Origin of the sequence: Hoskinsella mucinilytica, from assembly GCF_045223415.1 — a bacterium.
Lineage (GTDB): Bacteria > Bacillota_I > Bacilli_A > Erysipelotrichales > Erysipelotrichaceae > Hoskinsella > Hoskinsella mucinilytica.
This window is the reverse complement of the sequence record NZ_JBEQZJ010000001.1, coordinates 115,343-163,974: the sequence shown is the minus strand read 5'-3', so window position 1 is coordinate 163,974 and position 48,632 is coordinate 115,343. Positions and strand designations below refer to the sequence as shown.

Sequence of the window (48,632 nt, the reverse complement as noted above, 5' to 3'; positions counted from 1 at the left end):
TAATATAAAAAGTAGCACAAATTGCTACTTTTTATTTCTTTTATAACAAGATGTTCTATAGCTTTAGAGGTAATAATCCTTTTTCTGAAAGAGATACATACCGAAACCATAAAAAGCGATTGCCAATACATATAATACAAGATAACTCATACATGCACCTTGTGTTTGTTTGATGATGTTATCTACTTGAAACAATGCAATGGGATTGATGTGATTCATAAACTCCAGTTTATCGGAAACCTGAGATAGCATATTGATTAAAATAAAGAATATGGTAATACCTGCGCCCATGCCTGTCGCATATTTCGCTTCATTGAACATACAAGAACTTAAGAAACAAATCCCCGAGAAGAAGAATAATAAGCCAAACAATCCGGCATTTAATAAAAAGAAGGTTGTTAGATCTAGTGTTTCATCAAATAACATTGCGCCAAAAACGACAACAAGAAGATACGTATATACCACCAAAAGCAGAATGCTCAAACAAAGAACCAGTGCTTGGGTCATGATGATTTTTATTCTCTTATTTGGTGTTGCTAGAAGATATGCCATAGAACCTCGATCAATATAACGCACTATCAAACGATGACAAAGCAATACGATACAAATCAATGGAATCACAAGAAGGATGAATCCATACAAATAAGTTCCTACAAATTCCAATAAAGTAGAACCGGGATTGCTCATACCGAAAGCATCAAACAATTGTGGCATACTTTCTGCCATCATGTTTAAACTTTCTCCTAACTTAGGATCAAACATGGCAACGATAACACCACCATATAAGGTCACTACCGCAAGGAAAATCAAAAGGATCTTAGCGTTTGCCTTGCATTCTCTTTTGAATAGGGTCAATGATATCATTGCTTTTCACCTCCATAGTACTGTAAGAACAGTTCTTCTAATGATTGTGTACGAATCGTCATATCCATAATGGTGTAGCTTGCCAATTCCTTTAATAATGGATCGATACTGCCCTGATAAGATATGACAATACGTGATCCATGGCACACACTGGAAGGATGCGCTTGTTGAAACGATAACGCACTTTTTTCATCTTGAAAGAAAATCTCATACACCTTTTTTCTACTATTTCTTAAGTCCTCCATACGTTCGATCGCCTTGATGCTTCCATCCTTAATGATGACAACTCGATCACATGTATGCTCTACCTCTTCAAAAATATGTGAGGACATCAAAATCGTGGTACCTTTCTTTTTTTCCTGTTGGATCAATTCAACAAATTTATTTTGCATCAAAGGATCTAACCCACTTGTCGGTTCATCTAAAATTAGAATTTCCGGATCTTGCATCAACGCAATGACGATTCCGATTTTCTGTTTCATCCCCTTTGACATCTTCTTGATCTTACCATTTGGATCTAATTCCAAAAATTGTATCAAATTCTTGGCTTTGGTAACATCCTTGATATTTTTCATGTTTGCGATAAAACGTATAAAATCAATTCCTGTCATATCTTCCATAAACGCAATTTCACCGGGCAAATAGCCTAATATATTTTGAACCTTATGGACTTCCTTAAAACAATCCATTCCATTGATCTTAACAGTACCCGTATCAGGCTTGATAAAGCCCATCAATTGTCGAATCGTTGTTGTTTTTCCTGCACCATTTGGTCCGAGAAACCCCAATATCTCACCTTTTTCCACTGAAAAACTGACATCAAATACTCCCTTTTGATTTCCATAATCCTTTGTGATATGATTCATTTCAATAACACTCATAGACTGTCCTCCTTATTGAACAGATGATTTTTTCATAAACCAACTTGGTCAATTTTTATTTTAATGTATTGACTATTTTTTACAAGGCCTTATTCAGATATTTCCTGATATTCTTTTTTATAAACCATTGGACGTAGCATCTTTACCCATCGATGAAACTCTGTCATTAATGCATCGATATCCAAAGGCACTTGCATACATTGTTGAGAATGCATATAGCCATCAACCATCCATTGTAACATCTGATACACATAAACAGGATCTACATCATCCCTAAATTTCGTGAAATCGATATGAGAAAAGTATAGAGAAAAAGAGGATGCCAGTTGTTGTTGGATATCTATATGAATATCTTCACTGACTGCTTCTTTTTCAGAATAAAAAGCACGTATGGAAAACTCCATGATATAAGGATTCTTTTTTATCATCTCAACTTTTTTATTTGCGCCATACTCCATGATCTCAAAGAAATCATCGATTTCTAAAAAGTCTTGTTTTAGGATCATTTGTTTCATCATATCTAAGCAATAATAATATAGATACATATAAAGTCCCTTCTTATTTTCAAAGTAATGAAACAACAATCCTTTGGAAATGCCTGCTTTGGCAGCGATGTCATCTGTAACAGCATGACGATAATCATGTTTACCAAATACCTCCATTGCGGCATTCACGATCCTTAACTGCTTTTCTTCTGAAAGCTGAAAAAATTTATCATTCATGGAAAACACTCCTTCATAAACCCATCCGGTCAATTTCATTGTAGTTCATTGACTATTTTTTTCAAGCCTGAATTCAAACATAAGGAAAAAAGATCTCATTCCTTACGGAACAAGACCTTTCACTTTTCCACATGAGCAGATTTCTTTACTATAATATCTAGGTATCTATTCCCTCATGCTATTATTTTATTTCTCTTCTTTGTATCAGCTTTCTATACGCCACTAATAACATACTTCCTGCAGCCACAAAGCTTACCATAGCGAAGGCATTGTGTTTATCTGATGTATCCACAGATGTATCTGGTTTCTTTTGTGGTTTTTGTTCATCTTCTGGCTTAGGACTAGGTTTCACTTGATTTCCTTGTCCCGGCTCTTCTGGCTTAGGATTAGGATTTTCTTGATTATCGCCGTCCTCTTGTGTTGTTGATTTCACAAACGCAATAGAAGATAAACGATCTGTTTCAAATATTACAGTTCCATCTTCTTTATCGAACTCTAATTGACGATATGTTCCATCTTTTTGGAATACTAACACATCCGTGATTTCTTTCCAATCGTCCAATGTTACACTAACTCTCACACGTCCATTTGGTAATATTTCTTTACCATCATGAATTAATTCAATATTCATCATAGATAGAATTTCATAATGTTTGGGTAATAGTGCTTGATAGCTACTTACCTTATCTTTTAAATCTGTTACATTTAAAATACTTTGTTCCATTACATAGCCTTGAATACTTACATTGTCTTTAGATAAACTTTGATAAATATTCATTGCTTGTCTAACTTGTACTATGATTGTTTTTTCAACGGTATTTCCATCTAGATCTGTTACTTGATATACAACTTCATAGAACCCTTCTTTAGATGTATCTACAGTATTTTCGATAATATTAGCATTTGTTAATGTGATTTCACCATCCTCAGCATCTGTTGCTGTCACATTAGCCAATGGATCAAAATCACTATGAATCAACAATACTGTACCATTTGCATGAATCACTGGTTTCGTATTGGTTGTAACATGTACAACCACTTCTTTTGTAATTCCTTGATCTATACTTGTTACCGTAACAGTTGCAGTTCCTGAACATACGCCATAAACTGTCCCATCTTGATCAACCTTCACAATAGATTCGTCACTACTTGTGTATGTAACACGTTGATTGGTTGCATTCTCAGGGGTGAAGATAGGTTGAATCGTTGCTGTTTTTTCCGCTTTTATACTCAAGCTTTCTTCAACCTTCATATCTTGAACCGGTACGATATATTTCATATATTCCTGATATGCAGTTTCTACATTCAATAATATATCGTATAGTTCATTAGATTCAAAGTTAGGATTGTCTATCAATAATTGATCTGCTGTTTCTACTGCTGTGTTCAATGCTTCAAAAGCGGCAACTTGATTAGTTAAATCAGCTGGATAACGATCTAAGATATCCTTTGCTTTAGTTACTATTTCATCATAGTTGTAATTACGATATACATCAAACTCTACGATTCCATATCCACCTCCGGTAGCACTACGTTTTATTCCTTGAAATTTGACATATTTTGCTTTGACTGTGTCAAATTTCATTGTATAAGTCTTATTTCCACCATTTGTTACATGAATTGCTTCTTCAAATGTTTGATTATCCATAGATACTAAGATTTTATATTCTTTACCATATACAGTTTCTGAGAACCATGTAAGATCAATTTGATTAAACTCAGCTACTTCTGGTAATTCAATGAGTAACCATTGATTCTCTGCTTCCGTTACAGAAATATCTTTATAATTTGATGCCCATCTTGTATCATAGTTTCCATCGATTGCATTTTCAGGATTTGTTGTAGCGTTTACTTGAGATGATGCAGTTGCTTTTCCATTTAATGCAACATTTTTACCACGTACATTTTTGTTTGCTGTTACATTAACAATACATTCTGCACTTAATCCATTAACTGTTTCAGCTTTGATACTCACTTGCCCAACTTTATTTGCTACTACAGTACCATTTTGATCTACACTAGCGATATCCTCATTACTTGAAGTCCATGTTAGGGTTGGATCTATTGCATCATCCGGTAGTACGGTTGCTTTGATTGTTGCCTTTTCATTTCTTGTTAAAGAAATCGTTGTTTGATCTAATGTAATGCTCTCTGGTTTCACATCAACAGTTACAACAATAGCATCATGATGATTTCCATCTTCACTTGTTACAGAGATGGTTGCCGTTCCACTTGCAATTGCTTTGATCTTTCCTGTTTGATCTACTCTCACAATCTTAGCATTGCTTGATTTCCAAGTAACATTCTTGTTATAAGGATTAGATGGTGTAAATGCATAAGTTAAAGTTGTTTCAGTATTCTTTTGTATCGTCAAATCTTTTTGATCAATTGCAATACCACTCACATGGTTAACTCCTGCATCATAAGTACGAATTGCTGTATTTAATTGTTGAGCAACATCACGTAATGCATCGTCTTCAAAGGTATTTCCCAGCGCCATCAGTGCTTTTGCATTTGCGATTGCCTCTGTCAATGCTTTGTTGGCTTGTTCAAATTCATTTTGATTCACAAAAGATTCTTTAGGATAGTCTTTTATTAACGTTTCTGCTTTGCTCAACAAATCGCACAGAGATAATGTATTTGTGATTTCTATTTCAAATAGAGATAATCCACCACGCCCTGTTCCATTTTCTAATTTAGGACGATTAAAACTTTGAATTTTCACATAGCGTCCACTAGCTTCTGCAAATGTTAATTTGTCTGTTTTACGACTATCATCCGTTTCATTTCTCTTTAAACCTATTACTTCTTTACATCCATCTTCAATAGAACAAACTCCATTTGATGTACTTGCTAATGCTTCTTTTGTATTTGCTGTATAAATCTTGTAATCAGTTGAATATGCATTTTCCCAAAATAAGTTTATTTGGTTAAATGTTTCCTCTTTTCCTAAATCAACAAGAAACCATCCTTTATCAGCTTCATCAGTAGTAATGGAAGGATTTCCTCTCTCATAATTACTAGCCCAACGAGTATCAGCATCTCCATCAACTGCAAATTCAGGTAGTCGTTTCTGTGTCGCACTATTTTGTACAACACTACTTGCTTCTACATCTTTATTTAGAGCTAAATTACTACTTTCAACTTTATAACTTGTACCAATTGACACAAAATTAGATTGTCCATCTTGTGCAGAGAAGTTTACTCTGATTGTCAACCAATCAGAACCTGATTCTATCACTTTTGCATTTCCTTCGATAATATCTTGTTTTTTAGTTTCTACATTTCTCAATGTAATATCCACACTTGATAAACTATGTGTTGGATCAGATACTGCGAAATCAATCATTCCATTTTCTGATTTCATTACCATAGAAACTGGTTGATTTACTTCCACATTTTCTACACTACCTGCTTTATAGAAATTCATCATTGTTTGGTTTGAGTCTAAATCTTTGATAGCGTGAATACCATCTTCTGCATATAGAATTTCTATATGTTCATTGGCTTGATAACTTTGTGTTTCTTCTTGTGATGCATTTGGTAATATTACATATTTATAGGTATCCTTATTTGCATCTACACCATGATCTACCGCAAGTGATACATAATTACTTGTACGTTCTTCTGTATTTGTAAACTTCGCTAATTTGTTAACATCACTCCATGCCTGTTTTCTAGTTTCTCTTTTTAATGTAACAGTTCCATCTTCCAAAAATACGTAACCCATTCCGGATTTTGAATCATTTCCTGTTAAATATGCATATTTAGGATTTTGAATGGATGATATTCCATTAGTGGATTGCTTTTCTGTACCATCTACATACAACTTGTTATCTTGTACTTTACGGTTATCGACAATTGTTTCAAGTACATCAACATTTTTATCTGTTTTGCGATTTGTAATATCACTTCCAATACAAACAATAGAATCATTTAATACAAAATATGATTTATTAGCTTCAATTCCACTAGCTATATTAGAAATAATTTCATTTCCAAATCCATTTGCCAATTCTGATAATCTTTTATCCCCTGTAATGATTACACCTGCTGATCCAATCACCCCATCTAAGGAAGCCCCTCCTGACCATGCAGATTGACCTTGTGTATTAAATGTTATATCTTGATGTGCTGTTGTAACTCCACTAATACGATTTGAATCAACGGTTGCATTATAATGGTCATTATATTGAGAGATATCATTGTTATAGATTTGATAATATCCTTGGCCTTGATACCTTCCTAAAAGATTCTCTTGATTGCCCTGTTCAGTGTTATACATACGTTTACTAGAAGGGGCAATGGTAAATGTATAACCTTCTCTATGAGCTACCATACGATCCATATTAGAGAATACTTGATAAGTATTTCTTGTTAGTTTCTTAACATCAGTTGTATTTGCTAGTTCTTTTACTCTAGAATAGTCCGCATATTTCAACATACTAAAATCTTGAGTTTGTTTTTCTGCAAACTTTTCATCCACGATTCCTTTTAATCCCGATAATAGCTTATCTCTTGTAGCATCATCTGCAACATCCGCATATTGTAACAATACGCCCATCATTTGCATACCCATGGTATCCCCTTGTTGTGCATAACGAGATACTGCTCTACCTCGTACATTATCTACAACATTCCCACCATATGATATAAAAGGCAAGTAGTTTTCAATTAATACTTGATTGAAAAACTCAATATTTTCAGGTGCAACCGCTTCTTCACTCATGCTTAACATGATAATACAATTGGTTAATTCATCTAATAAAACATAGCCATAACTTCCATTATAAGGAATATTATTATGTTGAATAAAACTACCATCCGTATAGAATCCATCACCATTTGTTACATATCCAAACAACGGATCCATACAACTACTTGCATGTTTTAAGCGTTCGTTATTACCATCCAAAGCTGCACGTTTGATTACGATTGCTACTTTATCACATAAATTTGCCCCTGTTTCTTTTAAAGTAGAACCTAATCGATAATCTGCCTTCGGTACAAAACGATCAATTGTTTTCGTAATAGCAGCGATTTGTTCACTGCTAAATTCATCATATAGCAGAATTGCGATATCCACCATTGCTTTGGGTGTACCGATCTCTTTATCCCACCATCCTGTTTTCAGTCCTGATGTCGATGGACCATATTTATTATCTAATAGAAACTGATAAGCATTTACAATTTGTTTTTTCAGCTCTTTATTTTGATAATACTTACTCGTAGGTTGCATTGTTTGAATACTCATCAATCGCAAACGATCAAATGCTTCTGTAACAACCGCACCTTCTTCTTGATTTAAAAAAGCTTCTCCAAAATCCCATAAATCTTTGGTATCTTCATTAATTTCTTTCATTGTTTCTGAAAGATTTTTTGTTTTTTCATCTAAGGAAGCTACCATCTCTTGAAAGACATGATCCGTTGCATATGATTGATAAGACCCAATCAATTCACTTCTCCAGTAATCACGAATTTGTTGAAAACTTTCCACTGATGTAACACTATTCACTGATTCCTTTGCCTGTAAATTTAATACATTATAAGGTAACACCAATTGTGTCATTGCACATGTCAGTGCAACTGCCATAACACCATTACGCCATTTTCTGTCCATAAAATTTCCTTTTTCTTTTCCTTTTCTTTTTATTCTATTTCTAAATCATCATCTTCCTCGTCTTCTTGAGGTACCACAATACCAGCTTTCCCAATCGTACATAAGTATTGTGCCAATTCTGTTTCATCTTCCAGTTGAGAAACTGCATACTCAACGACCATTCCCAAATTTAAACCGGATACTACTTTCACATTGCTTTGTTGTTTACTTAACATCATTGCAACATTAAATGGAGTACCTCCAAATAAATCAGCTAATATCACAATAGGTTTACCAGCATATTTTGATATTGCATCTTTCATTTTAACTGTTGTTCCTTCTAGTCCATCTTCAGCAGCCATGCAAACAGTACTAACATTTGCAACTTCTCCCACGATCATGCTCGCTGATTTCACTACTTCTGATGCCAAATTACCATGGCTTGTCACAATTAGATTAGGTTTCATTTTATTCCTCCAAATATATTTTGTTTAATTTATTTCGTAATACTAAAAAGTCAGTTTGATTGCGATCTGGATGGATTCGATTTGTTAATAATATAAATCCTTGTTTCTTATCCATATCTAATAATATCGATGTCCCAGTAAATCCTGTATGATATAATACACTCTCTTTATAAGGCTTTTCCCATCCTAAACCTCTTCTTTGTATAGTAACACTTTTTAACAATTCAAAGATTTCTTTTTCAAATAGTTTATTGTTTTCTGATAGCATTGCTTGGCCAAAACTTACTAGATCTTGCAAAGTAGAAAATAAACCAGCGCTTCCACTTTCTCCTAACAAGTATGCTTTTGAATCATGTACTTCTCCACATATACAACCACGCTCATTTGTAATCTCAGTAGGGATTGCTTTTTGTTTGTTATAAACATGGTATGATGTATGTTCCATTTCTAACGGTTTAGCAATATGCTTTTGGAAACTTTCCTCTAAACTTAATTGATCCAGTTTTTCAATTACAAAACCTAATAAGATAAAGCCTACATCCGAATAACATGTCTGATGGATCATTTCATTTTCAATATTCGTATCATAAACTTTTTCTCTAATGGTTTCTTTTGTCAATAATTGCTTATCTATCACTTCGGCAGGTAATCCACTTCTATGCAAGAGCAGATCTTCTATCGTCGTACTTTGGTATCGATATTCTGATAAAATTTCGCAAACAGGTGTAGATAGCTGTAGTTTTTTTTCATTGATCATCTGCAAAATTCTTGTCGTAGTTGCGACTACTTTCGTTAACGACGCCAAATCATATAAAAGACATTCCTCTAACCGCCGATGATCAAAAGGTTCTATGCATCCCATCACTCCATCATAATAAGTTTCCTTAAAATTGGGTGTAAAAAAAGCGTAAGATGCACCAGCTAGATATTTATGATGAATCATCTGATGCAAAAAACGCTCAATTTCTTTATTTTTTTTCATGGGATAATAGTTCTAATGCTCCTATTACTTTACCTTGAGCCTTTTCTAATGCCTCAAACGCTGTTTCTTTATCCACTTTTATTTCATTCATTATGACTGCAACTGCAACATTTTTTCCTGATGCTTCAAATAAAGATGTAGCTTCATCTAAAGACAAACCTGTAATTTCCTTAATCATATGAATGGCACGTATTACTAATTTCTCATTTGTTGGTTGTACATTTACCATATAATTCTGATATACTTTTCCAACCTGAATCATAGTGGCTGTTGATAACATGTTAACTACCATTTTCTGTGCAGTTCCTGCTTTCATTCTCGTTGAACCACTAATAACTTCAGCACCAACAACTGGAGCAATCGATATCGATGCAACTTTTGCCATTTCGCTTTCTCCATTACAGCTTACTGATATGGTAAGAGCATGAACTGAATTACCATATTCTAATGCAGAAATCGTGTAAGGTGTTCTACCACTAGCAGCAATACCAATTACAATATCTTTTTCATTTAAATTAACATTTTTTAAATCTTCTATCGCCAATTCTTTAGAATCTTCAGCTCCTTCAATTGCACGATACATTGCTTCTTTTCCTCCAGCCATGATACCAAAGGCAAGGCTTGGGTCTACATTATATGTTGGTGTTAATTCTACAGCATCTAGCGTTCCCATTCTACCTGAAGAACCTGCACCAATATAAATCATACGACCACCCTTTTGAAATCTATCTTTTATTTGGTCAACTGCTTTGGCAATTTGAGGAAGTTCTTTTTCCACAGCATAAGCTACAGTTTTATCCTCTTTATTAATCATTTCTAATACTTCCAACGTTGTGACACGATCAATATTTTTTGTTTCTTTATTGTTCGTTTCTGTTGTAAGTGAATGGATATTTTCCATTATTTCACCACTTTCCTATTAATCTTCTTTTAATTCTCTTGTTAATAGACTGGTGTGTACGAGTTTATCTTCAAACATATTTTCATCTTTTTGTGTAATGCCTAGATAGAGCAAGTCAACAATTGTCATTGAGGAATGCTTGGAACTAATCGCACCTGTTCTGGTTAAATGTTCCTTATCAGGTACATTCAATATCATATCTGCCAATTTACTTAAAGCAGATTCAGCATTATTTCTTGTCACAGCAATAATACAAGCACCCTTTTCTTTTGCAATAGAACAAGGATAAATAACCTCTTTTGATAATCCACTATAAGAGAATGCAACGACACAGTCTTTCTCTGTTACATAATGGAAGAATTCAGCAGCCATGTGTGCATCAAATTCATAATGAGCCTTAATATGAATACGTTTTAATTTGTGATACATATCATATGCTGGTAACATAGATGCCCCGATTCCCAATAAGTAAATATTTTCACTTTGACTTAAGCATTCAATAGCGTCAGATAAAACATCTTTATCTAATACATCAAATAAATCATGATTTGTTGTATCAATCAGCATTTCAACCTTTTGACATAATGTCGCAATATCATCATCTTGAGAAACAATGGTATCTACATCATACTCCTTTGCATCTCTTGATTGATCTTTTGCTAATGCGATTTTAAACTCTTCCAGTCCTTTATATCCTAATGTTTTTGTAAAGCGTATAATTGATGCAGAGGAAGTCTGATATTGTTCACCAGCTTCTAAAGCAGTCATTTTTAAAAATCTATCAGCATCAGATAAAATGCCATCTGCTATACGACGATTAGTTTTTGATAATTTCTGATAACGATCTTTGATTTTTAATTTTACATTCATATTGACTTCCTCTTTCTTATTTTTATTTTGGAAGGTATTCTAAAATAGACTGATCAGATTCTGTAGGTAACATCTGAGCCGTTACTTTTACATCTGCTGCAATCAAAGCATGTATCGTATCCACATCTTCTTGTGTTACATATACAGACTTTTTGATTTGTGTTGCTCCTTCTCTTTTTGCTATATTTCCTACATTAATTGTACTCAATTTTACGCCATTTTCCACTAAATAAGCTACATCTTGTAAATTTTTAGTGATTAATAGCACTTTATCTTGTGCATAAACATCACTTTTGAATTTTTCTACTGCTTTTGCTCTAGATAATATAGATAATTTAACTCCTGCTGGCTTTGCCATTTTCAATCCTGCAATGATCATTTCATCTTTGATTGCAGCATCATTTACAACTGCAATTCGTGTTGCTCCTACTGTATTTGTCCAAACCATAGCGACTTGACCATGGATCAAACGTTCATCTATTCTTGTGTGTACGATTGGCATATCTGATTTCTCCTTTGATTTTATTTTAGAATAATGATACTACCCAGTTTAACATGTTTTGTAAGTTCCCTAAGAACATTCCTAGTAACAATAGGACAAAGATTAAACGTGTAGAATTCATGCTTTTCTTACCTAATAACCAATAAGATAGCATTACAATTCCTAATGGAATCATACATGGAAGAATCTTATCTAAGTTTTCTTGTACAGATAATACTACTTCTCCCATTGTGAATGTTAAGTCTAGATTGTAATTGATAACAGAAGCGATTAATCCACCTACTACTGTTAACCCTAGGATAGCTGCTCCTTCTGTAATTGGAGCAATTTTATCAGCAAATCCTGATGCTAATTTCTTTCCTTGTGAATAACCTAATGTTGTAAATTTATAACGTACAGCCAATACTGCGATACATGCAATGATAGGAATCAGTAAACCAAAGACATTTCCTTCCAATGCCATATAAGATGCGATTGAGAACACAATTGCTCTATAGATTGCGATGAATAAAGTATCTCCTACTCCAGCAAATGGTCCCATTAATCCTGTTTTTAAACCAGCTACCGCTTCTTCAGCGTCAATTCCAAATTCTTCTTCTAACGCCATGTCTGCTCCAACAATTAGATGAGACATTGCAGGCGTTGTATTGAAGTAACCTAATTGCATTTTTAGCGCTTGCTTCATTCCTTCTGGATCATCTTTATAAATTCTTTTCAATGCTGGCATGATTACCCATGCATAACCAAGTCCTTGCATTTTTTCATAATTCCAACCCCATTGTAAACCAAATAAATTTCTAATATAAACTTTTCTGATATCTCCTTTAGTTAGCTTTGAGTTAGCCATCGATTTCTACCTCCTCATCATCTTGTACAACACCTGCTACTGCAACTGTTCTATCTTTCATTTTCGTATAATGTAAAGCTGCGAATGCAAATCCAATCAATGCTACAGAAAGTACTGTGAAGATACTCTTTCCGTAAGCAATCATTACGAATCCAATAATGAAGTATGGGTAGTATTTCTTAAGTGGTAAGTAACGCATTAAGATTGCCATACCCAAGGCAGGAAGAATCGCACCAGCTGCTTTTAATCCTGTCATAAACCATACTGGAATGATACTGTTGATAGATGTAACCACTGCTTCTCCAAAGCATAAACCTATGAATACAGGAATGACACGAGATAGAATCCAAGGCAATGCACCTAAAATATTTGCTAATTCTACGCCCTTTACATTTCCTTTTTCAGCACAGCGATCTGCATAATGTTGAAAGAATGAATTTGCCATACGACCAATAATGTCAAGTTGAGTAAGCAATAAACCGATTGGAACAGCTAGTGCAATACCATATTCTGCCCCTTCTCCCGAGATAATAGCATAAGCAGTTCCCATAATAGCACCTGATAAATAATCCGGAATTGTAGCTCCGCCATAAGTTGCTACGCCAAGTGTCATTAACTGCAATGTTGCACCTACTGTTAACCCCAATTCAAGGTTTCCTAGCAATGCTCCAGTCACTGTTGCTGCGAATAATGGAGTATAAACACCGATCTGAATTGAAATCTGATCTAGAACTCCAACGGCTGTGTACAAACATAGTACAAAAATCAGCACTAAAGTAATTTCCATCGTAAAATCCTCCTCTTTAATTTTTCAAAACATTGTAAAGCGCTTCCACGTGTATATTATAGCATTTTGAAATTAAATTACAAGATATTTTCGAAATGTTTTTAATTTTTGTAATTTAATTGCATTTTAAGCCATTTCATCACCACTATATAGTTATATCTTATAGAGTATAAAACACATGATTTCACGTCAATTTGCGTTTGATATCAGTATCTCTTGATTACCAAGACCCATTAAAAAGTGTAACAAAAACTCCTTAAAGAAATTGATCAATCAAGAGTGCATTTATGGTTTGTTTCATACAAAAGAAAAGGTAAGGATCTCCCCTACCAAAGATGGATCCTTACCTGTAATTTAATGAGAATTCATATATAATTTGCTTTTTAAGCTCCTAATCAATATCTATGCATTTTTCTTCTTTTCTGTTTTCGTTTTTGTTGCCCCTTTTGGTTTCACAACCTTATGTTCTAACATGATACCACCAAAAGCAGGAATATCAACCTCAATTGAGAATGGTTGTTTATTACATTCTTCCTTTATAGACTTCATTTTTTGTTTCTCTGTTAAGCTACCACCGAATACATCCATTTCAGTATTGATGACTTCATGGTACATTCCGCTATATCCAACACCAAATGGATGCTTTTTATATGCATTAGGAGAGAAATTCAAAATAATGATATATTCACGATCCTTGCCCACACGTTTATAAGAGAATAAGTTTTCATCGGCATTATCCGCATCGATCCATTGGAAGGATTCCCAATCATATTCATGTTCGTACAAGGTCGCTGTCTTTTTATAGACTTCGCCAAGTTTTGCGAAATATTTGTGGAATGCATCATGAACAGGATATTTTAATAAGAACCAATCACATTCTTTTGTTTCATCCCATTCTCTAAAGTGTGCCAATTCGTTTCCCATGAAATTCAGTTTCTTACCAGGATGAGTAAACATATACAAATACAATGTTCTTAATTGAGAGAATTTTTGTTCATAGGTTCCCCAAATCTTATCTACGATTGTTTTCTTTCCATGAACGACCTCATCATGTGAAAATTCCATGATGAATTTTTCAGAATAGAAATATGCCATTGAGAAGGTAATATTATTATGATGCCATTTACGATACACAGGGTCTTTTTCAAGATATTTCAAAGTATCGTTCATCCAACCCAAATCCCATTTATAATCAAATCCCAGTCCACCATCAGATGTTGCTTTGGTAACATTAGGATAATCGCTGGAATCCTCGGCAATCAACATCACACCTTTGAATTTTTGATTCAAGTTCCAGTTCATTCGCTTCACAAAATGAATTGCACCTTCGTTCGCACCAAGTTCTTTATTACCATGCCAGAAGATTACATTACTGATAGCATCCATACGTAAGCCATCAAAGTGGTATTTATCGATCCAAAATGCAGCCGCAGACATTAAGAAAGAACGAACTTCTTCCTTCCATAAGTTAAAGTTAGCTGTACCCCATTGTGAATCCGCATCATTTGCTTTTTCATATTCATATAGTGGAGTTCCATCAAAATAAGATAATGAGAAATCATCTCGCACAAAGTGTACCGGTACAAAATCCATAATGACCCCAATGCCTGCTTTATGACAAGCATTTACCAGATACATTAGATCTTGTGGTGTTCCATAACGAGATGTAGCACTGAAATAACCACTACACTGATATCCCCAACTACCATCAAAAGGATGCTCATTTAATGGCATCAATTCGATATGAGTAAAATTGTTTTCTTTCACATAAGCAATCAGCTCTTTTGCAATTGCCTTATAATTTACCCACTCAACATCTTCATCTTTACGCCAGCTACCAATATGTAATTCATAAATATTCACTGGTTTATCAAAGCTTTTATCTCTTGATGCAACCCATTTTTCATCTGACCATTTCTTATAATTCAAATCTACTACGATACTTGCGGTATTAGGTCTCAACTCACTATAAAATGCATAAGGATCCATTTTATCCACAATACGATCAGTTGCCTGTGTAACTCGATATTTATACATATCCCCTACTTTTGCGCCACCGATAAAGATAGACCATACTCCCTGAGTATCTTTTCTTCGCATTTGATGTCCCTTACAACTCCAGCCATCAAAACTACCAATCACTTGAATACTTTTCGCATGAGGCGCAAAAGTCGTAAATCTTACACCCTTGACACCCTTTTCTACACAAGCATGCGCACCAAAGAATTCATAGGCATCTAATGCCTGTCCTTTATAATAATTATCCAATATTTTATTTTTCACAGTTTTATCCTCCCTGTCTTTTTCTATCTTCTATTTTACTCCATTTTGCACATAAAAAATAGCTTTTTTATCGGTTTTTTCATAAAATTGTAAAGGGTTACACGGAATCCGTGTATTTTTTTGTCATTTTCATAAGATTTCTTTGATGCTTTGAAAGTTAAAGTTTATAGTTTGAATATGCAAGTTTTTCCATTTTTATGGAATTTATTGACAGAAAGTATATAAGAGATTATAATAGAAATATAAGTTAGATGTATCTAACTTAAGAAAGGAGCATGATGATGATACCATCTATACTTTTATTATTCTTCCTAGTTTTCATGTTTCTTGGCATTAAGGAATATTTAATGAAACATGTTACTTGATTCTAATATATCATAGATCATAAAAAGCACTGTTCCTAGATTATTGGAAATCAGTGCTTTTTTTATTTGAGATTGCCAAAATAGATAAGATGTAATATGAATCGTAATATAACAAATAGCTGAAAAGATAGATAATACAAGAAATCCTACACATACTAACACATAATTGATATCTAAGCTCGTGATGAATGTATACAATGAATTTATCTGATGTTCAGACAAAAATGCAAATAATGAATTTTGTAGACGCAATATGTTATTGGGATAAGTGATAAAGTTTAAAATGCCTAAAGTCGTAAAAACGAAAAACAATATAAGCATGATCTTTCTCTTTGTATATATGATTTGTAACATATGAAGCTTTATCATACTTTGTTCATCATAATAATTAGAGCGAATTCCATAGGCGTTTTTCTAAAGATTTAAATTCTTATTATGTCTGAAGCATAAAAAATACGCTTCCCTCTATTGAGATTTAGCGCATTTTTTGTATTCTATTGTGATAGCAATCCCTTATAATTCCTCTCCATTTGTTTCGATGACATGTTGATACCAATCAAAGGAATCTTTTTTGATACGTTTTTGAGAACCATTTCCGAAATCATCACGATCTACATAAACAAAGCCATAACGTTTGCTCATTTCAGCTGAAGATGAACTGACAATGTCAATTGGTCCCCATGCACAGAATGCGAAGATCTGTACACCATCTTTGATACATTCTTTTAATTGTTCGATATGTTTTCTCAAAAAGTCGATTCGATAAGGATCATGGATCTTTCCATCAGCTTCTACTGTATCCAAAGCACCAAAGCCATTTTCCCCAATCATCAAAGGCACTTGATAACGATCCCAGTATTGAGATAAGCAGTTATAGAAGCCCAATGGATCCATACGCCATTCCCAAGGTGTTGGTGCCAGATTAGGATTTTGTTCAGCATCCGTTGGATCCATACCATTCTTTGTTGAATCTACGATTTTACTGGAGTAATAAGATACTGCCAGAAACTGCATCGGATTTGCTTTGATAAGTTCTTCATCGCCTGCTTCCATTTTGATATGAATATCGTGCTCTTTGAAATAACGAAGTGCATATACCGGATATTCTCCTCGTAATTGTACATCTGTAAAGAAGTATTGCATACGATTTCTCTGCATGGTCAAGACAACATCCTCTGGCTTACAGCTTGCCGGATAGTAGGTACAATCTGCAAGCATCGTTCCTAATAAAGCATCCGGGTCAATATCATTTGCAATTGCCTTTACCTTAGCACATGCGACAAATTGATTGTGTACAGCCTGATACATCAATTCTTCCATGTTTTCTGCTTGATCATCATAGATTCCTAAGGAACCAAACTGTACGACAGGTACTAAATTAATTTGATTACAAACGATCCAATATTTCACTCTACCTTTGAATCGTTTCAATAATACCGTAGCATAATTCACGAAGAAATCGATCACTTTACGATTTGCGAATCCTCCATATTCAGTAACCAAATGTAAAGGCATATCGTAATGAGACATGGTGATGATAGGCTCCATACCATCCTTGATTATTTCATCAATCAATTGATCATAAAATTGTAGTCCTGCTTCATTAGGTTTCGTTTCATCTCCATTTGGAAAGATTCTTGACCAAGAAAAGCTCGTACGGAAACATTTGAATCCCATTTCTTTCAGTAAAGCTAAGTCTTCTTTATAAGTGTGATAGAAGTTAATTCCATAGCGCTTAGGATAATAGCCTTCTGTATCCGTTGCTTTGAATTTGATTTCTTCTAACGTTCCTCCGCCTTCTTTTTCTATTTTGGCACGATTCAATCCTTTTGTATATTCATGAATATCAGAAGTGGAAAGACCTCTTCCATCCTTATCGTATTCACCTTCGCACTGGCAAGCCGCAAAAGCTCCACCCCATAGAAAGTCTTTTGGAAATCCTGTTGGTATTTGTTTTGTCATATGATTGTTCTCCTTCTTCTAAATATGTGATTTAATCCTTACCTAAACGATCTAGTTCTTCATCCTTACCATTGCTTGCGATGACTCGTTGATACCAATAAAAGGAATCTTTACGAATACGTGCACATTGTTTAGGATCATCATCACTTCGATCTACGTAAATAAAGCCATAACGTTTCTTGACACCATTGCTAGTAGATAATAAATCTAAGGCAGACCAAGGCATATATCCAATCACTTCTGCACCATAATGTATTGCTTTTTTCATTGCCTTGATATGTGCTCTTAAATAATCGATACGATATTCATCATGTACTTTTCCATCTTCTAATGTATCATAAGCTCCTAACCCGTTTTCGGTTACCATCAATGGTTTATTGTATCTTGTATATAAATCACGGAATATATATTCTAAACCGGTTGGATCGATTGCCCAATCCCAATCCGTCGTATCTAATTCAGGATTTTTACACATTTGATAGAATCCGGGTTGTGTTTCAAAGCCTGACATTTCGCCTTTCTTTCCTGATTGATTAAAGCCGGACCATCTTCTTTCTGCATCCTCTGGACAATATTTTGCACATTCACTTGCATAATAGTTCAATGCAAGGAAGTCAGAAATTCCTTCCTTCAACAACTCGTCATCTCCTGCTTCCATCAAAGGAGCCAAGCCATTTTCTTGTAAGTAGATCCATGCGGATTTATTATAAAATCCTTTGAAATAAACATCTAGATAGTATGAATTTCGTAAATCATGGGCATTTTGTGCAGCCATGACATCTTCCGGTTTACTGGTTAATGGATAAATCGGAGAATAGCCAAGGGCAGCACCGGCCATCCCACCGGGTACCAGCTCATGTACCAATTTAACGGCAATCGCATGTGCTAAATTCATATGATGATTGATTTGATAACGTAATTGATTTTGATCTCTTAGCTCTGGTCTGATATAACATTTCTGTGTCCAATATTGAACAATGATGCTTTGTTCATTGATCGTTAGCCAATATTTTACATCGTCTTTAAACTCATTGATGACAAAGCGTGCAAAGTATTCAAAATCTTTGACTACCTGTCGATTGATCCATCCATCATACTTATCAACTAAGGCCATAGGCAAATCATAGTGATACAAAGTTACTACCGGTTCCATTCCATTTGCTTTTAACTCATTGATCAGATTGTGGTAAAATTGTACACCTTTTGGATTTGGTTCACCAACACCATTTGGAAAGATACGACTCCAACCAATAGAGAAACGATAACAATTAAATCCCATTTCCTTGAACAAGGCGACATCTTCTTTATAATGGTGATAATGATCAGATGCGATTTCAGCATCCGCAAAACCTGTTTTTTGAGCATATTCTTTATTGACAACATCTTGTTGGGATAATCCTTTTCCATCCTCTTGTGCTGCTCCTTCAACTTGATAAGCACTGGTAGCGGCTCCCCATAAAAAGTCTTTTGGAAATTCTGTATACATAGCAAAGCCTCCTATTTATTTTCTATTTTGCGATTCATAATTTCAAAGAACTCAATAAGCTGTTTCGCCAAATTATACTCGCTCATAATGGTCATCAACGTATCTTGAGCGTGAGCAAACAATAGGCAAGGTTCATAGCTTTTACCTCTGGTTTCATTTTGAATAACTTCTGTTTGTGATACATGGGCAAGGCGAATACATTCTTGTGCTTCTTCCATGATTTCATTTGCTTTTGTAAAATCAAATTGTTTTGCGACCTTTAAGGCTTCTTCTACCTTAATTCTAGCATCTCCTGCATGCAGAATGATTTGCATCGCAGTGCTGACTAATTCATTTTCCATAATATCCATGTTCATACCCCCTAAGATTGATTTGCTTCTTCAGCTAGCTTTTGTTTTTCAAATACTTTAAAGAAAGGATACCAAATAGCAAAGTATACAATAAACAATACAATTGCCCATAAAACACCACGCATATCCTGTGTGATCATAACGGTTGAAATAGGTACAGGTACCTGACCAACCTGATTTAAAGTTGCCGGAATGTTCAACCAGCCAAGACGCATGACAACATAAACGATGGTTGGTCCTACCAATGCATTGATCCACATAGGTAACATTAATAATGGATTAAATACGACAGGAGCTCCGAAGATGATCGGTTCATTGATATTGAAGATAGATGGTCCGATAAAGATACGTCCTAAGGTTTTTAACTGTTTAGATTTAGAGAAACACATCATAACATTTAATGCCAATGTAGCTCCCATACCACCCATTGTGATCAATGCGGCCGTAAATACCGCTTCACTTGTTGCGATATTGGTTGCAGGTAACCCATTAGCAACTGCATCGATATTTGCTTGAATACCGGCTAAATAAATCGGTGTCGTGATTGCGCCAAACAACCAAGATGAAATACCCATACTGTATAAAACAGCCGGAATAAAACAACATAATACGAAACCAGGATACGTTTGTGCAAAGCTGGCAAGTGGTGAGAATAACCAAATAACGATTTCAAAGATATCGAAGTTACAATATTTTGTCAAAATCATACCAAGACCTAAGGTAATCAATGTTGGTAAGATATAATTGATCCATCCTACGACGAAATCGGGAATGGAGGTAGAGTCTTGTAATACGTGAAGTTTTGCGTAAAGATTGAAGATGATAGAGGTAAACAAGCCTGCGACAATACCAACTGCAATGCCACTTGCGCCAAGTCTTCCACCTTGAATGATCATGTTCCCTGCTTCATCTGTAGTAGGAATGATAAACATCATAAATACTGCCATACAAACGATACCACAGTTTGTCGTATAGAAAGGATGTCCTAATTTTTCCATACATTGTTGTCCTACGACAAATGCTAATATCAATGAAATAAGTCCGAAGCTATAATCCGCAATCATTCCCAAATCAGGAAGTACGCTAATATAGGAACGGAAAACGTTATAGAAATAAATAACAGATCCGGTTAAGATAAACGGTATAATTTTCTGCATAGATGCAGATACAGCGGCGATCCAAGGTTTGCTACATAAGGTATTCATTTTTGGCGCAAAGGAATTGGATAGCCAATTCATAAAGCTTTTCATAGATTTTTCTCCTTTTCTCTTTTCTTTTCTCCATAACTTCACTATAATAGTTATGAAGAAATCCATTTTCGAAGTGTTTGATTTCTTTAAGCTAAGACTGCCATCTTAGCTTTTTTTACTTATTGATGGTTGCAATTGCTAAATCAAGTAATGCATCCCCATTCAATTGTGCATAAATATCTTGTGGAATGACAACGACCGGAACATTATAAGGATGACATAAGGTTTCCCATTTATCCAGTTCTCCACCATAATGTGGGCCGAGCATTAGAATGTTGATGGTAGATAGATAACTGTTCACATCGGTGTGGGAACGTGCCTCTATCGTAACATCCAGTTTCTTTTTCTTTGCAGCTTTTCTTGCCTGATTAGCTAAGAATCCACTAGACATCCCAGCACCACAACATAACATGATAAACATTTTTTCCATGAGGTAAGATCTCCTTTCCGCTTTTGTAAGCTTTCGTACCTCGTACACCTATATTATTCATGAATTCATTTCCTTTCTCAACTTATGTTTTGCACCATATCGTGCAAATTCATCACTCAATTCTTTGCACCATGTGGTGAAATTTTTCAGTTGTAACCGCTTTGACTCTAATTTATAATAATATATATCGCATGGCTGTTTAAGGAGACTAATCGTATGAAGAAAAAGCATATTGAATTATTAAACTATCTCATGGATCATAACTCTGCTACCAGTAAAGAATTGGCAGCAGCGTTATCTATTTCCACACGCTCTGTAAAAAACTATGTTATTGAAATCAATCTGCTAAGTAAAGAGAAAGCGATCTTATCAAGCAAGCATGGCTATACGATTCAAAAAAATGCTGCAAGAGAATTGTTATCTATAAAGGAAGAAGAGCTACCGCAAACAAGTGAACAACGTGGCTTCTATATCATCAAAGCAATTATGTTGGGACATAGTTCTCATGTTGATATCTTTGATCTTTGTGACAGTCTTTATGTCAGTTATTCCACCATCAAAGCAGATATCGCCAAAATGAACAAAACCTTTGCGAACTTTCATGTTCATTTCACCTGTGAAAATGATGCAGTTAAAATACATGGTTCAGAAAAAGACAAACGAAAACTTGTTAGCTATGTCATGTATGAAGAAACTGAACAACAATTTATGGATTCCAGTATGATCAAAGACAGCTTTTCAAACATATCCATTGATGCGATCACTTCCATCATCCATACGACCTTTCAAAAGTATCAGTATTATATCAATGACTTTGCTTTTGTCAATTTATTATTACACTTTACCATTATCATCGACCGTATGAAAGAAGGCAATTTTGTAGATACACAAAAGGAAGATTTTATCATTGAAAGCGACATAGAGCGCTCACTTGTATCAGAGTTATGTGAACAATTAGAACAAACGTTTCATATCAAATTTAATAAAAATGAACAGTTCGAAATTTATATGCTTTTCAAAACAAACGCTAATTTTTCTATGCCTAGTTCCAAAGATAGCCTAAAACGTTTGGTAGGAGAAGATATCTTACAATTAACAAAAGATATCGTCGATAAAGTGAATGAAAGTTATTTGATTGATTTGAATCAAGAAAGTTTTGTGACACCTTTCTCTCTTCATCTGAAAAATTTATTACTTCGTGCACATCATAAAACCTATACCAAAAACCCAATGGTCGATGCCATCAAAGCTAGCTGTCCCACGGTTTATGACATTGCAATCTTTATTTCCTTAGAGCTCATGCATCGCTATCATGTAGATATCAATGAGGATGAGGTTACGTTTCTGGCACTTCATATCGGTGCAGAAATAGAACGACAAAAAACAAATGACAGCAAACTAAGATGTGTTTTGTTATGTCCTGATTATATGAACATTACGACCTCGATCTATAACGGCTTACTAATGGATTTCGGTAATCAAATCAATATCATACAAACCGTTTCTTATGAGGATGAATTGGCTCCACTTCATTATGATCTACTCATTACCACGATACCATTGAAACAGCCGATTCATCGTGAAGTATGTATGATTCCACCTTTTAAATCCGAAACCAGCTTTTCTAATCTTCAAACCACCATAGAAAATCTGAAAATGAATCAAAAAAATTATATATTGAAGAAGAACTTTCATGATTTCTTTTCTAAGGAGCTATTTTTATATGATCCTATTCCAGCAAAACGGGATGATGTGATTCATGCTTTATGTCAGAAAATGGAAGATATGGAATATGTCAATCATGAGTTTGAGGAAAAAGTAATGATTCGTGAACTTGCGGCTTCTACAGGTTTTGTGAATATTGCAATTCCTCATGCGATGGAAATGGAAGCATGGAAAACTTGTATTTCCGTGGCTGTTTCTAAACAGGGAATTTTATGGGGTAGTCAGATCGTACATATTGTATTACTTGTCGCAATCAATAAGGTAGATAAAAAAATCTTTCATGATCTATATGAAGCCTTGGTCATCCTATTCAGCAATGATACCGTTATGGAAGCCGCAAAAGAATGTCAAAGCTTTCAAGATTTCGAACAACTTGTTTATACTAGTATTTCCTATCAAGAGCATATATAAAAGACTTCATTTTGAAGTCTTTTCTTTAGTTCTTTAAGATTCTGGCACATACCCTCAACTTGTCTGCTAACATCATATGATCAGGAACCTCAATCGTCATATGATCCTCTTTTCTTTTGATTTTAGCCATTTTTTTCTTCATCATATTCACAGGCATCTTATCTAGTTTTTCTTGCATTTTTTTCATTGTATGATAATCCTTTACAAATGAAATAGCCGCCCCTGCTACTACACCTGCGGTAGCGATACCTAATAGTTTTACTGCTTTTTTCATCCTAGTCACCGTTCTTTCTATAGTAATATTATACAACACTTTGTTATAAAACTATATGAAAAAAAGATACCAGTCCATCTGATATCTTTTATCATTCTTATAATGCGCAAGTATAACCTTGATCCTTGAATCCATCGATTGTTTTATTTAAATCCATAATGAATTTTCCATCACCGGTCTCCGCTTCCCCATTGGTCAAAATCTTATAATCTTTTCCTGAAATTTTCGTTAAGTCAATGGATAAGTTTTCAGTAATTGTCTTTTTTGCATCATCATTTTTCAATTCGTATGTTACACCATCCATATCTTTTGATTTATCAGCATAACCTTGTGCTTCCATCATAGCTTTCATCTGTTGATAGATAGAATCATCTTCAGTAGAAATGACTCCCTTTTGAACCTGTTTCACAATTTTTTCCCCTTCGTAATCAAAATCAATTTTCATGTCAAGAACAATGCCGTTCTGGTCTATTTTGCTGGTACATGATGCTGTCTTAACTTCCTTTGATCCTGATGCACACCCTCCAAGTACAACCAATGCACATAATGCAACGATTAATTTTTTCATATTGATAATCTCCTCTCATCTAAATTGCCTTCATAGACTTCGTTAGTATATCATACATGTAAATGAAAAATGATATTACAAAAAAAAATCAGAAAAGATGCTGAAAATCAGCACCTTTTACACTTTATTCTATCATTTTTTCTACAGCTTTTTGGAATTCTAATGTTTTTGTATGTGCATCCTCTAAAGAAGTACCTTTTACACAATAGTAGAATTTACATTTTGGCTCCGTTCCACTTGGTCGAATAGCAATCCAACTTCCATCTGCCAAATAATATTTTAATACATCTGATTTTGTAAACCCGCTTAGTTCACTTTCTTTACCATCTTCCACAATACGAGATTCTTTATAATCCTCAAAACGTGTTACTTTTACACCGTTGATTTCTTCTACATTGCTGGTGCGAAGTGTCGCAAGAATTTCCTGAATTCGTGCAGCCCCTTCTTGTCCCGCTAGTTTCAAAGATGTTTGACTTTCTTCATAATAACCAAGTTCTGCATATAGATCATATAATACATCTACCAATGTCTTACCTAATTCATGATAATAACATGCTGCTTCTGCCAACATCAAACAAGCCTGTGGAGCATCCTTATCACGTACAAACGGTTTGATCAAAGAGCCATAGCTTTCTTCATATCCAAACACATATTGTTTTTCATTTGTTTTTTCGTATTTTGCGACTTTCTCACCGATAAATTTAAATCCGGTTAGTGTCTTTTCTGTCGCAACGCCATATTTATCCGCAATCTTTTCTCCAAGATCTCCTGTTACCACGGTATTAAACATTACCGGATTGTTTGGCATACGATCTTTATCCATAAGCTGAGAGAAAATATATTCGATCAATACTGCACCACTTTGATTACCTGTCAATAAATGCCATTCTCCTTTATGCTTTACACCGACACCCATACGATCTGCATCAGGATCACATACAAGAATGATATCGGCATCTTCTCGTTTCGCATATTCCAATGCCAAATCATACGCTCCCTTTTCCTCTGGATTTGGCGTAGGTGTACAAGAGAAATCAGGGTCTGGTGTACATTGTTCTTCAACAGCTACGAAATGATATCCTGCTCTTGTATATACTTCTTTTACCGGAATATTGGCAGTTCCATGTTCTGGTGTAAAAATAATTTTGATATGATCTTTATTTACATTAGGATTTAACTGAATGCTCAATACATTTTCGTAATATTCTTCATCTACTGCTTTACCAATTACGGTAATCAAAGCTTCTTGTTCTGCACTAGGCGTTGCAGTAATTGCAAGCTCATCCTCAACTGCATTGACACGATCAATGACCTGTTGAGCCAATGCCGGAACCAATTGACATCCTTTTTCATCATATAATTTATATCCATTATATTCCTTAGGATTATGAGAGGCAGTCACCATGATACCACCGAAACAATGGAAATGACGTACCGCAAAGCTAAGCTCAGGTGTTGGTCTCAAGCTTTCAAACACATAACTGCGAATATTGTAAGTAGCCAAAACTTTTGCGGAATCCATTGCGAATTCATAAGACATATGACGATTATCATAGCCAATCGCAACGCCACGCTCCATAGCTTCTTTTCCATGAGCTACAATATATTCAGCAAACCCAACATTTGCTTTACGGATCGTGTGAAGGTTGATTCTATTGGTACCAGGTCCAAGCAATCCCCTCATACCTGCAGTACCGAATTCTATCGTTGTATAAAACGCATCAGATTTTTCTGTTTCATCCATGGTTTCAAGCACTTCTTTATAAGAAGGATCTAGGTTAGGATGATGTAACCATCTTTCATAAACATCTTTGTACATATTCTATCGTCCTTTCTGTTTAGCTGTTTCCATTATAGCACATTTCCATCCCTTTTCACTAGCAACTTAAACAAAATGTAAGCGAATACAAAAAAATGTCATCATGATGTTCACTTAAATCTTTATGATTCCTGTTTACCCAGTAGAAAGAAATAATACATCCCTGCAATCAAACTAGCAGCGCCTAATACGACCTCTTGAATTGCTTGGGCTTTTAAGCATTTGAAACATACCAAGATTCCCATTATCGTAAACAGTATCCCCAAAATACCATATCTCATCTTATCATTCATCGCCTTGACTCCTTTTCCTATACCTCATATTTTAACCATAGATTCTTCAAAACAAGTGCTGAAAAAACTTAAGAATTTCTAAACAAAAGGATTAAGCTTTCGCCTAATCCTTCTGTGCTTTTATGTTTTTAGGAAACGATATGAGTGCTTTAAACAAATCTCCGTCGATCTGAATTTCAAATTTACCACCTTGTACCTCTACAAAGCTTTTTACAATAGCAAGTCCTAATCCACTTCCCCCTTCATGTCTGGATTTATCTCCTCTTACAAATCGATCTACAATTTCCTCAGAAGTGAAATTCATCTGCGCATAAGAGATATTCTTAAAGGCGATATGAACCATATCGGTTGTTTCATTCACATCAATATAGACCCTACTATGTGGCATAGCGTACTTTCCGATGTTCGTAAACAAATTCTCAAAGATACGATAGGTTTTTCCACCATCTAAATACAGCTGTATCTCATGACTTGCATAGTTACTGACGATACAAAGCTCTTTTTCCTCTAACAGCTCCATACATTCGGCTTGGGCCTGTTCGATCAATGCCACAAGATTGATATTCATTCGTTCCAGTTTCATATTGCCGCTATTCACTTTACTTACATCAAAGAGATCCTCGATGAGTGTCGTCAAACGATTTGAATATTGATTTAAATTATCTAAATACTCATGCCTTGTTGCTTCATCTAAATGATCATCTTGTAGTAATACGATATAATTTTTGATACAAGTCAACGGTGTTTTTAAATCATGAGAAACATTACTGATCAATTCTGTTTTCATATTTTGTGACTTTGTTTCTTCTTGAACAGCTTTTTCAAAACCTAAACGTATATGACCGAATTCATCCTTTAAACTATTGAACATACCGGCATCTTCATTGATTTCCACTTCAAAATTACCGTTTCCAAGCTCCTTCATTGCATTAGAAACCTTATGATAATCCTGTTGGATGACATCAGTTTTTTTCTTCAACCAAACAAATAAGCATCCAGCATAAATGATACTTAACACATAGCCACCAATCCAAGTGGTCGTAATCACCATAATGATAATCATATGAATCAATACAAGCTTCAACAAGTGCTTTTGTACATTGTTTGATAAATCCACTTCCATAAGCGCATTGATTTTCCGTTTTACATATCGAATGAAACTACCGGTAAACGTATCTTCTTTTACATAACGCCAGAACCCATGTACAAAGATATATTTGATCTGAAACATAGCGATTGCGATAAGATAGAAGGTCAATAACCATATGATAAAGTTCGCAATCATCACAAGCCATCCGGAAAATCCGATCTCATAGCTTTGTAAAAGATGTCCTACATAGCCATTTAATGTATTTCCTGTTAGGATCATGACCCCCATGAACCCAAAGGTGATTCCTGTACTTAACAAGACCAGTTGTACTCCCGATTTCCATTTTTTCACACTTACAAATGGCTGTGTTTCCTCTACAATGCGAATAGGATAAAACAATATAAATAATGCCAAAATACCACTACCGATCAAGAGTCCCAGAGCAGTAAAGCTATTATAAATTTCCCAAGAATTGATATAGGAATATACGTAACCATCCATTTGAAGCTGTTCAGGAACAATATAAGTGATTTCAAGATTTTTAGGTAAATTCAGTTTGATATCATCAATATCAATTTGACTTCCATTGATAACATAACTATTTACTTCATCCATCCCTGTACTGCTATACTCCATTTCTATATATCGATTCAATATTCTTTCTAAAGGAAATTCATCATAATATAAAGAATTCTGATTTCCTTTTGATTCTAATTTTCCTTGTTCATCAAAGTGCATAACGGTGTAAAGATGATAACTATTTTTATCATCATCTTCTTTGATAAGTTCTTGGTGATGAGATAAAGTTTTTTGATTATTTTTTATTTCATATACAAAGTTTTGGTCGTTTTCCAAATAATAAACAGCCTCTTTCATTGCTTTTTCCAATTCCTGATTTACCAATGCACGAATCTCATCCCCTACGTCTTCCCCATAAGAAATTATCTGATAATCAGGGTCTATCTCTTTTGCCTTCGCAAGCGTAAATAACTGTAACGTTTCATCTAATCTTGTATTGATAAAATCTTTTATCTTATTGTTATCGGTATTTGTTCTTACATTATCATATAAGATAAGAACACAGCTTGTCATCACCACCAGTAAGGCCGCAAAAACAGCTGAAAAGATTTTTTTCTGTTTCTTCATAATCCACCTATCCTTTTTCTATTTTATATCCAATTCCCCATACCACTTTTAAATATTCCGGTTTTTTTGGATTTACTTCAATTTTTTCTCTTAGTTTTCTTACATGTACCATAATGGTTTCCGTATTGATGGCTTCCTCATTCCAAACAGCTTCATAAATTTCTTCCGCAGAATATACTCGACCCGGATATCTCATCAATAAGGCAAGGATCGCAAACTCTTTTGCGGTTAATCGAATGGCTTGATCATGTACAAAGACTTCTTTGGTAAAGGTGTCCAGTTTTAAACCGCCAACCTTTAAACAATGATCATTCTCTTGTGCTAGCGCATTTTGTTTTAAGGATAGAATCTGTTCATATCTTCTGATATTGGTATTTACTCTTGCAATCAATTCCATTGGCTCAAATGGCTTCGTAATATAATCGTCTGCGCCAAGATTCAATCCTGTAATTTTATCCATATCTTCTGATTTTGCGCTTAAGAAAAGTACCGGGAAATCATAATGTTGACGTAATTCCATCGTCATCGTTATTCCATCCATAACAGGCATCATAATATCCACAACTGCCAAATGGACATCATGTTGTTTGATCAATTCCAAGCCTTCTTTTCCATTTTCTGCCTGTAAGACATCATAGCCTTGATTCTTTAAAAAGATTGCTACCGTTTCTCTGATTCCTTTTTCATCCTCTACCAATAAGATCGTATGTTTCATTATGATCCCTTCCTTTGCTTTATGAACTCTATTTTATAGTATTTCTTGTACTTTTTCATTGGTTTTTACCATTTTTTTATAAAACAGTGTTCCTCCGACAACCAACAGGATCGTCATCATTGCGACAAAGATGGCACCAATAATATTTCCTTCCTTTAAAGACCCTGATAGAAAAGTCGATGTTACGATACTTGGAATCCTACCAATCGTTGTCAGCATCAACCATTGAAACAGTTTGATATTACCTAAAGAAACCAAATAAGTCATGATATCTTTAGGACTGCCCGGAATCAAAAATAATACGAAAGTCCATATCATACCCTTTTTGCTCGCAAATAATCCACTTACCTCATTCACCTTTTTCTCATCAAAGAGTAAATCGATCACAGAACGTTTGAATACTTTCACTATGAAATAAACAATAGCGGTACCAAGACAAGAACCGATTAGACAAATCAAAGTACCCTGCCAGGCACCAAAAAGATAACCACTGGCCAGTTCCAAAGGCTCACCTGGAAGAAATGCCATAAATATCTGTAATGAAATTAAGGCAATCATCACCATATATTTCAATAAGATCGGAAGCTCATTCATACTTGTAAGGATTTCTTTCATATCCATATGTCCAAGAGCATAGATGGCAGATGCGATCATGATACCAACGAATATCGCTGTTATGATCCATGTAGATTTCTTCACTGTTCGAGCCTTTTCTTTCATATGATGAAATGTCTTGATTGCCAAATCCATGAAAACACCTTCTTTCTATAGCCTTAGTTTATCCTACATAGCCTAAACTAAAGCGTATGAAATTCTAAAATTTTTCTAAACTTTATCAAACAAAATGAAAAAAAGTAAAGACTTTTATTCGTCTCTACTTTCCTCTACGATTGCAATGCCGGCACTTGCTCCGATCACATCAGCGCCTTCTTTGAAAAATGCTATCGCTTGCTCATATGTTTTGATACCACCTGCAGCCTTGATCTTAATATCATCACATAAGCATTCTTTCATTAGTTTCACATCTTCTAACTGTGCACCTTTCCAACTCTTTCCTGTTGATGTTTTTAAGAAACTAGGCTTAACTTGATTGGCAATTTCACAAATTTTTCTTTTAGCATCCTCATCTTTTAATTTACACATTTCTACAATTACTTTTTCTCGAATATCATGTGCGATACAAAACCGATGGACAGCATCCATTTCTTTATAAATGTCTTCATATTGACAGTTTTCCACATGTTTTTGACATAATACATAATCGATTTCTTTGAATCCCAAATCAGCATATAGTTGAAATCGATTTAATTTTTCTTCTAAAGTAAGCACACCTAATGGAAAATCAATTGCTCCTGCTATTATGATATCACTTCCTTTTAACATCTCTTTTGCAATATCTATAGTTTCTGGATTTGCGAAAATACAACGAAAATTATATTTCATTGCCTTTTGAAGATACTGTTCATAAGTATCTTTGGGATCATCAATATAATCAATTCTTTTCTCTATCATGATATTCTCCTTTCAATATCAATTGCATAGCCTCATATAGGTCATGTACTTTATAGGTTGCCTTGCTTTGATCAAAAGAAAATCGCTGATCGATTTTAGCAATCACAACCGCTTGTGCTGCTGATCCGGCTTCTATACCATAATCCGAATCCTCTATCACAAAACAATCTTGAGGTCGTACTTGTAATAACTCCATGGTATGTTGATAGATTTGGGGGTCCGGCTTACTTCTTTGAAATTGTTCTCCACTTACCAATACATCGAAATATTGCAACAAATTACATGTTTTACACATATCATAAATCTCAGCATAAGAGGAGGAAGAAGCGATTGCCAAGCGGTATCCCGCTTGTTTCAATCTTGGTAAAACATAATGAACATATGGATTCAATAGTTGTGTAAAATCAACTTTTTCATGCTTCACATGGGTTTCATAATACAATTGCATATCTTTTGGACTTTTTTTAGGATGCCACCATTCCCCCATCAATTTCCATGAATCAAATGCATTTGATCCCGCAAGTTTTTTAAGCTCATTTGTAGATACTTGTTGATGATGTTGATGAAAAAAATCTAATACAAATTGCATATAAAGAGGCTCTGAATCAATCAGAACCCCATCCATATCAAAGATTACAGCTTTCATCAATATTCAAATTGGCGATAATATCTACGATAGTCCAGATTATGCCCTGTATAGGATTCCAGATGTGCTGCCAATCGATCAACCAAACAAGTAGAACATACAAGTGGAGCGACTATCCAACGGAATTGTTTAGGCATATCATCCAATGCATATTCTGCTGGATCAAATACAACTAGCTTATCGGTATGTGCTTCTAAGAATTTTTGTGCACGTTCATCCAAAACTCTTCCTTTTCCTTCTCCTTTGATCAAGAAAGTACTGATTCCAGGTTCTATTAATTCCAATGTCCCATGGAAGAATTCTGCACTTGTAACTGATTTTGTTTTGATCCATTGCATTTCTTCTAAAATACACATAGAGAATAAATATGCTTCTCCCCACATTTCATTTCCTGCGATCCAATATTGAATAGAAGCATCAAAGTGTTCTTTCGCTATCGTTTCTGCTTTTGGATCAAATTGTTCTTTTACCTTTATTAGATTATATGGTAATTTGCTTAATCCATTCGCAAATGCTTCGTAGTCTTCGAAGTCACCTTTGTTATGTAAAATTCTAAAGAATAACCAATATAGTAACATATATTCATATTCTACACCATTTTTGTGTTTCATTGGGACTAAGTATTTACTAGCTTTAGCTAGTGGTGATTCTTCATTTCCTGTACAACAAATTACACGAATTCCATGTTCTTTACAATAGTTAGCAATTGCAACACTTTCTTTGGTATCTCCTGATTTGGATAATGTAATCAAGACAGAATCTTTGTTTAATCTTTGATGACCGCAAGTTAGTAATTCAGCTGCTTGTTCCACATAAATCGGTAATGTAGTTAATTCTTTTACAAATTGAGCGATTGCCATCATCGGTGATAAAGATCCACCCACTGCACTAAAGAAGATACTGTCAAATCCTTCTTCACAAATACGATCTGCGACTTCTTCTGCTATTTTACGTGCCGCACAAATTTCTTTTGCGCTTTCTCTGTATTCCTCTTCGTTAAATTTTAATAATGTTTTCATTTCATCCTATCCTCCTATGTATTAAAATAATCCTATTGCTTTTCCTGCGACTCCAATGATCATGGTTCCTACGATCAACATCAATGGATTCACCTTTTTCTTTAGTAACCAGTAATAAATCCAAGTCACTGATAAGCCAATCATACCAGGCATGATTCCATCAAGAATTTCTTGTAACGGTTGCGCTGTTTCTCCGGATCCTACATTTAAAGCGATTCCCGTATACACCATATCTTTACACATTGCTCCGATAACCATGATCCCTAGGATACCTGCTGCTAACAACACTTTATCCATCATACCGGATTCTTTCATTTTGCTTAAATAACTAAATCCTAAGTTATACCCAAGTTGTGCACCGCCAAAACGAACAATAAAGGCCGGAATATTATAAATCAAGAAATAAATGAATGGACCGATCGGATTTCCGGCCAATGCAAAGGATAACCCTACGCCTAGTGCAATGATACGAATACATCCGATAAAGATAGAGTCACCGATTCCACTAAGTGGTCCCATCAATGCAGTTTTGATACTGGATATTGCTTTTCCATCTACTTCTCCTCTTGCTTTTAGTTCTTCCATAGAGGCGACAACACCACCGACAAATGGCGCTAACTGCGGTGTGATATTAAAGAATTCCACATGTCTTATTAAGGCATCTTGATATCCTTCTTGATCATCTTTATATATTTTCTTTAAAATAGGATTCATCATCATCGCAAATGATATATGCATTTGTCGTTCATAGTTCCATGAAAATTCCATCCCCAGAGCACCTTGATTGACTGCCATTTTGTTTAAATCTTTTTTTGTAATATTAGAAGTCATCGTCTTCATCCTCCTTTGTTATCGTTTCATTAGCTCCTGCCATTTGTTTTTTTGGATTTAAGAAACCAAATTGTATTAAAATCACAATGACCCCTAAAATCGCAACACCCAAAACCGGCATGTTCAAATATGCAGATAACAAGAATCCTAAGAAGAAATATGGAATGATTTGTTTGTTTAATATCATACGCATTAACATCGCAAATCCCAATGCCGGTAACAATCCGGCTGCTGCATCCATACCATCAATAAGAACACTTGGAATGGCATCGATCAATCCCTGCATCTTATCTACCCCTAAATAGAATGCAAAGAAAACCAATAAGAATCTACGCAATACATTCATCATACCTATCATCCAATGCGTTGCGACCACACCACCATATTTAGATTGGCTAGCATAACGATCGGTCCAACGTAAAATGATAGAATTAAAGACATTTAAGAAGTTACCCACTGCCAATGAAATCAAACCGATCGGCATTGCCAATGCAATGGCAGCTTCTGTACTATTCCCTGTAGAAATTGCAAATGCAGTCGCCAGAATACCACCTACGATAGAATCAGGTGGTACATACGCACCAATACTGACAGCGCCCATAAAGAATAACTCTAAGTTTGCTCCAATGATCAACCCCTGCGTAACATCCCCTAATACTAGACCGACAAGAGGTCCCAATACAATAGGTCGATTGATGTATAAAGAACCAAATTGATAATCCATAACACCAAGTGCACCAATCAGACCAAGTAATACCGCTTCTAACATAATATCCTCCTTTTCTTACGTTCTTATAGAACGGATTTAGCCAACACCTTGCTATCTGCCGCAAGTTGGCGAATTTCTACTTCTAAACCACGACTTATCATCTCATTGAGTGCAGCTGTTTCTTCCTCCCCAATATAAACTGCAGTGGATAATTGACGATAACCCGGTTTCTTTTTAGCTCCACCAAGATTGATACTAGTAATCATAGGACAAGCTTTACTTAAACGATTTGCATCTTGAATGGTTTGAACAACAATCAATAATTTATACTTATCCGTTACTCCGCTATTGATGGCATTGATGGAATCTTCGATGTTTTTGATGACCAATTTTACTCCTGCAGGCTTTCCCAGTTTAAGTGTTGTTTTCCACACTTCATCGTGTACGACCATATCACTTGCGACCAAAATACAATCTGCCCCTACAGCGTTGGTCCAAGAAAAAGCCACTTGTCCATGCAATAATCGATGATCTACTCTACATAAGCGTATCATTTTTACTTTCCTCCTTTCTTTAGAAATCCTCTTCTACTGTACTTGTTTTATGTTGATTACAATAGGTAATACTACCTTGAACTTCAGGCAATATACGTCGTATCATTTCATCTGCATCTTCTTGTTGGTAAAGAAACAGATTGATCAACAAGGGTAAATTTACGCCTGTCACCAAATAGAAGTGTTTTCTTGACAGATACTTCATCATTTCATTGTTTACACTTCCACCCAATACATCCGTACATGCAATCACTTCATCCTCCAAAGGTATTTGATCCATCACTTGATGTACCAACTCTTTGATGTCTTGATTTCCATCTACATAGCCACAGATGATATGAACATTTTGTTGTTCCCCTAATATGATCTTGACTGACTCGTAGATTCCTTGTGCGAAATGCCCATGGCTAGCCAAAATGGTATGTCTCATACTTTCCCTCCTTCCCATCTTTTAAAGCTTAGTAGTGTTGTTTCTTCTGCTACCCAAGGCTCTTGGAAATATCTTGAAGTGGCTGTTTCTAAGGATAAATAGCCACGATATCCATAAGTTTCCAGTTGCTTAAGATCGTTCACTAGATTACGTCTTCCATCTCCCCAAGCCAAATGTCCACAAGGTGCTCCATCCACAAAATGAATATGAACCACATCGCTGCCAAATGCTTGGAAATAATCATCCAAGGTATCATTCACACGTGCCATTGCCCCAAAGTCAATACAAACCTTTAAGCAATCATATCCAACTTCTGCTCGATATGCTTTCAAATCTTTCACATCATTGACAAGAAGTGATTCATCATATTGAAGTGCTTCCATCACCAATGTGACATCATTTATTTGCGCATATTCACAAATACGTTTCATCATCTTAACAGAACGATTCCATGCTTCTTGCTTATTTTCGTTGTAAAACGACCACCCACTTGTAACTAACACCTGATTACATCCTATCTCCTTTGCAATATGGATCATATTCTGATAATATCGATAAATATCATCTTGACGTGTCGGTGAGGCAATATGATTGGGCTTGGGATTGGTTTGTTCTGGACATATCCCGATAATTTTCACATCGTATCGATCTTGTAACTTTCTAAGTTTAGTCAGATCTTCATGTCCATAGGCATCTACATAGAAATGCATAGGACCAGTCCAAAGTTCTGCATAATGAATATCATGTTCTTGCAGTTTCTTAAAAAAGCATTCTAAATCATAGTAACGATAATGGTTGTTCATTCCTGCTAATTGTTCCCTAAAATTCATCTTCACCTTCCCCTTTCATACTGTCATTTTCTATATATTCATATAAATACGCAATTTCACTGATCGGTAAACTAACATGATAATGAGCAAGCATGGTATCAAAACTACGATTTACATCTTCAATAAAATCTTGATGATGTTTTATAAATCCACTTAGATCATTATAATTTTCCAATGCTGTTTTCGTGACCAAACGCTCTACCAAGAAACATATATGAATATAAATTCCTACAATGGTTTTTGTTTGAAATTTACGTTTCATGATTCTTTGAAGGGCTGTGATGGCATCACTGACATCGTCCAACAGCTTGGATGCATTCAATATGGTTAGATTTTCCATCACAGATTGCATTGAGAAATTTTTCAATAATCGTTGATCAAATTCTTCTATTTCATACTCATCTAAATACGGTACTAAAATGTTATTTACTTTATCAATATCTTTGAAATTCATAATGTCTTCTAATGTTACGCAATTAACATTTTGTAATTTTAGGTTATATGGTTTGATCATTAACACAACATCATATTTTTTGAAGATCAAATCCGAGGAACCGTTTTTTACAAGCTCTTCATAATCATATTCCAACATTTTCAGATCGATATCTCTTGGTAGACTATCCTTAAACAAACGACTCAATTTTTCACTTACGACCATTCCGGCATCATTGGTAAATACGATTGCTTTTTCTTTTTTTGCTATGGACAATACTTTGTATCGACATTGGGCTTCAATACATGCAACTTTTAAGATTTCTTCCAATTCATAATGTTGTAAAATTTTTGTACCGATATTCAACGCCAAAGATGTTGAAATGTTATTGATGACACCAACATTCACACTATCTGCAATCACTGTTCCTATCTCTTCCAATGATCCCATATCTACTAATAAAATAATGTTTTTGATATGTCGGTTTTCATTGATAAACGCATTTAATTTTTTACTGACTTCTTGGATCGGCGTATCCAAAGGCATATCGATTGCTTCGAAAATATAAGTAGAAAGCAAAGAATTCGCCGCATCTGCAATAGAACTAGCTGTAGAATATCCATGACTTAATATCACACCTATCGTATCCTGTGCGTAAATATCCTTATTGTATAAATTAATATTCATCATTAAGAAGATATGGTTCATATCACTCAAACGGATATTCAAATGTGTTTGTATTTGTTTTAGTATCAGTTCAGATAATATGTATTCATTTTGCATATTCTTTTTCATACTTAACAAGCATTCTTTAATGGCTGTTTTATTATCTGATTCCCATTGTTTGAAATTTGTATTGTTTCTTTGTGATGTTAGTATCATTCTAGTTAAAACATAACCGCAATTAATCGGTAAAATGAGATTTCTTGAATTTTTCACCGCTGCTAATATATCCAATACGATCTTTTCAATAGCAGATAAACGATCATCAAAATAGCTTTCTTGAAAGATAAGAATATCATAATAATAGCGAAGTATTTTCTGACCTTCATCTATAAACTGTTTAAAACATGTTTTATGATGTTCATATAGAACCAAGAATTGTTCCCACATGATCATAATTTTATTACTACCACCATCTTTTTCCATGCCATCGATACGTAGCATATTATCATCTTCATTATCCATTTTATGAATGCTTAAATAATTGAGTAATTGAATAGGCAAATGATACATGCAAGCATGCAAACGATCTTGTTCATTGCGTTCTGCATATGCATTAGCACATATGGTTTTGATACATTTCTTTAATTCATTAATGTTATTTTCAAAATCATAATTGATGAGCAATAATAGCATTTTTTCTGAAATATAGACCGGAATATCCAAGCGCTCCTGTTCTTCTTTAAAGAATTTTATAATAAATTCTCGGCGTTCATCTTCATTCCTACTTAACCATGTTGGAATGGTACAGATGACTGGTATGGTCAGCAACAAGCTTTGCGTAAATGTTTCTCTTGGATCTTCTACACTACTTAATATAATTCTTGCGCTGCTTTCTATTACTATAGAATCATCATCTAAACTTGTGTACTTACCATAATTGATAAACTCTGCCAATTTCTCTTGGCAATCTTCATTCAAATGATTAGCATCTTGAATATATAAGATACCACCATCTGCTTCTTCTAATTTTCCTTTTCGAAATCGTTGTTCTTTTTCATCATAATATCCAAACAATTCCTTTCGATAGGATTCTGTGACATCATTCTTTAATACCTTCATCTTCAAGAATGGCGCTTGTTTGCTCAATAATTCATGATTGACACAAAACTCATAAATCAAAGTTACCAAGTAAGATTTTCCACATCCTTTTTCCCCATAAAGTACCACAGGCAATCCCCCATCAGGATATAATAAGGCTGATTTGATCTGGGAAATACAATAATGCAAACTTCCTTCATCGCCAATTGCCTTATGAAAATCTTGTAATTGTAAACTATCTCCGTGTAATTGTTGGAGTAATTCACTTAAGCTTAAAAAATCTGATTGAGATAGTTGCACATGATATTTCTTCTCTAACTCATTACGATCAAAATAATATACAGGGCGAGAGCTAATTTTAATTACCTTTTCATCCTTTACAAGTTCATTTAAATACTGTGAAGTGAGGGATCTAGATAAACTTAAGGTTTTTGAAATGTTCATCGTTGTAAACACATATAGATGATCAAGGTTTATTGATTTTGTTGCTTTTCTAACATATTCTATTACTTGATGTTTCGTACTTACAAGACTCATTATGTCACCTCCTTTATCGCTTCCAACTTTACGATTTCATTATAACGAGTCCTTCATCTAACGTCTTTAGTTCCAAAAAATGCCGACACTAATCGTAGAAGAAAAAGTTTTTTCGACATTAAAACAACTTCGACATTATCAGTGTTGATATCATCAACACGCTCATTATATCGTGTTTAGTGTTCATTTTCTTCCTATATCAAAATAAGTGTTGAAAACCCTTTACATTTTTATATCCTCTGTTTATATTCCTATTAATTTAAACGATAATCATCGTTTAAATGCTTTTATTTTACTATCTTGTTTCAACACAAAAAAGCTTTCTCTACTTTTTGTCACTAATAGCATAGGACTCATTCTTTCATACGAATAACTTTGCCTTAGCAGAGTGTTGCCACAACACTACAATAGACTTTACCAAACATCAATCATAAAAAAAGAGAGTCTACAGTTACGTGTATCTCTCTTATGTCCAGTTTATTGCTACACAAGCATAAACAGCAGTTTCTATCGGTAACACATCTTCATGAAAACAAACGTTAGGATTATGATGTGCATAAATCTTATCAGAATCAGCTTTTGCTCCGATCATGAAATAAGAAGAAGGTATTTCATTTGCGAAAACCGCAAAATCATCTGATCCTGTTGTATGTAGACCGGATATGATGTGAAGTTCTGCATTCATCGCTTGTAACGATTGCGCAATTTCTTCATTTCTTTTTTCATCACAACAAAGTACCGGAATATCCATCAAAACATCGATCGTACTCTTTGCATGAAACGCATTTGCTATATTCTCTACAATTTCCTTTATACGAGTGATCAGAAATTGTTTTATTTCATTATCAAAGGTTCGAAGTGTACCTTGTAATACAGCCGTTTCTGGAATGACATTACTTACCATACCGGATTGAAATTGTCCTATGGTCAACGTAACTTCTTTACTCGCAGCACATTCTCTTGCGATCAATTCTTGCAATGCCTGATAGATATGAACACCGACATTGATAGGATCAATTCCATTTTGAGGCATAGCGCCATGCGTACCTTTGCCTGTGATCGTTATCTTAAAACCGAAGACAGAAGTTGCGACCATCGTACCATATGCAATGGTTCCCACAGGTATCGTACTTGCAACATGAGTAGCAAATGCCGCATCTACCTTAAAATCTGTGAATAGGTTTTCCTTAAGCACAGCCTGAGCTCCTTCAAATGTTTCCTCACCTGGCTGAAACAATAATATGATTCGTCCTTTTAGTTCTTTTTCATGTCTTTTTAATATCTTTGCAGCTCCCAATAATGCAGTAGTATGTAAATCATGACCACATGCATGCATATTCCCATTTTGAGAAGCGAATGATAATTGACTTTCTTCACATATCGGCAACCCATCCATATCAGCTCTTAGAAGCAAACTTCTATCTCCTGTACCTAAATATCCAATGACACAATTTCCACTTACTTTGGTTTCAAATGGAATACCAAACTCTGTTAACTTCTTTTCCACAAAAGCAACCGTTTGAGGAAGGTTACATCCCAATTCAGGCATTTTGTGTAATGCTCTTCGCCACTTTATCAATTCTTCAAACATTGCTTTACTTTCCTCATAGATTGTTTGATTCATTTTTTTCTCACTCCTTTTTATCTGCTTCTCATTTTATTCCTTTTTTACCGTTTTGTCTTGAAGTATCCTGATATATCTGTTATAACATATACATTATAACTGAAAGGAAAATCTACATATGGAAATACATCATTTACAACAACTTTTGACAATTGCTGAATGTGGTTCTATCAATCGTGCCGCACAAAAGTTATACATTTCTCAACCATCTCTAAACAACATCGTCAAACGGTGTGAACACGAATTAGGTTTTCTCGTTTTTTTAAGAACGCCAAAAGGTGTTACATTAACAGAAAAAGGAGAAAAGTTGATGGATATCATCAAAACCATTCTTGCCGAGTATAAAAAAATAGAGGTATTGGCTCCTCAACACGAGTCTGATACAATCTCTATTTCCTTTATTTATTTATCTTATCTATGGGAGGCCTTTCTAAATGTTCAAGAAATGGGGCTTACATTTTCTAATATGCTTCAACGAACGAACCCATCTCAAGTTTTAAAAGATGTTATAACGAAGAACGCACATATCGGCATCCTTCCCATATATCAAGCAGATATGAATGACTTTGTAGAGCATATCAAACAATATCATCTTCAATATCTTACCCTTTTTGAATCCGTCCAAACTTATGTAATCGTTAGTAAAAAGCATCCTCTTGCGAATAGAAAAAGTATCTCTATGAGGGAAACCCTTACCTATCCTTTGACCTATTATACAACATTGCCTGATACATCAATGCTAAAACAGCTTTATCATATCGAAACATCACTCAAAGTACAAAACAGAGATGAATTATTTTTAGCATTAAAAAATCATTCCTATGTTTCATTTTTAACACTTACATCAGATTCAAAACATCCAGATTTTTGTTATATACCAATCAAAGAGGAAGCATTTCAAATGAACATCTGTGTGATCTTCTTTTCTGATACCGGCTTTACCAAACAAGAGGAAACCTTATTTCAGATATTGAAAAATACGATACCTTTGATCACAGCTTAACCTCTTGCTTTTTCATCAACTTTCGCTCTTTACTGTAATAACTTGGTATCAACAACACTACAGCACCAAACCAAGCCAATACTTCTACCGGATATAAGCCATTTCTACCAAAACATATCGGTAATAGGCATGCGACCGCAATTCTTACAATCAACTCAAACATACCAGATAACATAGGAATCAAGGTATCAGAGAGTCCTTGTATCGTTGAACGATAAATATGTAACAAATAAAGAACAGGTAAAAACCAAGCCATCCATTGAAGGAAGGTCCATGCAATCCCCATGACTTCTTCATATACCGCACCATCTGCGGAAATGAAAAAAGATAACAAGTTCTTTCCGAATAGAAATAAGCCTATGGAGATACAGATTGCGGTTATCACACTTAACATGACTGCCGATCTTACACCCTGTTTGATTCTATCATATTGTCTTGCGCCATAATTCTGTCCTGTATAGGTTACCATTGCATATCCATAGGATACTGCGGATACTTCTAGGATACCATATAATTTATTCACTGCAGTAAAACCAGCTAAAAACAAGGTACCATAGCGATTGATCACACTGGTCAACACCATTCCACCAATGGAAATCAATACATTTTGAAGTGCCATAGGAAATCCTAGTTTCATGAGATGAAGATATACTTGTGTATCTTTACATAATCGTTTCGGTAATACATCTTTGATCTGAATCAGCTTGAATACACAATAACAACCGGCTACAAATTGTGCAATCAAGGTCGCAATACCGGCTCCTGCAATCCCTGTTTCAAATACCATAACAAATAATAGATCCAAGATGATATTTACAACAGATGCAAGTACCATCGCAAAAAGAGGGGCCTTACTATTCCCTAAAGCTCTTAAAATAGCCGCAAACGCATTATAAAACATCGTGATCGGCAACCCGAGAAAAATGATCCTTGTATACAATAAGGTCATATCAAAGATAGCATCGGGTGTATTTAACAGCTGCAATGCAAGTGGCATACATGGAAGGGCAACCACTACAAATACCACACTGACCACAAGACAACAAACCAACATAGATAAAATACTTTCTTGAATCTTTTCTTTGATCTTCATACCGAATGCATGTGATACCATAATAGAAAATCCTTGAGCAAATCCTGTCATGATTCCAAAGCCCATCCAATTCAGCCAATCACAACACCCTAAAGCTGCCAAGGCATCTACCCCGAGCTTTTGAGAAACAATCATGGTATCCATCACAGTATAAAGCTGTTGACAGATATTTCCTAACATCAAAGGAAGTGAGAAAAAGAAAATCAATGGCAATGGTTTTCCCTCACACATACTTTTTGTTTTCATCATTCTACGCTCCTATCCCTAAACGTTATTTATTATGCCATTTTCATGTTCACAAAACAATATCTTTTTCATAAAACAAAGGATGTCAATGACATCCTCATATGTTTAGTCTAATTCTAAGCCTCCGGTATATAATTGATAATATACTTGTTTTTCCTTCATCAGTTTTTCATGATTGCCTCGTTCAATGATATGTCCTTGATCCATTACCATGATCACATCGGAGTTACGTATCGTGGATAAACGATGTGCGATCACAAATACGGTTCTACCACTCATCAACTTATCCATGCCATCTTGAACGATCTTTTCAGTTCTAGAATCTATGGAACTCGTTGCTTCATCCAAAATAAGAACAGGTGAATTTGCCAAGGCTGCCCGTGCAATAGATAAAAGCTGTCTTTGACCTTGAGAAAGACTTGCGCCATCACCTGATATAACAGTATCATAACCATGTTCTAAGTGTCGTATAAAGCCATCTGCATTGGCAAGTTTTGCGGCCGCAATCACTTCTTCTTCACTGGCATCACTTTTCCCATAACGAATGTTATCCATGATCGTTCCCGTAAATAAATGCGTGTCCTGTAATACGATACCCAAAGAACGTCTTAAATCATCTTTTTTGATCAACTTGATGTCGATCCCATCATATGTGATACTACCTTTTTGTATATCATAAAATCGATTGATCAAATTGGTAATGGTTGTTTTCCCTGCACCCGTTGCGCCGACAAACGCTACTTTTTGACCTTTTTGCGCATATAAATCGATATCGTATAAAATCTGTTTATTGGATTGATATCCGAAATCTACATGATGAAAGATGATATCTCCGACAAGTGGTACATAGGTAATGCTTCCATCTTTTCTAGGATGACGCCATGCCCATTTACCTGTTGGCGTATCACATTCTTGGATTTCACCATTCTCTTCTTTGATATTTGCCAAGGTTACGATTCCTTCATCCACTTCTAATGCTTCATCCATGATGGCAAAGATACGTTTGGCTCCGGCAGATGCCATGATCACAGAATTTAACTGTTGTGATACCTGCGTAATCGGTCCGGTAAACGACTTGTTTAATTGTAGAAAGCTGGCAAGTGCTCCTAATGTCAAACCACCAAAGCCATTGATGGCCAATACACCACCGATCAAAGCTGTTAAAACATAAGAAATATTGCCTAAGTTACCGAGGATCGGCATTAATATATTCGCATATTTATTTGCCTGATATGCGCTATCAAATAAAGCATCATTTACTTCATCGAATTCTTTTTTGACTGCTTCTTCATGAGTGAAGACTTTGATTACCTTCGCTCCGCTCATCATTTCTTCGATATAGCCGTTGACACGTCCCAGATCTGTTTGTTGCGCATGGAAATAAATACTACTTTGTCCTGCGATCTTCCCCATGACACGTTTCATGATCCATACCATGACGATGACGATCAAAGTCAAAGGAATACTAAGAATACACATAGAGATAAATACACCTATGATGGTAATCAAAGAAGATATCAATTGAGGGATACTTTGTGAAATTACTTGTCGTAATGTATCGGTATCATTCGTATAAACAGACATGATATCCCCATGAAAATTAGTATCAAAATAGCGAATCGGTAATTTTTCCATATGCGCAAACAAGTCATCACGAATACGTTTCATCGTTCCCTGAGAAATTTCAATTAAGATCTTGCTGTATAGATAAGTGGATAAAACTCCACAAGCAAAGATTGCAGCCATCATACAAAGCGTTCGAAATAATGGTGTAAATGATGGATCAGCACTTCCCAACAAAGGTAAGATATAATCATCGATCAAACTTTTAATGAATAAGGAACTTACCACACTTGCAAGAGATCCAATGATGATGAATATCAATACAAAACAACTCGCTAGCTTATATTCACGAATGGTATAGATGAATAATCTTTTTAACACATCTAAAGATTCTCTATCTGCTTTTACTCTACCTTGTTTTTTATTTATTCTCATCGTCTTCACCTCCTTTGACCTGTGTTGCATATACTTCTTGATAAATCGGATTCGTTTTCAATAATTCTTCATGCGTTCCAAAGCCGGATACATGACCATCATCCATGACAATGATCTTATCTGCATCCTCTACAGAAGATATTCGTTGAGAGATGATAAACTTTGTGATATTCGGCAAATCCTCTTTAAACGCTTTTCGAATCAGAAAATCAGTTCTTGTATCAACGGCACTGGTGGAATCATCCAAAATCAGAATCTTAGGATTTTTCAACAATGCTCTGGCAATACAAAGTCGCTGACGTTGTCCACCGGATACATTACTTCCTCCTTGTTCAATATGGGTATCATAACCATCAGGAAATGCTTGGATAAAGCCATCTGCTTGTGCAAGCTTACAAACATGTTGTATTTCTTCATCACTCGCATCCGCTTTTCCCCAACGTAAATTATCCTTAATAGAACCTGAGAATAAAACATTATTTTGAAGTACCATAGAAACAGAATCTCTTAACACCTTAAGATCATACTCTTTTACATTACGTCCTGCGACCAATAATTCACCATCACTCACATCATATAATCTTGCCAATAGCTGAACCAAAGATGACTTTCCACTTCCGGTACCACCCATGATTCCAATGGTTTCTCCAGCAGCAATTTCAAGATTGATATCATGAAGTGCATCACTTTCACTGGTTTTGGCATAAGCGAAGCTCACATGACGATAACTAACAGAACCATCAACGACATCTTTACAAGCATTTGCTGGAGAAACAATCGTACTTTTTTCCAACAATACTTCATGAATACGTTTCACAGAGGCAAGTGACATAGACAACATGACAAAGATCATAGATAACATCATCAAAGACATCAAGATATTCATCGTATAGGTCATCATACTCATCAATTCACCAGTCGTTAAGCTACCTCCGACAATTTTCTGTGCACCTAGCCAAGAAATCATAAGGATACATCCATACATTGCCAATTGCATTGCAGGTGAATTAAAGATAAGGATATTTTCTGCTTTCTTAAACATTTTATAAATATGATAAGAAGCACGATGAAATTTTTCGATTTCATGATCTTCTTTCACGTATGCTTTTACCACACGCATGTTGGTTATATTCTCTTGTACACTTGCATTTAAGTCATCATAACGATCAAAAACCTTTAAAAAGATCGGATGTGCAGAGAACATGATGATACATAATACCACCCCTAAAAATAAGGTCGCATATAAAAATACCATCGAAAGCTCTGCATTAATGATAAAGGTCATGCTCAAAGCACAAATTAAGGTCAATGGAGCTCTTACACACATACGTAATACCATCTGATAAGCATTTTGAACATTGGTAACATCTGTCATCATCCTAGTCACAAGCCCTGCAGTTGAAAAATGATCTACATTTTGAAAAGAAAAATCTTGTACATTGGAAAACAAGGCCTTTCTAAGATTTCTTGCAAACCCTGCTGATCCATACGCCGCATATTTCCCTGACATCGCCCCACAAAATAAAGAACCAAAAGCCGCAATTGTCATGATAGCGCCATATAAAACCACTTTTGACATATCTCCTTGATTGACACCTTGGTCAATGATATAGGACATTAAAAACGGCAAGGATATTTCCAAAAGCACTTCACCTACCATAAAAACAGGTGCCAAGATCGATGCTTTCTTAAACTCTTTTACTTCTTGTAATAATCTTCGTATCATTTTTTCACTCCTTACTTCCATAGCACGCTATGTATTATATTAGAAAAAAATTATCAGATATCGGCTGATAAGATTTTTTCCAACATTCTACTTAATTCTGAAACTTCTTCTTCGCTCAACACTTCAACAAGCTGTTTTTCATTTTCTTGAAACTTCTTACGTAAAATTTTATCCAGTTCCAAGGCTTCCGATGTCACCACGATATTCTTTACTCGTGCATCCGCAGGATTCATCTTACGAAGGATCAACCCTTTATGTTCCAAACGATTCAAAATTCCTGTCACTGTTGGATTTGAAATATCTAAATCTCGTTCAATATCACGCTGATTGATGATTCTTCCATCTTCATGTGCCTTAAACAAATAGATCAATGTAAATGTCTGGGTCGCAGTTAAATCGAATTCCGCAAACATGACATTCAATCTTGCTTGATTCATATAATATACTTGCTTGATCAAAAATCCAATCCTGACATCTGACATCTCATCACCTCATTCCATAGCACGCTATAATATAGCACGCTATGTATATTGTAAACGATGTTTTCTCAAAAGTCAACGAAAAGAAAAGATAGAAATCATTCTAATCTTGATTTCTATCTCCTATGATTCTCCTCTTAATTCAATCAAAATATCTCGAAGCTCAGCAGCACGCTCAAAGTCTAATACTTTTGCGGCTTCTTTCATTTCTTTCTCTAGACTAGCAAGTAACTTCTCTTTATCCTTCTTGCTGACCTTATGCTTCTTATTCATATATTTTGCTGTCATTTCTTGTGTTTCTTTACTTCTTACAACCTCATGGATCGGTTTGATAATGGTTTGCGGAGTGATACCATGTTCTGCATTATAAGCGATCTGAATCTCACGACGACGTGCTGTTTCATCCAATGCCTTCTGCATAGAATCGGTAATCTTATCTCCATACATGATGACCTTTCCTTGTGCATTACGAGCTGCACGTCCAATGATCTGTATCAAGGAACGCTCACTTCTTAAGAAACCTTCTTTATCCGCATCTAAGATGGTAATCAATGATACTTCCGGAATATCCAATCCTTCACGAAGTAGATTGATACCGATCAATACATCATATTTACCTTTTCTCAAATCTCGAATGATTTCTGTACGTTCAATCGTTTTCACTTCATGATGTAACCAAGCAACCTTAAAATCCATCCCCTTTAGATAACTGGTAAGATCTTCTGCCATCCGTACCGTCAAAGTTGTGACAAGGGTTCGCTCATTATTCTCAATTCGTTTTCTGATTTCATCTACCAAATCATCAATCTGCCCTTTTGTTGGTCGAACTTCCACCACAGGATCCAATAAACCGGTAGGACGAATGATCTGTTCAATGACTTCACCATGTGTTTTCTCTAATTCATAATTACCCGGTGTTGCACTGACAAATATTGCTTGGTGATACATTTTCTCAAACTCTTCAAAACGCATAGGACGATTATCTAATGCACTAGGCAAACGAAACCCATAATTCACCAACGTTTCTTTACGAGCTCTATCTCCGTTATACATCCCACGAATCTGCGGTAAAGATACATGACTTTCATCTACTACCAAAAGAAAATCATCCGGAAAATAATCAAACAAGGTATATGGACGCTCTCCTGGCTTTCTTCCATCTATATGACGAGAATAGTTTTCAATACCGGGACAAACACCGAATTCACGTAATGCTTCTATATCATAACGTGCACGCTGTTCCAAACGTTGCTTCTCTAACAGTTTCCCTTCCTGTTCCAATACCTGTAATCGATCCTCTAACTCTTCCTCAATGGTCCCTGCAGCACGATTGATGATATCTTGTCTAGTCGCATAACCACTGGCAGGATACATAACATAGACGGTATAAGCGCTTAAGGTCTTACCGGTCAATGGCTCGACTTCACAAATACGCTCAATTTCATCATCAAATAGTTCTACTCGTATGATAAAGCTATCCGTATGACCAGGCGCAATTTCAATCACATCTCCACGTACACGAAACGTACCTCTGGTCAAATCGACATCGTTTCTTGTATATTGACGAGAAACCAGTTTTCCCATCAATTCCTTACGATCGATGATATCA

The 48,632-nt window shown here is 35.1% G+C and carries 41 protein-coding genes (1 of these 41 cut by a window edge); 2 read left to right on the top strand and 39 right to left on the bottom strand.

Annotation, left to right across the window (positions count from 1 at the left end; genetic code table 11):
* Nucleotides 1-63: 63 nt before the first annotated feature.
* The 17 genes from UGRO018_RS00735 to UGRO018_RS00655 form a co-directional block, all read right to left on the bottom strand.
* Complete coding sequence (locus UGRO018_RS00735; RefSeq protein ID WP_416324535.1) at nt 64-864, bottom strand: ABC transporter permease subunit; 801 nt, start codon at nt 862-864, stop codon at nt 64-66.
* Entirely contained in the window at nt 861-1,745 is an 885-nt protein-coding gene (locus UGRO018_RS00730; protein WP_416324534.1) for an ABC transporter ATP-binding protein, read from the bottom strand. The genes UGRO018_RS00735 and UGRO018_RS00730 overlap by 4 nt, the downstream gene beginning before the upstream one ends.
* An 89-nt stretch (nt 1,746-1,834) precedes the next feature.
* The gene (locus tag UGRO018_RS00725; protein ID WP_416324533.1) at nt 1,835-2,467 is read right to left on the bottom strand and encodes a TetR/AcrR family transcriptional regulator; all 633 of its coding nucleotides are present in this window, start codon (nt 2,465-2,467) and stop codon (nt 1,835-1,837) included.
* 181 nt (nt 2,468-2,648) lie between these two features.
* Nucleotides 2,649-8,087 carry a polysaccharide lyase family 8 super-sandwich domain-containing protein gene (locus UGRO018_RS00720; RefSeq protein WP_416324532.1) on the bottom strand — a complete coding sequence of 1,813 codons (5,439 nt, stop codon included), beginning with the start codon at nt 8,085-8,087 and terminating at the stop codon, nt 2,649-2,651.
* A 29-nt stretch (nt 8,088-8,116) separates the two neighbouring features.
* Entirely contained in the window at nt 8,117-8,533 is a 417-nt protein-coding gene (locus UGRO018_RS00715; RefSeq protein WP_416324531.1) for a PTS sugar transporter subunit IIA, read from the bottom strand.
* A 1-nt stretch (nt 8,534) separates the two neighbouring features.
* Nucleotides 8,535-9,515 carry a serine hydrolase domain-containing protein gene (locus UGRO018_RS00710; protein ID WP_416324530.1) on the bottom strand — a complete coding sequence of 327 codons (981 nt, stop codon included), beginning with the start codon at nt 9,513-9,515 and terminating at the stop codon, nt 8,535-8,537.
* Nucleotides 9,502-10,416, bottom strand: coding sequence for an N-acetylmuramic acid 6-phosphate etherase (gene murQ, locus UGRO018_RS00705; RefSeq protein WP_416324529.1), 915 nt, complete (start codon nt 10,414-10,416; stop codon nt 9,502-9,504). Before murQ ends, UGRO018_RS00710 begins: the two co-directional genes overlap by 14 nt.
* 18 nt (nt 10,417-10,434) lie before the next feature.
* Nucleotides 10,435-11,286: a MurR/RpiR family transcriptional regulator gene (locus UGRO018_RS00700; RefSeq protein WP_416324528.1), complete on the bottom strand. Its 852-nt coding sequence runs from the start codon at nt 11,284-11,286 to the stop codon at nt 10,435-10,437.
* Nucleotides 11,287-11,308: 22 nt separating this feature from the next.
* On the bottom strand, nt 11,309-11,788 hold the full coding sequence (locus UGRO018_RS00695) for a PTS sugar transporter subunit IIB (RefSeq protein WP_416324527.1): 480 nt from the start codon (nt 11,786-11,788) through the stop codon (nt 11,309-11,311).
* Between the two features lie 25 nt (nt 11,789-11,813).
* Complete coding sequence (locus UGRO018_RS00690) at nt 11,814-12,635, bottom strand: PTS system mannose/fructose/sorbose family transporter subunit IID (protein WP_416324526.1); 822 nt, start codon at nt 12,633-12,635, stop codon at nt 11,814-11,816.
* On the bottom strand, nt 12,628-13,422 hold the full coding sequence (locus UGRO018_RS00685; RefSeq protein WP_416324525.1) for a PTS mannose/fructose/sorbose/N-acetylgalactosamine transporter subunit IIC: 795 nt from the start codon (nt 13,420-13,422) through the stop codon (nt 12,628-12,630). Before UGRO018_RS00685 ends, UGRO018_RS00690 begins: the two co-directional genes overlap by 8 nt.
* A gap of 402 nt (nt 13,423-13,824) precedes the next feature.
* Entirely contained in the window at nt 13,825-15,705 is a 1,881-nt protein-coding gene (gene glgB, locus UGRO018_RS00680) for a 1,4-alpha-glucan branching protein GlgB (RefSeq protein WP_416324524.1), read from the bottom strand.
* An 878-nt stretch (nt 15,706-16,583) separates the two neighbouring features.
* Nucleotides 16,584-18,032: a glycoside hydrolase family 1 protein gene (locus UGRO018_RS00675; protein WP_416324523.1), complete on the bottom strand. Its 1,449-nt coding sequence runs from the start codon at nt 18,030-18,032 to the stop codon at nt 16,584-16,586.
* Between the two features lie 31 nt (nt 18,033-18,063).
* Complete coding sequence (locus tag UGRO018_RS00670; RefSeq protein WP_416324522.1) at nt 18,064-19,518, bottom strand: glycoside hydrolase family 1 protein; 1,455 nt, start codon at nt 19,516-19,518, stop codon at nt 18,064-18,066.
* A gap of 11 nt (nt 19,519-19,529) precedes the next feature.
* Nucleotides 19,530-19,868 carry a PTS lactose/cellobiose transporter subunit IIA gene (locus UGRO018_RS00665; RefSeq protein WP_416324521.1) on the bottom strand — a complete coding sequence of 113 codons (339 nt, stop codon included), beginning with the start codon at nt 19,866-19,868 and terminating at the stop codon, nt 19,530-19,532.
* Nucleotides 19,869-19,879: 11 nt separating this feature from the next.
* Nucleotides 19,880-21,118, bottom strand: coding sequence for a PTS sugar transporter subunit IIC (locus tag UGRO018_RS00660; RefSeq protein WP_416324520.1), 1,239 nt, complete (start codon nt 21,116-21,118; stop codon nt 19,880-19,882).
* A gap of 115 nt (nt 21,119-21,233) precedes the next feature.
* Complete coding sequence (locus tag UGRO018_RS00655; protein ID WP_416324519.1) at nt 21,234-21,548, bottom strand: PTS sugar transporter subunit IIB; 315 nt, start codon at nt 21,546-21,548, stop codon at nt 21,234-21,236.
* Between the two features lie 216 nt (nt 21,549-21,764).
* On the opposite strand from UGRO018_RS00655, the gene UGRO018_RS00650 reads away from it, so the two are divergent.
* A complete protein-coding gene (locus UGRO018_RS00650; RefSeq protein ID WP_416324518.1) occupies nt 21,765-23,684 on the top strand; it encodes a BglG family transcription antiterminator in 1,920 nt (639 codons plus the stop codon).
* 25 nt (nt 23,685-23,709) lie between these two features.
* Here the strand turns inward: UGRO018_RS00650 and UGRO018_RS00645 are convergent, their stop codons facing one another.
* The 17 genes from UGRO018_RS00645 to UGRO018_RS00565 all read right to left on the bottom strand — a co-directional run bounded on the left by UGRO018_RS00645 (nt 23,710) and on the right by UGRO018_RS00565 (nt 40,478).
* A complete protein-coding gene (locus tag UGRO018_RS00645) occupies nt 23,710-23,958 on the bottom strand; it encodes a hypothetical protein (RefSeq protein ID WP_416324517.1) in 249 nt (82 codons plus the stop codon).
* Nucleotides 23,959-24,055: 97 nt separating this feature from the next.
* Complete coding sequence (locus UGRO018_RS00640; RefSeq protein ID WP_416324516.1) at nt 24,056-24,526, bottom strand: DUF1307 domain-containing protein; 471 nt, start codon at nt 24,524-24,526, stop codon at nt 24,056-24,058.
* 124 nt (nt 24,527-24,650) lie between these two features.
* On the bottom strand, nt 24,651-26,345 hold the full coding sequence (locus tag UGRO018_RS00635) for a phospho-sugar mutase (RefSeq protein WP_416324515.1): 1,695 nt from the start codon (nt 26,343-26,345) through the stop codon (nt 24,651-24,653).
* A gap of 122 nt (nt 26,346-26,467) precedes the next feature.
* Nucleotides 26,468-26,638, bottom strand: coding sequence for a hypothetical protein (locus UGRO018_RS00630; protein ID WP_416324514.1), 171 nt, complete (start codon nt 26,636-26,638; stop codon nt 26,468-26,470).
* A gap of 103 nt (nt 26,639-26,741) precedes the next feature.
* Complete coding sequence (locus UGRO018_RS00625) at nt 26,742-28,874, bottom strand: sensor histidine kinase (RefSeq protein WP_416324513.1); 2,133 nt, start codon at nt 28,872-28,874, stop codon at nt 26,742-26,744.
* Between the two features lie 7 nt (nt 28,875-28,881).
* On the bottom strand, nt 28,882-29,589 hold the full coding sequence (locus UGRO018_RS00620) for a response regulator transcription factor (protein WP_416324512.1): 708 nt from the start codon (nt 29,587-29,589) through the stop codon (nt 28,882-28,884).
* 33 nt (nt 29,590-29,622) lie between these two features.
* The gene (locus UGRO018_RS00615; RefSeq protein WP_416324511.1) at nt 29,623-30,339 is read right to left on the bottom strand and encodes a TVP38/TMEM64 family protein; all 717 of its coding nucleotides are present in this window, start codon (nt 30,337-30,339) and stop codon (nt 29,623-29,625) included.
* Between the two features lie 114 nt (nt 30,340-30,453).
* Nucleotides 30,454-31,101 (bottom strand): deoxyribose-phosphate aldolase, encoded by a 648-nt coding sequence (deoC, locus tag UGRO018_RS00610; protein ID WP_416324510.1) that lies wholly within the window; start codon nt 31,099-31,101, stop codon nt 30,454-30,456.
* On the bottom strand, nt 31,082-31,747 hold the full coding sequence (locus UGRO018_RS00605) for an HAD family hydrolase (RefSeq protein ID WP_416324509.1): 666 nt from the start codon (nt 31,745-31,747) through the stop codon (nt 31,082-31,084). Before UGRO018_RS00605 ends, deoC begins: the two co-directional genes overlap by 20 nt.
* Nucleotides 31,747-32,766, bottom strand: coding sequence for an SIS domain-containing protein (locus UGRO018_RS00600; protein WP_416324508.1), 1,020 nt, complete (start codon nt 32,764-32,766; stop codon nt 31,747-31,749). The genes UGRO018_RS00605 and UGRO018_RS00600 overlap by 1 nt, the downstream gene beginning before the upstream one ends.
* A 21-nt stretch (nt 32,767-32,787) precedes the next feature.
* Nucleotides 32,788-33,606: a PTS system mannose/fructose/sorbose family transporter subunit IID gene (locus UGRO018_RS00595; protein WP_416324507.1), complete on the bottom strand. Its 819-nt coding sequence runs from the start codon at nt 33,604-33,606 to the stop codon at nt 32,788-32,790.
* The gene (locus tag UGRO018_RS00590; RefSeq protein WP_416324506.1) at nt 33,587-34,366 is read right to left on the bottom strand and encodes a PTS mannose/fructose/sorbose/N-acetylgalactosamine transporter subunit IIC; all 780 of its coding nucleotides are present in this window, start codon (nt 34,364-34,366) and stop codon (nt 33,587-33,589) included. The genes UGRO018_RS00595 and UGRO018_RS00590 overlap by 20 nt, the downstream gene beginning before the upstream one ends.
* Nucleotides 34,367-34,389: 23 nt before the next feature.
* Nucleotides 34,390-34,860: a PTS sugar transporter subunit IIB gene (locus tag UGRO018_RS00585; RefSeq protein ID WP_416324505.1), complete on the bottom strand. Its 471-nt coding sequence runs from the start codon at nt 34,858-34,860 to the stop codon at nt 34,390-34,392.
* 19 nt (nt 34,861-34,879) lie between these two features.
* Nucleotides 34,880-35,290 carry a PTS sugar transporter subunit IIA gene (locus UGRO018_RS00580; RefSeq protein ID WP_416324504.1) on the bottom strand — a complete coding sequence of 137 codons (411 nt, stop codon included), beginning with the start codon at nt 35,288-35,290 and terminating at the stop codon, nt 34,880-34,882.
* Nucleotides 35,287-36,120, bottom strand: coding sequence for a sugar phosphate isomerase/epimerase family protein (locus UGRO018_RS00575; RefSeq protein WP_416324503.1), 834 nt, complete (start codon nt 36,118-36,120; stop codon nt 35,287-35,289). The genes UGRO018_RS00580 and UGRO018_RS00575 overlap by 4 nt, the downstream gene beginning before the upstream one ends.
* Nucleotides 36,110-38,854 (bottom strand): sigma 54-interacting transcriptional regulator, encoded by a 2,745-nt coding sequence (locus UGRO018_RS00570; RefSeq protein WP_416324502.1) that lies wholly within the window; start codon nt 38,852-38,854, stop codon nt 36,110-36,112. The genes UGRO018_RS00575 and UGRO018_RS00570 overlap by 11 nt, the downstream gene beginning before the upstream one ends.
* A 466-nt stretch (nt 38,855-39,320) precedes the next feature.
* Nucleotides 39,321-40,478 (bottom strand): M20 metallopeptidase family protein, encoded by a 1,158-nt coding sequence (locus UGRO018_RS00565; protein ID WP_416324501.1) that lies wholly within the window; start codon nt 40,476-40,478, stop codon nt 39,321-39,323.
* 118 nt (nt 40,479-40,596) lie between these two features.
* On the opposite strand from UGRO018_RS00565, the gene UGRO018_RS00560 reads away from it, so the two are divergent.
* Nucleotides 40,597-41,481: a LysR family transcriptional regulator gene (locus UGRO018_RS00560; RefSeq protein WP_416324500.1), complete on the top strand. Its 885-nt coding sequence runs from the start codon at nt 40,597-40,599 to the stop codon at nt 41,479-41,481.
* Here the strand turns inward: UGRO018_RS00560 and UGRO018_RS00555 are convergent.
* The 5 genes from UGRO018_RS00555 to uvrB all read right to left on the bottom strand — a co-directional run.
* Entirely contained in the window at nt 41,471-42,820 is a 1,350-nt protein-coding gene (locus UGRO018_RS00555; protein WP_416324499.1) for an MATE family efflux transporter, read from the bottom strand. The two genes, UGRO018_RS00560 and UGRO018_RS00555, sit on opposite strands and share 11 nt — an antisense overlap.
* A gap of 105 nt (nt 42,821-42,925) precedes the next feature.
* Nucleotides 42,926-44,818 carry an ABC transporter ATP-binding protein gene (locus UGRO018_RS00550; RefSeq protein WP_416324498.1) on the bottom strand — a complete coding sequence of 631 codons (1,893 nt, stop codon included), beginning with the start codon at nt 44,816-44,818 and terminating at the stop codon, nt 42,926-42,928.
* The gene (locus UGRO018_RS00545; protein ID WP_416324497.1) at nt 44,805-46,544 is read right to left on the bottom strand and encodes an ABC transporter ATP-binding protein; all 1,740 of its coding nucleotides are present in this window, start codon (nt 46,542-46,544) and stop codon (nt 44,805-44,807) included. The genes UGRO018_RS00550 and UGRO018_RS00545 overlap by 14 nt, the downstream gene beginning before the upstream one ends.
* Before the next feature lie 53 nt (nt 46,545-46,597).
* The gene (locus UGRO018_RS00540; RefSeq protein WP_416324496.1) at nt 46,598-47,026 is read right to left on the bottom strand and encodes a MarR family winged helix-turn-helix transcriptional regulator; all 429 of its coding nucleotides are present in this window, start codon (nt 47,024-47,026) and stop codon (nt 46,598-46,600) included.
* A 120-nt stretch (nt 47,027-47,146) separates the two neighbouring features.
* Nucleotides 47,147-48,632, bottom strand: the 3' portion of a protein-coding gene (gene uvrB / locus UGRO018_RS00535; RefSeq protein ID WP_416324495.1) for an excinuclease ABC subunit UvrB. The gene runs 500 nt beyond the window's last position; 1,486 of the gene's 1,986 nt are visible here — the last part of the coding sequence; its start codon lies off the right edge, out of view; it ends in the stop codon at nt 47,147-47,149.

What these genes read in the sequence shown, in the direction of transcription:
- UGRO018_RS00735 (WP_416324535.1), bottom strand. Translation starts at nt 864, where the DNA reads ATGATATCATTGACCCTATTCAAAAGAGAATGCAAGGCAAACGCTAAG.
- UGRO018_RS00730 (WP_416324534.1), bottom strand. Translation starts at nt 1,745, where the DNA reads ATGAGTGTTATTGAAATGAATCATATCACAAAGGATTATGGAAATCAA.
- UGRO018_RS00725 (WP_416324533.1), bottom strand. Translation starts at nt 2,467, where the DNA reads ATGAATGATAAATTTTTTCAGCTTTCAGAAGAAAAGCAGTTAAGGATC.
- UGRO018_RS00720 (WP_416324532.1), bottom strand. Translation starts at nt 8,087, where the DNA reads ATGGACAGAAAATGGCGTAATGGTGTTATGGCAGTTGCACTGACATGT.
- UGRO018_RS00715 (WP_416324531.1), bottom strand. Translation starts at nt 8,533, where the DNA reads ATGAAACCTAATCTAATTGTGACAAGCCATGGTAATTTGGCATCAGAA.
- UGRO018_RS00710 (WP_416324530.1), bottom strand. Translation starts at nt 9,515, where the DNA reads ATGAAAAAAAATAAAGAAATTGAGCGTTTTTTGCATCAGATGATTCAT.
- murQ (WP_416324529.1), bottom strand. Translation starts at nt 10,416, where the DNA reads ATGGAAAATATCCATTCACTTACAACAGAAACGAACAATAAAGAAACA.
- UGRO018_RS00700 (WP_416324528.1), bottom strand. Translation starts at nt 11,286, where the DNA reads ATGAATGTAAAATTAAAAATCAAAGATCGTTATCAGAAATTATCAAAA.
- UGRO018_RS00695 (WP_416324527.1), bottom strand. Translation starts at nt 11,788, where the DNA reads ATGCCAATCGTACACACAAGAATAGATGAACGTTTGATCCATGGTCAA.
- UGRO018_RS00690 (WP_416324526.1), bottom strand. Translation starts at nt 12,635, where the DNA reads ATGGCTAACTCAAAGCTAACTAAAGGAGATATCAGAAAAGTTTATATT.
- UGRO018_RS00685 (WP_416324525.1), bottom strand. Translation starts at nt 13,422, where the DNA reads ATGGAAATTACTTTAGTGCTGATTTTTGTACTATGTTTGTACACAGCC.
- UGRO018_RS00675 (WP_416324523.1), bottom strand. Translation starts at nt 18,032, where the DNA reads ATGACAAAACAAATACCAACAGGATTTCCAAAAGACTTTCTATGGGGT.
- UGRO018_RS00670 (WP_416324522.1), bottom strand. Translation starts at nt 19,518, where the DNA reads ATGTATACAGAATTTCCAAAAGACTTTTTATGGGGAGCCGCTACCAGT.
- UGRO018_RS00665 (WP_416324521.1), bottom strand. Translation starts at nt 19,868, where the DNA reads ATGGATATTATGGAAAATGAATTAGTCAGCACTGCGATGCAAATCATT.
- UGRO018_RS00660 (WP_416324520.1), bottom strand. Translation starts at nt 21,118, where the DNA reads ATGAAAAGCTTTATGAATTGGCTATCCAATTCCTTTGCGCCAAAAATG.
- UGRO018_RS00655 (WP_416324519.1), bottom strand. Translation starts at nt 21,548, where the DNA reads ATGGAAAAAATGTTTATCATGTTATGTTGTGGTGCTGGGATGTCTAGT.
- UGRO018_RS00650 (WP_416324518.1), top strand. Translation starts at nt 21,765, where the DNA reads ATGAAGAAAAAGCATATTGAATTATTAAACTATCTCATGGATCATAAC.
- UGRO018_RS00645 (WP_416324517.1), bottom strand. Translation starts at nt 23,958, where the DNA reads ATGAAAAAAGCAGTAAAACTATTAGGTATCGCTACCGCAGGTGTAGTA.
- UGRO018_RS00640 (WP_416324516.1), bottom strand. Translation starts at nt 24,526, where the DNA reads ATGAAAAAATTAATCGTTGCATTATGTGCATTGGTTGTACTTGGAGGG.
- UGRO018_RS00635 (WP_416324515.1), bottom strand. Translation starts at nt 26,345, where the DNA reads ATGTACAAAGATGTTTATGAAAGATGGTTACATCATCCTAACCTAGAT.
- UGRO018_RS00630 (WP_416324514.1), bottom strand. Translation starts at nt 26,638, where the DNA reads ATGAATGATAAGATGAGATATGGTATTTTGGGGATACTGTTTACGATA.
- UGRO018_RS00625 (WP_416324513.1), bottom strand. Translation starts at nt 28,874, where the DNA reads ATGAAGAAACAGAAAAAAATCTTTTCAGCTGTTTTTGCGGCCTTACTG.
- UGRO018_RS00620 (WP_416324512.1), bottom strand. Translation starts at nt 29,589, where the DNA reads ATGAAACATACGATCTTATTGGTAGAGGATGAAAAAGGAATCAGAGAA.
- UGRO018_RS00615 (WP_416324511.1), bottom strand. Translation starts at nt 30,339, where the DNA reads ATGGATTTGGCAATCAAGACATTTCATCATATGAAAGAAAAGGCTCGA.
- deoC (WP_416324510.1), bottom strand. Translation starts at nt 31,101, where the DNA reads ATGATAGAGAAAAGAATTGATTATATTGATGATCCCAAAGATACTTAT.
- UGRO018_RS00605 (WP_416324509.1), bottom strand. Translation starts at nt 31,747, where the DNA reads ATGAAAGCTGTAATCTTTGATATGGATGGGGTTCTGATTGATTCAGAG.
- UGRO018_RS00600 (WP_416324508.1), bottom strand. Translation starts at nt 32,766, where the DNA reads ATGAAAACATTATTAAAATTTAACGAAGAGGAATACAGAGAAAGCGCA.
- UGRO018_RS00595 (WP_416324507.1), bottom strand. Translation starts at nt 33,606, where the DNA reads ATGAAGACGATGACTTCTAATATTACAAAAAAAGATTTAAACAAAATG.
- UGRO018_RS00590 (WP_416324506.1), bottom strand. Translation starts at nt 34,366, where the DNA reads ATGTTAGAAGCGGTATTACTTGGTCTGATTGGTGCACTTGGTGTTATG.
- UGRO018_RS00585 (WP_416324505.1), bottom strand. Translation starts at nt 34,860, where the DNA reads ATGATACGCTTATGTAGAGTAGATCATCGATTATTGCATGGACAAGTG.
- UGRO018_RS00580 (WP_416324504.1), bottom strand. Translation starts at nt 35,290, where the DNA reads ATGAGACATACCATTTTGGCTAGCCATGGGCATTTCGCACAAGGAATC.
- UGRO018_RS00575 (WP_416324503.1), bottom strand. Translation starts at nt 36,120, where the DNA reads ATGAATTTTAGGGAACAATTAGCAGGAATGAACAACCATTATCGTTAC.
- UGRO018_RS00570 (WP_416324502.1), bottom strand. Translation starts at nt 38,854, where the DNA reads ATGAGTCTTGTAAGTACGAAACATCAAGTAATAGAATATGTTAGAAAA.
- UGRO018_RS00565 (WP_416324501.1), bottom strand. Translation starts at nt 40,478, where the DNA reads ATGAATCAAACAATCTATGAGGAAAGTAAAGCAATGTTTGAAGAATTG.
- UGRO018_RS00560 (WP_416324500.1), top strand. Translation starts at nt 40,597, where the DNA reads ATGGAAATACATCATTTACAACAACTTTTGACAATTGCTGAATGTGGT.
- UGRO018_RS00555 (WP_416324499.1), bottom strand. Translation starts at nt 42,820, where the DNA reads ATGAAAACAAAAAGTATGTGTGAGGGAAAACCATTGCCATTGATTTTC.
- UGRO018_RS00550 (WP_416324498.1), bottom strand. Translation starts at nt 44,818, where the DNA reads ATGAGAATAAATAAAAAACAAGGTAGAGTAAAAGCAGATAGAGAATCT.
- UGRO018_RS00545 (WP_416324497.1), bottom strand. Translation starts at nt 46,544, where the DNA reads ATGATACGAAGATTATTACAAGAAGTAAAAGAGTTTAAGAAAGCATCG.
- UGRO018_RS00540 (WP_416324496.1), bottom strand. Translation starts at nt 47,026, where the DNA reads ATGTCAGATGTCAGGATTGGATTTTTGATCAAGCAAGTATATTATATG.